We start from the raw sequence: 56,652 nt of genomic DNA, 5'->3' as shown, positions 1-56,652 counted from the left end.
CTCGTGTCGAGGACCAGCGGCGACCTGGGGTCGAGTGTCGAAGGCGTGTGTTTGGGCATAGTCAGACTCCGGCCGGTGAGAGGCCGACAAAAGAGGTTACCTGGGCGACCGCCGGACCGTCGAACCGGGGGCGACGCCCGCCCCGTCTGCCGGCTGGTGAGGTGCCGCTCAGAAGGGTAGCGGGCGTTCCGACTCCTCCCCACCGAAGGTGCCGATCTCGCGCAGCGCGTGCATCTTGTCCCGCCCGCGCTCGATCGAGGCCAGCGCCCGGGTGAGGAACTGCTCGAAGTTGGCCAGCGCGGTGTCGACGTAGTCGTCGACCTCCTCCCGCAGGCGCTGCGCCTCGGCGCGGGCCTCGGCGATGATCCGCGCACCCTCGTGCTCGGCGGAGACAGTGATCTCGTTCACCGAGACCAGCCGGGCGTGTTCCGCCTCACCCTCGCTGATGATCCGGTCGGCCTCGCGCTTGCCGGCCTCCATGATCTTGTCCCGCTCCTCCAGCAACGCGGCGGCCCGGCGCAGGTCGGCGGGGAGTTCGGCGCGCAGCTCGTCGAGGACCGCGATGAACTCGCCCCGGTCGACCATGCAGTTGTTGCGCGACATCGGGACGGAGCGGGCCTGCTCCACCATGGCGATCAGTTCGTCGATGCGATCGAGCGGGTCCACCGGTACCTCACTCCTGTCGTTCGTCGGGCCGATCTACATGATGCGGGCTACGGCCGGTTTCCCGCTCCACACATCATGTCGCGCCCCGACCACCCCACGGCGCTCACCCCGGCCCGGCGCGTCGCGGAGGGACGCGCCACCGCCCCGCCGGACGCGGTCCGACGGGGTGGCGGCACGGGTGTGCTCACGGGGGCGCAGCCGCGGGGCGGCTCAGCCGCGGGGGTGCGCGGGGCGGCTCAGCCGCGGGGCGGCGGGGTGAGGCGGGCCCGCAGCTCCTCGCGTACCCGGTCGGGCACGTGGGCCGAGATGTCCCCGCCCCACTTCGCCACGTCCTTCACCAGGCTGGAGGAGAGGAACGAGTAGAGCGGGTTGGTCGGCATGAACAGGGTCTCGACGCCGGCCAGGCCGATGTTCATCTGCGCCATCTGCAGCTCGTAGTCGAAGTCGCTGACCGCCCGCAGGCCCTTGATCAGCACGCTCGCCTGCTGCGCCCGGCAGAAGTCGACCAGCAGTCCCTGGAACGACTCGACCCGGACGTTGTCGTAGGAGGCGGTCACCTCGCGGAGCATGTCGATCCGCTCCTCGACGGTGAACAGGCCGCTCTTCGACTGGTTGACCAGCACGCCCACGATCACCTCGTCGAACAGCCGGCTCGCCCGGCCGACGATGTCGAGGTGCCCGTTGGTGACCGGATCGAACGAGCCGGGACACACCGCACGTCTCATGATCGGCGACCGTACCAAAGGGTCGTCTCGCCGTAGCGCCGGCTGCGCTCGCCGGTGATTCCCTGCACCCACCCGACCGGGCCCGTACGGCTCGACCGTTCCACCACCACCAGGGCGTCCGGGGCCAGCCAGCCGCCGTCGACCAGCGCGACGAGCATCGCCGTGATCTCCGCGTCCGGCACCGCGTAGGGCGGGTCGGCGAAGACCACGTCGTACGGGTCGCCGTCCGGGCCGGCCGCCAGCACCGTGGCGACCCTGCCGGTGACCAGTCGGGCGGCCGGGGCGGCGCGCAACGTCGCCACGTTCTCCCGGACCACCCGGGCCGCCCGGGGGTCGGACTCCACCAGCAGCACGTGCGCGGCGCCCCGGGACAGGGCCTCCAGGCCGACCGCGCCGGAGCCGGCGTACAGGTCGGCGAAGCGGGCGCCGGCCAGGTCGACCTCGGCCTGTACGGCGCTGAACAGCGCCTCGCGCACCCGGTCCGACGTGGGCCGGGTGCCCGCGCCGGGCGGCGCGGCGATCCGGCGCCCGCCGAGGGTTCCGGCCACGATCCGGGTCACCGTCGCTCCCTGCGCATGCCCCGACGCTACGCGACGGCCCGGCCGGTGGACGAAGCACCCGAGGCGCCGGGCGGACCCGCCACGACCTGCCGGCCCCGCCGGCCCGCACCGAGGGCGCGTCCGCCACCCGGTCGGCGTCCGCACACGATCAACGCACCTCGTCGGGACCGAGCACCGACGTGATCGTGACCGGGTCGACCTCGGCCTGGTTGGCCAGCAGCACGAGCCGCTGGTCCGAGTCGGGCAGCCAGGCCGCGAACGCCTTGTAGCCGCCGTTGTCCCCCGAGTGGTGCAGCGCCCGTCTACCGGCCAGCGGGCCGACGAAGAACCCGTAACTGTATGCCTCCCCGGGCCGGCTGGTGGGCGCGTGCGGGGCGGTCATCGCCGTCACCGAGGCCGGGGCGAGCAGCCGGCCCCGGCGCGGCACGTCGAGCCAGGTGAGCAGGTCCGTCCCGGTGCACCAGACGTCACCCGCGCCCATGCTCACGGTCGCCAGGTCCCAGGACGGCACCGGACGGCCGCCCTCGTGTCCGACCGCCACGTCCGGCCGTCCGTCACCCGCACCCGCGAAGCTGCCCGTCATGCCCAGCGGCGCGAAGACCTCCTCGGCGAGGAACTCGGCGTACGGCCGGTCGGCCACGCGCTCGACGGCCCGGGCCAACAGCACGTAGCCGGGGCTGCTGTAGTGCCACCCGGCTCCGGGCCGGAACAGCGGTGGCACCGCGGCGAACAAGCCGAGCAGGTCGTCCGGCTCGGCCGGGTCGACGAGATCGACCGCCGGGTACTGCTCCCAGTGGCCCAGACCCGAGGTGTGGGTGAGCAGGTGGTGCAGCGTGATGCCGGACCATTCCGGTGGCGGGCCGGGCAGCCAGCGCACCACCGGTTCGGACAGGCTCAGCGCACCCCGCTCGGCGAGCAGCAGCACCGCCGCGGCGGCCATCTGCTTGCTGATCGAGGCGATCTGGAACCGGGTCCCGGGAGCGCAGTGGACACCGGTGCTCCGATCAGCCACCCCGGCGACCTGTTCCGTCAGGATCTCGTCGCCCCGGGCCAGCAGGAGCACGCCACTGTCGAATGAGGATTCGGACATCCGTCGAAGCCTAGATCAGCCCTTCTCCAGGTATTCGGCGCGCTCCTCGTCGACCAGGGCGGCCACCGACGCGGCCAACGCCGGGTGCCGGGCCAGCTCCGGATCCTCCCCGACCAGGGCGATCGCCTCGGCTCGGGCGTCGCGGATCAGGTCGGCGTCGCGCAGCAGCGAGAGCAGCCGCAGGTGCGAGCGGCGCCCCGACTGGGTGGCGCCCAGGACGTCGCCCTCCCGGCGCTGCTCCAGATCCAGCTCGGCGAGCTTGAACCCGTCGGTCGTGGAGGCCACCGCGTCCAGCCGCTCCCGCGCGGGCGTGCCCTCCAGCGCCTCGCTGACCAGCAGGCAGAGCCCCGGGGCGGAGCCCCGGCCGACCCGGCCGCGCAGCTGGTGCAGCTGGGAGACGCCGAACCGGTCGGCGTCGAGCACGATCATCACGGTCGCGTTCGGCACGTTGACGCCGACCTCGACCACGGTCGTGGCGACCAGCACGTCGAGGTCGCCGTCGGCGAAGGAGCGCATCACCGCGTCCTTCTCGTCGGTCGGCAGCCGCCCGTGCAGCACGCCGATGCGCAGGCCGTGCAGCGGCCCCTCGGCGAGCAGCGGCGCCACCTCGGTGACCGCCATCGGCGGCCGACGCCCGTTGTCGTCCTCCGCCGGCGGCTCCTCCTCGCTCGCCGGCCCCTCGCCGATGCGGGGGCAGACGACGTACGCCTGGTGGCCGGCGGCCACCTCCTCGCGTACCCGGCGCCAGGCCCGGTCCAGGAAGGCCGGCTTCTCGGCGGCCGGGACCACGTGCGAGGCGATCGGCGAGCGGCCCTGCGGCAGCTGGGACAGCGTGGAGGTCTCCAGGTCGCCGTAGACGGTCATCGCGACCGTGCGCGGGATCGGGGTGGCCGTCATCACCAGCACGTGCGGCGGCTGCTCGGCCTTGGCGCGCAGCGCGTCGCGCTGCTCCACGCCGAAGCGGTGCTGCTCGTCGACCACCACCAGGCCGAGGTCGGCGAAGTCGACGCCCTCGTAGAGCAGGGCGTGGGTGCCGAGCACGATGCCGGCGGCGCCGCTGGCGACCTCGGCCAGCGCCCGCCGGCGGGCCACCGCGCCCAGCGAGCCGGTGACCAGCTCGACCCGGGTGGCGTCGTCGGCCGCGCCCAGCTCGCCGGCCCGCCCGAGCGGCCCGAGCAGGTCGAGGATGCCCCGGTGGTGCTGCGCGGCGAGCACCTCGGTCGGGGCCAGCAGCGCGGCCTGCCCGCCCGCGTCGACCACCTGGAGCATCGCGCGCAGCGCGACCACCGTCTTTCCGGAGCCGACCTCGCCCTGGAGCAGCCGGTGCATCGGGTGGGCCGTGGCCAGGTCCGCCGCGATCTCCACCCCCACGTCGCGCTGGCCGGGCGTCAGCTCGTAGGGCAGCCGGGCGTCGAAGGCGTCGAGCAGGCCGCCGGGCCGCGCCGGGCGGGGCCGGGCCGGCGAGGCGGCGGCGCGGTGCTTGCGCTGCACCAGGGTGAGCTGCACGGCGAACGCCTCGTCCCACTTGAGCCGGTGCCGGGCCCGGTAGAGCGCCTCCTTGCTGGTCGGCCGATGGATCTCGCGCAGCGCCGTGCCGATGCCGCCCAGGTTGCGGCTCGCCCGCAGGGTCGCGGGCAGCGGGTCGTCCGGCGCGGTGAACGTGTCCAGCACCACCCGCACGCAGCGGGCGACCACCCAGGTGGGCACGGCCGCGGCGGCCGGGTAGACCGGGATCAGCGCGCCCGCGAACTCCTCGATCTCCTCGTTGGCCGCCGCCTCACCGTCGCCGCCCTCGCCGAGCAGGACGTATTCCGGGCCGTTGAGCTGCCGCTTGCCCCGGAACTCGGTGACCTTGCCGGCGAAGAGCCCCCACCGGCCGGGGCGCAGCTCGCGCTCGCGCCAGGCCTGGTTGCCGAAGAAGGTCAGGGTGAGAGTGCCGCCGGCGCCGTCGCCGACCGTCACCTCCAGCAGGTTGCCCCGGCGCTGGCGCATCGGGCGTACGGCGGTGCGCTGCACCTGGGCCAGCACGGTGGCCTGCTCACCGACGTCGAGCGAGCGGATGTCGGTGTGCTCGCCGCGCTCGTCGTAGCGGCGCGGGAAGTGGTAGATCAGGTCGCCGGCGGTGTGCAGGTCGAGGTGCCCGGCGAGGGCCTTCGCGGTCTTCTCGCCGACCAGCTTCTTCAGCGGCGTGTCCATCGTGGACGGCTCGGACGTCATTCGACCCCCACCAGGAGCGGATAGTGCGGCTGCCCGCCCGGGTAGGCCTGCACCTCGACGAACGGCCAGCGCCGCTCGACGTGCTCGCGGACCGCTTCGGCGAGCCCGTCGGGGGCGTCCGCACCGGAGAGCAGCGTCACCAGCTCACCGCCGCCGCCGAGCATCCGGTCGACCACGGCCGCGCAGGTGTCGGCCAGGTCGGAGCCGATCAGGTGCACCTCCCCCTCGACCAGCGCCAGCACGTCGCCGGGGCGGCACGGGCCGGCGACGGTCAGCGCCTCGCGGCGGGCGTAGCAGACCTCCGCGTAGCGGCAGGCCCCGGCCGCCTCGGCCATCGCGATCACGTCGTCGGAGAAGCGTCGCCCCGGGTCGCGCACCGCGAGGGCGGCCAGCGCCTGCACGGGCGAGCGCGTCGGCACCACGCTGACCTTGATGCCGAGCGCGTGCGCCTCCCGGGCGGCGGCGCTCGCGACCGCCTGCGTGTCGGGGTCGTTGGGCAGCACCACCACGCGGGCCGCCCCGGTGACGCGGATCGCGTCCACCAGCTCGCCGATCGACGGGTTGCCGGGCACCACCGTCGCGCCCTCGCCGGCGAAGAGCCCGGCGATGCCCGCGCCGGTGGCCACCACCACGGCGGCCCGCCCGTCCGCGGCCACGGCAGGCGGCACCGGTGCGAGCTGGTCGGCGAACCGGGTCACCGAGATCCGGTGCGGCCGGCCGGCCACCACACCCGCCTCGATCGCCGCGCCCACGTCGTTGACGTGCACGTGCACGTTCCAGGTGCCCGTGCCGGCGCTGCCGTCGCCGACGACCACCAGCGAGTCGCCCAGCGCGGCCAGCTCGGCGCGCAGCCGGGCCACCTCCTGCGGCCCGGCGTCGAGCAGGTACTGCACCTCGTACGCGTACTCCTCGGAGCCGGTCTCGCGCACGGCGGTGGCCGGCGGACGGACCGGGCGCGGCGCGGGCGCGGGCCGCTCGGGGCTCTCGCCGGTCACGACCTCGACCAGGGCGTCGAGCAGCAGGCACAGGCCCCGGCCGCCGGCGTCCACCACGCCGGCCCGGGCCAGCGCCGGGAGCTGCTCGGGGGTGCGCGCCAGGGCGTGCGCCGCCCCGCCCGCCGCCGCCCGGGCCACCGCGCGCAGGTCGTCGCTGTCGGCGCGCTCGGCGGCGTGCGCCGCAGCGGCGACGACGCTGAGCAGCGTGCCCTCGACGGGGCGGGCGACCGCGGCGTAGGCGGCGGCCGTGCCGTCGCGCAGGGCGGCGGCCAGCTCGCGCCCCCGCACGACCGGCACGGCGGCCACGGCGTCGGCGAAGCCACGCAGGATCTGCGAGAGGATCACCCCCGAGTTGCCCCGCGCGCCCAGCAGCGCGCCCCGGGCCATCAGCCGCAGCGCGTGCCCGTGCGCGGTCGGCCCGTCCTCCGGGAGGGTGCCGAGGTCCATCGCGAGCGCCTGCTGGGCCGAGGTGAGGGTGAGCACCATGTTGGTGCCGGTGTCGCCGTCGGGCACCGGGTAGACGTTGAGGTCGTCGATCTCGCCCTGATGGCGTTTGAGCGCCACCAGCCCGCCCGCGCACCAACGGCGGACCGCGGCGGCGTCGAGGGTGTCCAGCACGGCGAGAAGCCTACTGGCGCGCACCGACACGCGCCGGTGTCGCCAGCACTCGCGCGGCGTGTCCGGTCGTCCGCGCGCACCCGTCGTCCGCGTGGCCCGTCCAGCGCGCGGCGACGGCGCAGGGGCCGGTACGGTCCGACCTGTGCCGCACCCCTGCCGGGGCGCGACGCGTCGGGCCCGTGGGCGCACGGGAGCGCGGCGAGGGCGCCGGCCCGGGCCGCCGTCCGGGGCCGGTTGGTCGGCACCCGGACCATCGGGTAACCTGGCCAGGTTGCCCGGGCTGCGCCTGGCGGCGACCTCATGAACGTTTCAATCCCAGGAGTATCCCGTGGCTAGCGTGTGCGACGTCTGTGGCAAGGGACCGGGCTTCGGCCACAACGTGTCCCACTCGCACCGGCGGACCAACCGCCGCTGGAACCCGAACATCCAGTCGGTGCGTACCCCGGCCGGTGGCGGCAACACCAAGAAGTTGAAGGTCTGCACCTCCTGCATCAAGGCGGGCAAGGTCACCCGCGCCTGACGCGGTAGGCCCCACCCCTCATCACTCGTCATTGCCGGCGGGCCGTCACGGCCCGCCGGCTCTGTCGCGTCCGCCGACCGACGCCTCCGCCGCGCACGGCGGGCGGCAGCGCGACGGGTCGCGGCGCCCGCGTCGCGGCGACGGGTCGGAGCGGCCCGCGACGGGGCCGGAGCGTCCGGGGGACGGGTCAGAGCGTCCGGGCGAAGGAGATGCAGCCCGGGGCGTCGCGGTAGAAGCCGAAGTTCGGGATCCGCTCGTAGCCGGCCGCCGCGTACATGGCGATGGCCTCCGGCTGCTTGTCGCCGCACTCCAGGACGATCCGCTTGCGCCCGTGCTCCCGCGCGGAGCGCTCCACCGCCGCCAGCACCGCCCGGGCCACGCCCCGGCCCCGGGCCGCCGGCGCGGTGTACATCCGCTTCAGCTCGGCGGTGTCGCCCTCGTCACCGTGGCTGCGCCAGCCGCCGCAGCCGACCGGCTCGCCGCCGAGGTGGGCGACGAGGAAGGCCCCGGCGGGCGGCACGAACTCGCCCGGGTCGACCGGGGTCTCGTCGCCGCTGCCGCCGTACCGGGCACCCAGGTCGGCCAGCGCGGCGCGGATCAGCCCCTGCGCCACGGGCGAGTCGAAGCGCTCGGCCCGAATCTCGATCTCACTCACGGAGTAAAGGGTACGACGACGATCGGCCCTTACCGGAAGTGGTCCCAGCCAGCGGGTCCGTCGTACGGGCGCCCGTCGACCGTCACGCCCGAGCCCTCCGCGACCCGCCCGATCGGCCGCCAGTCCGGCGGCAGCGCCACCGCCGACGGGAAGGTCGCGGCCAGCGCGTGGTCGTCGCCACCGGCGAGGAGCCAGGAGTACGGGTCGACGCCGAGCGCCTGGGCGGCGTCGCGCATCTGCCGGGGCACCTCGAAGGCGTCCCGGCGCACGTCCACCGCCACCCCGCTCGCCTTCGCCACGTGCCCGACGTCGGCAAGCAGCCCGTCCGACACGTCGATCATGGCGGTGGCGCCGAGCCGGGCGGCGTGCGGCCCCGCCGCGTACGGCACCTCGGGCCGCCGGCAGGCCTCCACCAGCAACCGGGGCGTACGGAAGCCCCGGGAGAGCACGGTCAGCCCGGCCGCCGCGTACCCGATGCGGCCGGCCAGGGCCAGCACGTCGCCGGGCCGCGCGCCGGAGCGCGTCACCGGCGGCCGGCCGCCCAGGTCGCCGAGGGCCGTGACCGCGATGGTCAGCGTGGGGCTGGCCGACATGTCCCCGCCCACCACGCTCGCGCCGACCTTCGCCGCCTCGGCGGCCAGCCCGTCGGCGAGCTCCTCGGCCCAGCCGGTCTCCAACTCCGGCGGCATGCAGAGCGCGACCAGCAGCGCGGTCGGCTGCGCCCCCATCGCGGCGATGTCCGCCAGGTTCGCCGCCGCCGCCCGGTGGCCGACGTCACGCGCGCCGGACCAGTCCCGCCGGAAGTGCCGGCCCTCCACCAGCACGTCGGTCGAGGCCACGACCCGGGCGTCCGGGGCGGCCACCACCGCCGCGTCGTCCCCGGGACCGAGCAGAACGGTCGATCCGTACGACAACCGGGCGGTCACCCGATCGATCAGGCCGAACTCGCCGACCCCCGCGACACTCATACCGGCCCTCCGCCGCGCTCGCTCACCGCTTCTCCTCGACCACCGATAGGGATCAGACCTGGTCCGTAAGGTACTTTCTCCCTTCGGGCCGCCCCGCAGGCGGCGACGGACGGAGGTCGAGTCGTGGTTCAGGCGTACATCCTCATCCAGACGGAGGTCGGCCGCGCGCGCGACGTGGCCGGTCTCATCTCTGAACTTGCCGGCGTGGTACGCGTCGACGCCGTCACCGGGCCGTACGACGTGGTCGTGCTCACCGAGGCGAACACCGTCGACGAACTCGGCAAACTCATCGTCAGCAAGGTGCAGATGGTGCCCGGCATCACCCGCACCCTCACGTGTTCGGTGGTGCGCCTGTAAGTGGACAAGATCACTGACTCCCCCGTGACCGATTCCGACCAGCCGGACGAGGTGGCCCCCGACCGGCCGGCCCCCGACCGGGCGACCCGGGGCGCCGCGCTGATCGCGACGCTGATCGCGCTGCCGGTCACCGTGCTGGTGGGCGCGCTCGCGTTCACCCAACTCTCCCCCGACGAGCGGGCCGAGCCGGCCGCCACGCCGAGCGCGACCGCCACGAGTGTCGGCCCGCGCTCCACCGCCCCGGTCGAGATGGCCGCGCCGGCGCTGGCCGAGCGCCCCGCCACGGTCTGCCGGGCCCTGCTCTCCCAACTGCCGGCCACGGTCAACGACCTCCCGCAGCGCCCCGTCACCGCCGGCCCGGAGCAGAACGCCGCGTACGGCGACCCGGCGGTCACCGTCGCCTGCGGCGGGGCCAAGCCGGCCGTCGACGACACCGACCACGTCTGGACGGTCAACCGGGTCTGCTGGTACGCCAGCGAGGAACGCGACGCCACCGTGCTCACCACGATGGACCGGGAGACCGCCGTCACCGTCCGCGTGCCGCACTTCTACGGGCAGGGGTTGCAGTGGGTGGCCCCCGTCTCGGACACGGTCGTGGCCTCGGTGCCCTCCGTCGCCGACACCCCGAGCGGCTGCCGGAACTGACCGACGCGCCCCCGGCCGGCCGCGCCCCGGGGACATCGCGGAAAAGGGCCCGTCCCCCGCGCCGTGCGGGAACGGGCCCGTTCCGCTGCCGCTGTCAGTGCAGGCCGACGCCGCGGTGCAGGGCGGTGCGGATGAGACGGTTGACCAGCTTCGGGTACTCCAGGCCGGAGGCCGCCCACATCCGGGGGAACATCGACGTCGGCGTGAAGCCCGGCATCGTGTTGATCTCGTTGAGGTAGACGTCCAGGTCGGGGGTGACGAAGAAGTCGACCCGGGCCAGCCCGGCGCAGTCGAGCGCGGTGAAGGCGCGCACGGCGTACTCGCGGACCTGGCGGGTCACCCGCTCCGGCAGGCCGGCGGGGATGTCGTACTCGCAGGCGGACTCGGAGTCGATGTACTTCGCCTCGAAGTCGTAGAAGTCGTAGTCCCCGACCACCCGGACCTCGGCGAGCACGGACGCCTCCGGCGCCCCGCCGGCCTCGCCCTCCAGCACGCCGCACTCGATCTCGCGGCCGACGATCGCCCCCTCGATGAGCACCTTCGGGTCGATCTGCCGGGCGGTGGCGACCGCCGCGTCGAGGTCGGCCCAGTCGTCGACCTTGCTGATGCCGAACGACGAACCGGCCCGCGACGGCTTCACGAAGACCGGCAGGCCGAGCCGCTCCTTGTCCGCCTCGCTCAGCGTCATCCCGTTGCGTAGCACGGCGTACGGGCCGACGGGGATGCCCTCGGCGGCGCAGAGCTTCTTGGTGAACTCCTTGTCCATGGCGGCGGCGGAGGCGAAGACGTTCGCCCCGACGTACGGGATGCCGGCCATCTCCAGCATGCCCTGGATGGTGCCGTCCTCGCCGTACGCGCCGTGCAGCACCGGGAAGACCACGTCGACGTCGGCGAGCGCCCGGGGCCCCTCGGTGGGGTCGAGCACCATGAGCCCGTTGCCGGTCGGGTCGGCGCGCAGCACGATGTCGGTGCCGGACTCGGCGGTGATCTCCGGCAGCCGGCGCGCGTTGATCGCCAACTGGCCGGGGTCGCCGCTGGTCAGCACCCACTGGCCGGCCCGGGTGATGCCCACCGGCACCACCTCGAACTCGTCCGGGTCGAGAGCGCCGAGGACGCTGCCGGCGCTGACGCAGGAGATGCCGTGCTCCGGGCTGCGGCCGCCGAACACGATCGCCACGCGGGTCCTGCCTGGGGTGGTCACTGCGTCACCTCTTCGTACGCGACTGCTCCGGTCGTGGCGCTCACCCGGTTGACCTTACTGTGCGTGGCGGGCGCCGGATGCCGATACCCGGGGAGAGCCGAGCCATGCCGCATTCGGTCAACAAGGGATACACGTAGCGTCACCACGCACCCGACGATGCGGGGCGGTGACGGCGCCGGACGCCCACTACGCTGCACGTCCTATGAGCGCTGATCCCCTCATCGAGTCCCTGTCGGCGGCCCTGGACGCCCGCCCCGACGACCTGCCGCTGCGGCTGCACCTCGCCGCGCTGCTGCTCGACGCCGGCCGGGCTGGGGAGGCGATCGCACAGGTCGGGCAGGCGCTCGCCCGGGATCCGGGCAGCGCCGAGGCGCAGGCGTTGATGCAGCGGGCGCTGGCGGGCCCCGTACCGCCGCCGCCCCCGGCGGATCCGCGACCGGCGGCGCGGCGCGCGGCGCCGGACGGGCCCGGCGGCGCCGGCGCGACCGCCGACCACGATCCGCTCGCGGCCTACGAGCAGGAGCTGGCCGACGTGGTGCCGCCGCGCTTCGCCCGCGCCGGCGACGAGCCGGAGCCGGTGGCCGGCGACGCCGACCGGGTGTACGACGTGGAGGCCTCCGGCGTCCGGCTGGCCGACGTGGGCGGCATGTCGGCGGTCAAGGAGCGCCTGGAGCTGGCCTTCCTCGGCCCGCTGCGCAACCCGGAGCTGCGCAGGATGTACGGCAAGAGCCTGCGTGGCGGCCTGATGCTCTACGGCCCGCCCGGCTGCGGCAAGACGTTCCTGGCCCGGGCGGTCGCCGGGGAGATGGGCGCGAAGTTCATCTCGCTGTCCATCGTGCACGTGCTGGACATGTGGATGGGCAACTCGGAGCGCAACCTGCACGAGCTGTTCCAGGCGGCCCGCCGCAACGCGCCGTGCGTGCTCTTCCTCGACGAGGTCGACGCGCTGGGGCACAAGCGTTCACAGGTCGGCTCCAGCTCGATGCGGACGCTGGGCAACCAGCTGCTGGCGGAGCTGGACGGGATGGAGGGCAGCAACGAGGGGGTCTTCGTGCTGGCCGCCACCAACACCCCGTGGGACGTCGATCCGGCGCTGCGCCGCCCCGGGCGGCTCGACCGGGTGGTGCTGGTGCTGCCGCCCGACGCCGAGGCGCGCCGGTCCATCCTGGAGTACCACCTGCGGGAACGGCCGATCGCGGGGATCGACCTGCGGAAGATCGTCGCGGCCACGGAGGACTACTCGGGCGCCGACCTGGCCCACCTCTGCGAGACGGCCGCCGAGTTCGCGATGGCCGACTCGGTACGCACCGGCGAGGTGCGGATGATCGAGCACCGGGACCTGGAGCGGGCGGTCAGGGAGGTCCGGCCGTCGACGAAGCCGTGGATGGCCACCGCCCGCAACGTGGCGATGTTCGCCAACGAGGGGGGCGTCTACGACGATCTGGTGGCCTACCTGAAGCGGCGCAGGATGCTGTGACGCTCCCTGCGACCCGGACGACGGGACGGCCGCCGGACGGGACCGCCGCCGGACGTCCGACAGGACCTTCGCCGGAGGGCTGACGCCGGACGGCCCGGCGGGGCGCCGGGCCGCGCCTCCCGCCGGGCCGGGCCGCCTGCCGGACACTCTCCCGCCCGGCGGGGCCGTCTCCGTCGACCGCACCGCGGACGGCGTCAGCCGCGCGCGTGCCGCCGGCCGATGGCGATCACCTTGACCCGCTGCCGGCCGGCCCGCACCATGCCCAGCGCCATGAACGCGCCCGCGATCCGGTCGGCCGCCTCCCGGCTGCTCGCCCCGACGACCTGACGGCGCCGCTCGGGGCAGTTGCGTTCGTCGCGGCCGGCGCTCTCGGTCGGCCGTACGTCGGTGAGCACCACCAGGAACCGCGTCATCGGAGCCCGCCGGCGCGGTCGGCGCGGGCCTGTCGAGCAGTACGCACGTCGAATCCCTTCCGGCGAGCGGGCCACGGGGCGTGGCACGCGGCGATCGGGTACGGGGGAGAAACCCGATCGCCGCGCGCCCCATCCCCTCCGGTCACTCACCACCACCGTCGCCACGACAACCGGCGGTGAGGACGCGATGACAGACTGACATGTATACAGCCATGAATGCAACTCTCATCGACGTTCTCTCATCTACACCTTCCCGGGAAGATGTGCGACGATCGATGCATGGCTCCCAAGACCGCCCGCGCCCGGCGCCTGGGCATCGCGCTACGTACCCACCGGGAAGCCGCCGGCCTCACGCTGGAGGCGGCGGCCGACGAGATCAGCAGCACCCGCAGCACCCTGTCCCGCTACGAGAACGCACAGACGCTGGTCAGCCCGGCCACCGTGCGCGCCCTACTCACCCTCTACGGCGTCGGCGCGGACGAGGTCGCCGCCGCCGTGCAGCTCGCCAAGGACGCGCGCAAGCCCGGCTGGTGGGTGTCGTACTCGTACCTGCTGGACCGGCGCACCATCGACTTCATCGCGCTCGAGGCCGAGGCGACCGGGATCGCCAACTTCGAGCCGTCGGTGGTGCCGGGGCTGTTGCAGACCGCCGACTACATCCGGGGCGTGATGCGGGGCGGCCCGCACACCCTCGGCGACGACGAGGTGGAGCAGCGGGTCCAGTTCCGGCTGGACCGACAGCAGCGGCTGACCAGCGACCAGCCGCCGATCCTGGACGCGATCATCGACGAGGGCGCGCTGCTGCGACCCGTCGGCGACCGGTCGGTGATGGAGGCGCAGCTGCACCACCTGGTCAAGATGGGCGAGCTGCCCAACATCACCGTCCAGGTGATCCCGCTCGCCGCCGGCTACCACCGGGGCACCCGGGGCTCGCTGCACATCCTGGAGTTCGCGGACCCGGAGGACCCGATCATCGCCTCGGTGGAGACGGTGGCCGGGCAGATGGTCCTCGACCGGCCGGGCGACCTGCGTACCTGCACCAAGATCATGGAGCACCTGCGGACCGTCGCGCTCAGCCCGGCGGCCAGCCGCGACCAGCTCCTCCAACTGTTGAAGGGACGGTAGGACCATGACACCGACGATGAGCGCGGCGCTGGCCGTGGCGCGGTGGCGCAAGAGCAGCCGCAGCGGCGACGAGGGGGCGTGCGTGGAGATGGCGGTGCTCCCGGCAACGGTCGCCGTCCGTGACTCCAAGGACCCCGACGGCCCCGCCCTGCTCTTCCCGCCGGCCGCGTGGGCCGCCTTCACCGGGGCGCCGCCCCGGCATTGACCCCCCCTCCGGAGGCGCCGGCGCGCCCGCTGACCACGTCGCGCCGGCGCTTCGCCGGCGACGGTCCCACCGATGGGAGCCGGTGGGGCCGTCGCCCGGCGGGTCTCGGCCCGACGCGACGACCGGCCCCGCCATCCCGCCACCGGGGGCGGCGGAGCGCCCTCGTCCGACCGGGAGGCGGGCGGGTCAGCCCGCGACGACCGGGCGGGGCGCGGGACCCGCCCGCAGCGCCTCCAGCGCCGCGATGGCCACACCCCGGGCGCCGGCCATGTCCCGCTCGGGCACCAGGGCGAAGGTCGCCGACGCGGCCTGCTCCTCCCGCAGCACCGTGTGCTCCCGCACCGTCGCGAGGAACCAGTCCCGGAAGTCGGGGGCGGCCTCCACCACCCCGCCACCGACGAAGTACGCGTGCGGATCGGTGAAGTTGGCCGCCACGGTGAAGAGCCGGCCCAGCGCCATCGCCTGCTGGGTGAACACCTCCCGGGCCAGCGCGTCGCCGCGCTCGGCGTAGCCACGGAGCAGCTTGGCCGCCCGCTCCGGCGCCTCGCCGGCCAGCGGGTGGTCGGGAAAGCGACCCAGCCAGTACGGCAGCAGGTTCCGCCCGATCGCGGTCAGCGACGCCACGCTCTCCGCGTCCCCCGCGAAGCCGCAGGCGCACGTGGGCACCGGCTGGTCCGGCGCGAGCAGCCCGGTCAGCGGGATGTGCACGTGCCCCAGCTCGCCGGCCATCCCCGCCGCGCCGGCGACCACCCGGCCCGCCTCGACGACGCCCCCGCCCAGCCCCGTGCCGACGATGGCCGACACCGACGAGCGGCGCATCGCCTCCGCGCCGAAGTGCGTGTGGTGGGCGTAGAGCGCGGCGGCGTTGCCGTCGTTGTGGTAGAGCACCGGCAGGCCGAGCCGCCGCTCCAACGCGGTCCGCACGTCGTAGCCGCGCCAGGCGGGCTGGGAGAAGTTGGTCGACCCCCGGGAGGAGATCACCCCGGTGGCGCTCGCCGGGCCGGGCGTGTCCAGCCCGACCGCGCGTACCGCCGCGCGGGGCACCCCGGTCAGCGCCAGCACCCCGTCGAACGCGCGGGCCAGCGCCTCGATCGCCGCAGCCGGACCGGCGCGTACCTCGCTCGGGTTCTCCACCAGGCCGTCCACCAGGAAGCGGCCGTCCAGGGTGAGCACGGTGGCGTTGTTGCTGGTGCCTCCGTTGTCCAGCCCGACGACCACCGGCACGTCCGTACCGCCCACGACAACCCGCCTCCCGCCGCCACGCCTGACGTGAGGCTAGTGCTCCGCCCCCGGCCCCGCCAGGCAGCGCCGGGCGGTCCCATCGACGGGGCAGCTCGACAGCGCCACGAGGCGGGCACGCCGGCCGGTCGGGCGTCCTCCCGCGACGGGTCGCGGGTCAGCCCGGGCGGCGGGCCGTGACGGCGATCGCGTCCCGCTCGTCGTCGCGGAGCACGGCGGGGCGCAGGCCCACGGCGGTCAGCGCCGCGCGCAGCGCGTCCACCTGGGTCTCCCCCGCCTCCACCACCAGGTACCCGCCCGGGGCCAGCCAGCGCGCCGCGCCCTCGGCCACGCGGCGCAGCACCGCCAGCCCGTCCGGCCCGCCGTCGAGGGCCACCGGTGCCTCGTGCAGCCGCGCCTCCGGCGGCATCAGCGCCACCGCCGTCGTCGGCACGTACGGGGCGTTGGCCAGCACCAGGTCCAGCCGGCCCCGCCAGCGCGCCGGCAGCGGGTCGTACAGGTCGCCCTCGAAGACCGGGACGGCCAGCGGGGCGAGGTTGCGCCGGGCGCACGCCACGGCGGTGGGGTCCACGTCGGCGGCGGCCAGCCAGCGCGGCGCGAGCCGGCGGGCCAGGGCCACGGTGGTGGCGCCGGAACCGCAGCACAGGTCCACCACGGCCGCCGCCGGCCCGGTCACCGCGACGGCGGCGTCGACCAGCAGGGCGGTACGCGCACGCGGCACGAACACGCCGGGGTCGACGGCGATCCGTTCGCCGCAGAACTCGGCCCAGCCGAGCACGTGCTCCAGCGGCAGCCCGGCGACCCGGCGCTCGACCAGGTCGGCCAGCGCCTCGGCCGAGTCGGCGGCGGCGATCAGCAGTTCCGCCTCGTCCTCGGCGTAGACGCAACCCGCGGCGCGCAGCCGGTGCACGAGGGCCGGCCGGTCGGGGCGGAAGGAGAAGACGGTCATGGAGGACCTCCGGGCCCGGCGCGGGGTGTCAGCGGCTGGCGTCCAGCGCGGCGGCCACGTCGGCGACCAGGTCGACGGGATCCTCGACCCCGCAGGAGAGCCGGACGAAGCCGGGCGCGGTGTCGTCGCCCCACTGGGCCCGCCGGTCCGCCGTGGTGTGCAGGCCGCCGAAGGAGGTGGCGGCGGCCACGAGCCGGGCCGCGTCGAGGAACCGCGCCACCCGCCCGGCGTCGCCGAGGTCGAAGCAGAGCACCCCGGGGATCCGTCGCATCTGGACCGACGCCACCGGGTGGGCCGGGTCGCCGGGCAGCCCCGGCCAGCGCACGCCGGTCACGTCGTCGCGCCCCGCGAGCAGCTCGGCGAGGGCCCGCGCGTTGGCGGTCTGCCGGGCCAGCCGCAGATCCAGGGTGGCCAGCGACCGGTGGGCGAGCCAGGCGTCGAACGCGCCGGGCACCGCCCCGGTGACGTTCCGCCAGGCGGTGACCGCGTCGCGCAGCTCGGCCGAGCGCGTCGCCACGTAGCCGATCAGCAGGTCGGAGTGCCCGGTCAGGGCCTTCGTCCCGGAGGCCACCACGACGTCGGCGCCCAGGTCGAGCGGGCGCTGCCCGAGCGGCGTCGCCGTGGTGTTGTCGACGGCCACCAGGGCACCGGCGGCGTGCGCCCGGGCGGCCAGCGCCGCCACGTCCGCGACGTCCAGGCCCGGGTTGGCCGGGGTCTCCAGCAACACCAGGCGTACGCCGTCGAAGGCCGGGTGCGGGCCGGCGGTCGGGGCGAGGAGCACCCGTACGCCGATGCCCTCCAGCGTGTCGGCGGCGAAGGCCCGGACGGCGAAGTACCCGTCCGACGGAAGCACCACGGTGTCGCCCGGCCGCAGCAGCGTCAACAGCAGCCCGGTGATCGCGGCCTGCCCGCTGGCGAAGACCCGGCAGTCGCCGCCCTCCAGCTCCCCGACCGCCGCCTCCAGCAGCCGCCGGGTGGGGTTGTCCGGCCGGCCGTAGCCGTCGGGCGCCGCCGCCGGCCCCGCCCACGGGTCCAGGTGGTACGGCGCGGCGAACACCGGCCCGGGCAGGAACGGCTGGCCGGGGGCCGGCTCGGGCAGGCCGGCGCGGACGCAGCGGGTGCCGTCCCGGTCTTCGGTCATGTCCCTCACTCCGGCTTGGTGGTGCGGCTCATCAGGGCCTCGACGGCGAGTCGCGGGTCCATGCCCTCGTGGCAGACCAGCTCGACCTGCTCGGTGATCGGCATCTCCACCGCGTGCGCGCGGGCCAGGTCACGCAGGGCCAGCGCGCTCTTGACGCCCTCGGCGGTCTGCCGGGTCGCGATGCGGGCCTCCTCCAGGGTCGCGCCCCGGCCGAGGTGCTCGCCGAAGGTGCGGTTGCGGGCCAGTGGCGACGAGCAGGAGGCGACGAGGTCACCCATCCCGGCCAGGCCGGCGAAGGTGAGCGGGTCGGCGCCCAGGGCGACGCCGAGCCGGGCCGTCTCGGCCAGTCCCCGGGTGACCAGCATGGCCCGGGTGTTGTCGCCGAAGCCCATCGCCACGGCGATGCCGTACGCCAGAGCGATCACGTTCTTCACCGCGCCGCCCAGCTCGCAGCCGATGACGTCGTCGTTGGTGTACGGGCGGAAGTAGGGCGTGGTGATCGAGCGCTGCACCAGCGTGGCCCGGTCGGCGTCGGTGCAGGCGACCACGGTGGCGGCGGGCTGCTCGGCGGCGATCTCCGGGGCCAGGTTGGGGCCGGAGACCACCACCACGCGGTCGGCGGCGACTCCGGCGGTCTCCACGATCACCTCGCTCATCCGCCTGGTGGTGCCCAGCTCGATGCCCTTCATCAGCGACACCAGGGTGGCGTCCGGATGCAGGTGCGCGGTCCACTCGGCCAGGTTGCCGCGCAGCGTCTGCGACGGCACCGCCAGCACCACCTGCTCGGCCCCGGTGATCGCCTCGGCGGCGTCGCCCGTCGCCGTGACCCGCGACGGCAGCAGCACGTCCGGCAGGTACTCCGGGTTGCGCCGCTCGGCCCGGATCGTGTCGGCGACCGCCTGGCGGCGGGCCCAGACGGTGACGTCCCGGCCGGCGTCGGCCAGGATCTTGGCGAACGCGGTGCCCCACGAGCCGGCCCCCAGGACCGCGACGTGCCCGCTCACGCCGCCGCCCCCGGCCGCCGCTCGCCGGCGGGACGGGCCGGGCGTTCCCACAGTGGGGGCGGGGTGCCACCCCGGATCTCGGTGAGCATGTCACGAAGGCGCAGCATGATGGTGTCGGTCATCTCCTCGAGGACGGCCTTCGTCGGAGTCGACCCGGCCCACCGGGCCAGGTCGACGGGGGGCCCGGCGACCACGGTCACCGGGATCCGGGGGCGCGGGTCCAGGCGGGACCGGCGCGGGTCGAACATCCGCTCCGGGCCCCACATGACGAGCGGGACCACCGGCGCCCCGGTGGCGAGCGCGAGCCGGGCGGCACCGGTCTTGCCCTTCATCGGCCACAGCTCCGGTTCACGGGTGATGGTGCCCTCCGGGTAGATCACGACGGCGCCGCCCTGGTCGAGCGCGGCGACGAGGTGGTCCAGCGACCGCACCGCCTCCACGGTGTTGCGCTCGACCGGGATCTGCCGGCACCGGTGCAGGATCCAGCCGATCACCGGGACCCGGAACACGCTGGCCTTGCCGAGGAACTGCGGCCAACGGCCGGAGTCGTAGACGAAGTGGGCCGCGACGAGCGGGTCGGCGTGCGAGATGTGGTTCGGCACGATGATCACGCCGCCGTCGCCGCGCAGATGCTCCATGCCACGCCAGGTGCGCCGGGTCCAGACGGTCATCACCGGTTTGACCAGCACCACGGCGAACCATTGCCAGAACCCCAGCCTCGGCCGTGTCACCCGCGCCTCCTCGTGCCGCCCCGCCCCGCACCGGATCCGGACCCGGTGACGCCCCGCAGCGGAAATCATGCCTGCTCGACCCGGGTCCGGCCAGAGAGGGTACCGCCGTGCGGCTGGCAGGATGGCGGTGTGAGTCAGCCGAGGTGGACCGTGGTGGTCCCGGTGAAGCGCCTCGCCGCCGCGAAGAGCCGGCTGCGGGGGGCGCTGCCGGCCGTACCGCACGAGGAGCTGGCGCTGGCCCTGGCCGCCGACACGGTCGCCGCGGTGCGGGCCTGTCCGGCGGTCGCCGGGGTCCTCGTCGTCACCGACGACGCCCGCGTGGCCGAGGCCGCCCGCAGGGAGGGCGCCCGGGCACTGCCCGACGCCCCCGGCGCCGGGCTGAACGCCGCCTTCCGGCACGGCGCGTCGGCTGCGGGCGGCGGCTGGGTGGCCGGGCTGACCGCCGACCTGCCCGCGCTGCGCCCGGCCGAGTTGGCGGCGGCGCTGCGGGCGGCGCAGGCGGCGCCGGGGGGCGTACGCCGGTTCGTGGCCGACGCCCCCGGCCGGGGCACCGTGCTGCTGGCCACGCCGCCGGGCGTGGGCCTGGATCCCCGCTTCGGGGTCGGTTCGGCCGCCGCGCACGCCGCGAGCGGGGCGCTCGCCCTCACCGGGGACTGGCCGAGCCTGCGCCGGGACGTGGACACCGCCGACGACCTGGCCGCAGCGGCCCGGCTCGGGCTGGGGCCCCGCACGGCCGCGCTGGCCGCCGCCGGCTGCGCGGCCTGAGGGGCGTGTAGCGTGCGGGGCATGCAGGGCACGGTGGCCACCTACGACGCGGCGACCCGCAGCGGGACGCTGCTCCTCGACGACGGCACCGAGCTGGCCTTCCCGGCCCGGGCGTTCGACGCCTCCGGGCTGCGGCTGCTCCGCCTCGGTCAGCGGTTGCGCGTCGAGACCGACGCCGCCGGCGAGGTGGTCCGGGTGACATTGCCGACGATGGCCTGAGCGGCTGGCCGAAGTTCATTTTGCGTTAACCGCATCCGGGTGATTATGGGCGGGTGAGCACCCCTCGCAAGCCCTCCGCCAACCGCCCGCACGCCGACTCCGCCGCACCCCGCAACGGCGCCCGGTCCCGCGGCGCCGACGGCCGGTTCCACGCCGACCCGGCCGCCGCCACCCCGGAGGAGGCGCCCACCGCGACCCCTGCGAAGGCACCCGCTGCGACCCCGGGCGACACGCCCGCCGGGGCAGCGCCCGCCGCGACCGGCACGGCCGACGCCGCCGGTACCGGCGGTGCGGCCGCCTCCGCCGGGCTGGAGGAGGTGCTGGACGCGGCGCCGCCCGCCGAGGCGCAGACGCCCGACCTCGTCGACGGGCCGCCCCCGCCGGAGCCGCTGCCGGAGGACCGCTTCCTCAACCGGGAGCTCTCCTGGCTCGACTTCAACGCCCGGGTGCTGGCGCTCGCCGAGGACCCGCGCACGCCGCTGCTGGAGCGGGCCAAGTTCCTGGCGATCTTCGCCAGCAACCTCGACGAGTTCTACATGGTGCGGGTCGCGGGGCTCAAGCGCCGGCTCCAGGCCGGCCTGCCGGTACGCGGCGGCGACCGGATGCCGCTGCGTACCCAGTTGGAGCTGGTCGCCGGCAAGGCCGCGACGCTGGTGGCCCGGCACTCGGCCTGCTTCACCGACGACGTGCTGCCGAAGCTGGCCGACGAGGACATCCGGATCCTGCGCTGGGCCGACCTGGACGACCCCGAGCGGGAGCGGCTGCGCGCGTACTTCCGGGAGCAGATCTTCCCGGTGCTGACCCCGCTGGCGGTGGATCCGGCGCACCCCTTCCCGTACATCTCGGGGCGGTCGCTCAACCTCGCGGTGGCGGTCCGCGACCCCGACGGCGGCTCGGAGTTCTTCGCCCGGGTGAAGGTGCCGAACAACGTGCCCCGCTTCGTCCGGGTGCACCGTGACCTGCCGGGCCTGCGGATGCTGCCGGTGGAGGACCTGATCTCGGTGCACCTGGGGCAGCTCTTCTCCGGCATGCAGGTGGTCGAGTGCCACCTGTTCCGGGTCACCCGCAACGCCGAGGTGGAGGTCGACGAGGACCGCGACGAGGACCTGCTCCAGGCCCTGGAGCGGGAGCTGGCCCGGCGCCGGTTCGGCCCGCCCGTACGGCTGGAGGTGGCCGCCTCGGTCTCCGAGCATGTGCTGGAGCTGCTCGTCCGCGAGCTGGACATGCACGACCAGGAGGTGCTGCGGGTGCCCGGCCTGCTCGACCTCTCCGCGCTCTGGCAGCTCTACAACGAGGCTGACCGGCCGGACCTGAAGGATCCGCCGTTCGTGCCGGCCACCCACCCCCGCCTCACCGAGGGCGAGGTGCCGCGCAGCGTCTTCGCGACCCTGCGCGACGGGGACATCCTGGTCCACCACCCGTACCACTCGTTCGCCACCAGCGTGCAGCGCTTCATCGAGCAGGCCGCCGCGGACCCGGACGTGCTGGCCATCAAGCAGACCCTCTACCGCACCAGCGGCGACTCCCCCATCGTGGACGCGCTCGTCGACGCGGCGGCCGCCGGCAAGCAGGTGGTGGTGCTCGTCGAGCTGAAGGCGCGCTTCGACGAGGTGGCCAACATCGGCTGGGCGCGCACGCTGGAACGCGCCGGCTGCCACGTCGTCTACGGCCTGGTCGGGCTCAAGACGCACTGCAAGACCGCCCTGGTCGTACGCCAGGAGGGCAACCAGATCCGCCGCTACTGCCACATCGGCACCGGCAACTACCACCCGAAGACCGCCCGGCTCTACGAGGACTTCGGCATGCTCACCGCCGACCCGGAGATCGGCGCCGACCTGACCGACCTGTTCAACGTGCTGACCGGCTACAGCCGGCAGACCGCGTACCGGCGGCTGCTGGTGGCGCCGCAGGGCATCCGCAGCGGGCTGATCGAGCGCATCGAGCGGGAGATCGCGCACGTCCGGCTGGGCATGCCCGGGCTCGTGCAGATCAAGGTGAACTCGCTGGTCGACGAGGAGATCACCGACGCGCTCTACCGGGCCTCCCGCGCCGGCGTCCACGTCGACCTGGTGATCCGGGGCATGTGCACGCTGCGCCCGGGGGTGCCCGGCCTGTCGGAGAACATCCGGGTCCGCTCGATCCTGGGCCGGTTCCTGGAGCACTCCCGGATCTTCCGGTTCGGCAACGACGGCGACGCCGAGTTCTGGATGGGCTCGGCCGACCTGATGCACCGCAACCTGGACCGCCGGGTCGAGGCGCTGGTGCGGGTGAGCGATCCCGTCGCCCGCGCCGAGCTGGACCACGTGCTGACCGCCGCGATGAGCCCGGACGTGGACGCCTTCGAGCTGACGCCGGACGGCACCTGGAGCCGACGTACCGGCACGGCCGACGAGCCGCGGGTCCACCTCCAGGAGTTGTTGCTGCGTCGCGTCGGTGGCACGGCGGGCTGACCCGTACGCGCATAGGCTGACCAGATGCTGGATGAGCGGAACGCGGCCGGCCCTGGTCGGAGCTGGCCGACCGCAGGCGGCGACGCGGGGCCGCCGATCCGGGCGGCGGGCGGTGTCGTGTGGCGTCCCGCCGACGCCCCCGGGCCGGCCGACGGGCGCGCGCGCGGCGGGGTGCTGGTCTGCCTGGTGCACCGGCCCCGCTACGGCGACTGGTCGCTGCCCAAGGGCAAGCTGGAACGCGGCGAGCATCCGCTGCTCGCCGCCGTCCGGGAGGTGGCCGAGGAGGCCGACGTCCGGGCGGTGCCGCAGGTACGCCTGCCGACCGTGCGCTACCGCAGCGAGGGCCGCCCGAAGGTGGTCGACTACTGGTCGATGCGGGCGGCGGCCACCGGCGGCTTCCAGCCGGCCACCGAGGTCGACGACGTGCGCTGGCTGGGCGTCGACGAGGCGGTCCGGCTGGTCAGCTACCCGCACGACGCCGAGGTGCTGGCCGCGTTCGCGGCCCTGCCGACGGTCACCGGGGCGGTGACGCTGGTCCGGCACGCCCACGCCGGCAAGCGGGCCACCTGGTCCGGCCCCGACACCGCCCGGCCGCTCGACGCGCAGGGCTGGGCGCAGGCCCACGCGCTCGCCCCGCTGGTGGCGCTGTCCCGCCCGGTACGCCTGCTGTCGGCGTCGGCCCGTCGCTGCGTACAGACCCTCGACCCGGCGGCGGCGCTGCTCGACCTGCCGATCGAGGTGGACGGCGACCTGGACGAGCCGCGCCCCGGCCAGCACCCCGACGAGTGCACGCTGGCCGCCGCCGCCCGCCTGGCCGCGCTGGCGGCCACCGGGGAGCCCGCCGCGGTGTGCAGCCAGGGCAAGGTGATCCCGGGCGCCCTGGCCAAGCTCAGCGGGCGGCCGGACGACCTCACCACGCCGAAGGGCGGTGGCTGGCTGCTCGCCTTCGCGGGCGACCGGCTGCTCGCCCTCGACCGCCTCTGACACGGATCAGGCGTCCCGACCGCCTCCGACGCGGATCAGGCCACCCTCGACCGCGTCCGACGGGGGCGGGGCGGAGGCGGGTCGCCGGCCGACCGCCCCGGGACGGCACGGACGCGGGCGCGTGCGGGCGGCTCAGCCCCGGGGCAGGGTCAGGGTCACCGCGACCGGCAGGTGGTCGCTGGCCGTCCCGGGCGGGGCCGCCGCCTCGCCCGCCGTCAGGTCGGGGGTGACGAAGACGTGGTCGATCTGCTGGCGCGGGGCGTCGGCCGGGCTGGTCGGCAGGGGACGGGCGGCGGCCAGCGCGTCGACCAGACCCGCCCGGGTGAACTCCGCGAACGCCGGGTCGCCCGGCTCGGTGTTCAGGTCGCCGGCGACCACCAGGGGCCGGCCGGCCGCGTACCGTACGGCGAAGTCGGCGACCGCGCGGGCCTGGACCACCGGATCCTCGCCGGGCGGCGGTTGCAGGTGGGTGGCGACCACCGCGAGGCGGACGTCCTCGCTGAAGTCGACCGTGATCCCGAGCGCCTGCGCCCCGGTGGGCGCGCCGACCGCCGGCAGCGGCCGGGTCCGCGCCGCGTCCAGGGGCCACCGGCTCAGCACGGCGTCGCCCCAGAGCGGATCGGCGGCCGGTGCGAAGACGTACGGCATGTCCAGCCGCTCGGCCAGCAGGTCGAGCGTGTCGTGCCCGCCGTTGAGCAGCCAGCCCCGGTCCACCTCGCTGAGTGCCACGACGTCGGCCCCCGCAGCGGCGCGCGCCAGCGCGTCCGGGTCGAAGCGGCCGTGCATCCCGAACCCCATCCGGACGTTGTACGCCACCACCCGCACCGTCTCCGGCGGTCCGTCCCGGTTGCTGGCGGACAGCAGCTCGTCGCTGGCCACCGCCGCCAGCAGCGTCAGTACGGCGGCCGAGGCGGCCGTCCACACCGGCGGCAGCGACGGGCGCAGCGGGCCCGGGGCCGCACGACCGGCTCCGCCACCCGCCCGGGCGGGGCCGCGCGCAGGGGCGGGCCGGGTCGCCAGCGCGACGGCGGCGACCAGCACCGCCACCGCCACCGGCACCCCCGCGTTGGGGTGGCCGAGGTCGTACGCGGCGTAGTAGGCCACCGCCGCGACGGCGAAGACGAGCATCCCGGCGACGGCGGCGTACCCGCGCCGCCCGGCCGCCCGTGCCGGGTCCTGCCCGCCGCCCTGGGCCAGGTCCTGCCCGCCGTCGTCGGGCCCCGGGGCGCCCGTGTCGTCGGTGCCGCCCCGGCTCCCGCCGTCGGTCGCGCCGGCCGACGCCAGGCACGCGCCGAGGCCGACGGCGCTGAGCAGGACGGCCGGCAGCAGCAGCTCCCCGCGTTCGAGGGCGACGAGGACGGCCCCGGCGACCAGCGCCACCGGCCCGAGCCACCGCCAGGCCCCCCGGCGGGGCGACGCCAGCGCGGCGAGCAGGAACCCGCCGACGGCCACGGCGAGCGGGGCCGCGCCGAACAGCGGCACCGTGGCCACCCCCACCGCGTCGGCGGGGTCCGAGCGCAGCAGCCCGAACTGGTACGACGTCGCCGTCCGGGCGACCGCCGGGGAGAGCGCCACCATGCCGGCCAGCAGCAGCGCCGGCCCGGCCAGCAGCCAGCTCCGTACGCCGCCCGGGCCGGCCGCCGACGCGGGCCGCGCCTGCCCGGCCAGGAAGAGGCTGGCGACCGCGACGGCGGCGAGCCACGCCGGCCAGTCCCCGAAGAACGCCGAGCGGTACGTGTCCAGCGCCGTGTGCAGCAGGGCGCCGAACGCCAGCCCGAGGGCCAGCCCGGGTACGGGGCGGTCGGTGGTGGCGGCGGCGCCGGCGAGCCAGACCAGCCCGGCGAGCAGCCCGGCCGTGGCGAGCCAGAGCTGGAGTGGCCCGCCCGGCTGGCCGTTGACGGCGAGGCGGGCCACCACCAGCAGCACCGCGGCGGCGAGCGTGACGGGGCGGGCGCCGACCCGGCGGATCAGCGCGGGCGCGGCCAGTGCGAGCAGGAACCAGCCGAACGCGAAGGCCCCCAGCAGTTCGGCGGGGGTCGAGGCGGCCTGCCCGAAGATGGTGATGACCGCCGGCAGGAAGACGCGCAGGACGTCGACCAGGAGCACGACGCCGAGGGCGAGGGTGACGGTGGGGAAATGGCGGTAGCGCACCGAGGGCTGCCTTTCGCCGACCGGAAGGGGTGCGGCGATTCTGCGGGCGGGGCACCGTCGGGGTCAACGGTCGGGGGCGGACACGACGAAGGGCGTCCACCGGCCGGTGGACGCCCTTGCCGTACCGCTGGGCTCAGCGCTTGGCCGCGGCCTTCTTGGCCGGGGCCTTCTTCGCGGTGGTCTTCTTGGCCGCCGCGCTCTTGCTCGCCGTCGTGGCGGTCTTCTTCGCCGCCGTGGCCTTCGTCGCCGCGGTGGTCTTCTTCGCCGGGGCGGCCTTGGTGGTCGCGGTCTTCTTCGCCGCGGTGGTCTTGGTCGCCTTCGCCGCGGGGGCCTTCTTGGCCGCCGTGGTCGCCTTGGCCCCGGTCGCCTTCGCGCCCGCCGCCTTGGTCCCGGTGGCCTTCGCCCCGGCCGCCTTGGCCCCCGTCGCCTTGGCCCCGGTCGCCTTCGCCCCGGTGGCCTTGGCCCCCGTCGTCTTGGCCGCCGTCGCCTTGGCCGCCGTCGTGCTCTTGGCGGCGGACGTGGTCTTGGCGGCGGACGTGGTCTTCTTCGCCGCCGCCGTGGCCTTCGGCACCTTGCCGCTGGCCACCATCTCCTTGAACCCGGCGCCGGGACGGAAGGTCGGGACGGATGTCTTCTTGACCTTCACCGCCTCGCCGGTCCGCGGGTTGCGCGCTGTTCGGGCGCCCCGGACACGCTTTTCGAACGCTCCGAATCCGGTGATCGCCACCTTCTCGCCCTTGGTGACCGCCGCCTGGACCTCAGCGAGGACCGCGTCGAGCGCGGCCGTCGCCGTCTTCCGGTCCCCCAGGCGAACGGCGAGCGCCTCGATGAGCTCGGCCTTGTTCACGACTTCCTCCCGATTGTGCAACTGACTCGACGCGAGCCATTCTGCGCGCACCGTATGCCCTGTGCTGCCGGGACACAAACATTCGGTCGAAAAAAGCCCTTGTGTCGTAACGGATTCGCCCCCACCGGTGAGACCGGTGGGGGCGGAAACCGCTGTGCGATCGGGCGTACGGCTATGCGACCGAGGGCAGGAACGACGGCCGGCCGGCCTCGAAGGCGCTGATCTGCGCCTCGTGGCGGAGGGTGAGTCCAATGTCGTCCAAGCCTTCCAGCAACCGCCAACGGCTGAAGTCGTCCAACGGGAACGACCAGGTGGCATCCCCGAGACGCACCTCGCGGGCGGTCAGGTCGACCGTGACCGGAGTGCTCGGGTCGGCCTCCACCCGGTCCCAGATCTCCTCGACCGCCTTCAATTCCAGCTCGACCGGGAGCAGACCCTCCTTGAGGGCGTTGCCGCGGAAGATGTCGCCGAAGCGGGGCGAGATCACGGCGCGGAAGCCCCAGTCGCGCAGCGCCCAGACGGCGTGCTCCCGGGAGGAGCCCGTGCCGAACTCCGGACCGGCCACAAGGATCGACGCCCCCGAATGGACGTGATCGTTGAGGACGAATTCCGGGTCCTCGCGCCAGGCGCTGAACAAGCCGTCCGCGAAACCGGTCCGGGTCACCCGCTTGAGGTACACGGCGGGGATGATCTGATCGGTGTCCACGTTGGACCGCCGCAGCGGCACGGCGGTGCCCGTGTGGGTGGTGAACCTCTCCATCTGGGTGCCCTTCTACAGGTCGGCGGGAGCGGCCAGCCGGCCCGCCACGGCGGTGGCGGCGGCGACCGGCGGGGAGACCAGGTGGGTGCGTCCGCCCCGGCCCTGGCGGCCCTCGAAGTTGCGGTTGGAGGTGGAGGCGGAGCGCTGCCCCGGCGAGAGCGTGTCGGGGTTCATCCCCAGGCACATGGAGCAGCCGGCGAAGCGCCACTCGGCGCCGGCGTCGGTGAAGACCTTGTCCAGCCCTTCCGCCTCCGCTGCCTCGCGCACGGCGGCGGAACCGGGCACGACCAGCATGCGTACCCCGTCGGCGACCCGGTTGCCGCGCAGCACGTCGGCGGCGGCCCGCAGGTCCTCCAGCCGGCCGTTGGTGCAGGAGCCGACGAAGACCACGTCGACCGCGAGGTCCCGCAGCGGGGTGCCGGGGCGCAGGTCCATGTACTCCAGCGCCCGCCGGGCGGCCGTCCGCTCGGCCTCGGTGCCGAACTCCTCCGGCGTGGGCACCACCGCGCCCAGCGGCGCGCCCTGGCCGGGGTTGGTGCCCCAGGTCACGAACGGGGTGACGGCACCGGCGTCCAGGGTCACCTCCGCGTCGAAGGTCGCGCCCTCGTCCGTGGGCAGGGTCCGCCACCACTCGAGGGCCGCGTCCCAGTCGGCGCCCTTCGGCGCGTTGGGCCGCCCCTTCAGGTACGCGAAGGTGGTCTCGTCCGGCGCGATCATGCCGGCCTTGGCGCCCCACTCGATGGACATGTTGGCGATCGTCATCCGCCCCTCCATGGACAGCGACCGGATCGCCTCGCCGCGGTACTCGACGATGTGCCCGCGCCCGCCGCCCGTGCCGACCTGGGCGATCAGCGCGAGGATCAGGTCCTTGGCGGTGACCCCCGGGGCGAGCCGCCCCGTCACGTTCACCGCCATCGTCTTCGGCCGGGCCTGCGGCAGCGTCTGGGTGGCCAGCACGTGCTCGACCTCACTCGTGCCGATGCCGAACGCGAGCGCGCCGAACGCGCCGTGGGTGGCCGTGTGCGAGTCGCCACAGACGATGGTCATGCCGGGCTGGGTGACGCCGAGCTGCGGGCCGATGACGTGCACGATGCCCTGGTTCTCGTCGCCCAGCGGGTGCAGCCGCACGCCGAACTCGGCGCAGTTGCGCCGCAGCGTCTCGATCTGCGTACGCGAGGTGGGGTCGGCGATGGTGAGCAGGTCGCCGCGCCGCTGCCGGAACGACGGGTCGGCGTACCCCGTCGGGGTGTTGTGGTCCTCCGTCGCGAGCGTGAGGTCGGTGCGGCGCACGCGGCGCCCGGCGAGGCGCAGCCCGTCGAAGGCCTGCGGGCTCGTCACCTCGTGCAGCAGGTGCAGGTCGATGAAGAGCAGATCGGGCTCGCCATCGGCGGACCGCACGACGTGCGCGTCCCAGACCTTCTCGGCCAGGGTCCTCGGCTCGGTAGTAGTGACTCCCACCATCTGGACATCCTAAATTCTGGGAGGTAAGTTTCGGCTTGTGGGACACAGTATGAGCGGTGTCGGCGTTCTCGACAAGGCGGTGGTCATCCTGGCCGCCTGCGTCGACGGCGCCAGCCTGGCCGAACTCGTTGAACGCACCAAGCTGCCCCGGGCCACCGCGCACCGGCTGGCGCAGGCGCTGGAGATCCACCGGATGCTGGTCCGGGACACCCAGGGGCGCTGGCGTCCCGGCCCGCGCCTGGGCGAACTCGCCAACGCGGCGCCCGACGTGCTCCTGACGGCGGCGGAGCCGCTGCTCGCGGCGCTGCGGGACGCGACGGGCGAAAGCGCCCAGCTCTACCTGCGCCGCGCCGACGAGCGCATCTGCGTGGCCGCCGCCGAGCGGGCCAGCGGCCTGCGCGACACCGTGCCGGTCGGCTCGGTGCTGCCGATGACGGCCGGCTCGGCGGCGCAGATCCTGCTCGCCTGGGAGCCGCCCGAGGCGGTGATGCCGCTGCTGCCCCGGTCGAAGTTCACCGGCCGCACCCTCGCCGAGGTACGCCGCCGGGGCTGGGCGCAGAGCGTCGCCGAACGCGAGGCCGGTGTGGCGAGCGTCTCGGCGCCGATCCGCGACCGCACCGGTCGGGTCATCGCCGCGATCAGCATCTCCGGCCCCATCGAGCGCCTCGGACGCCGCCCCGGCGAACGCCACGCGATGGCCGTGGTCCGGGCCGGCCAACGCCTCTCCGGCCTCTGACCCACCACCCGCCCACCCGACGCGCAACTGTCGGGTGATCAAGAAGTTTGCGTCTGGTCCGGCGCCGAATCTGGACGCAAACTTCTTGATCACCGCACGAAGGTGGGGTGGGTGGTATGGCGGGATGCGAAACGGCCCGCCCCACCGGAGTGGGACGGGCCGTTCGAGATGTAGCCCCGACCGGATTCGAACCGGCGCTACCGCCTTGAGAGGGCGGCGTCCTGGGCCGCTAGACGACGGGGCCAAGACTTCACTGCTTCCACCGCCCTTGCGAGCGGTGCCGCTGTAGTCTAGCGGCGTCCCCTCCGGAGACGGAAATCGGGGCGACCGGTGCCGGCAGTCGGGGTCGAGGCAGCCAAGGGCAACCAGGTCTCGCCCGCCCGGCGGCCGGCGGTGCGGGGCGCCCGCGTGCCAGTCGGGTGCCCGCTGAGCCGGCGGCGCCACGCGGGACATGCGAAACGGCCCGCCCCACCGGAGTGGAACGGGCCGTTCGAGATGTAGCCCCGACCGGATTCGAACCGGCGCTACCGCCTTGAGAGGGCGGCGTCCTGGGCCGCTAGACGACGGGGCCAGAACTTGCTCGCGGCACCACTCTGTCGAGCGGTGCCGCTGGACTCTATCAGAGAGAACCCCGATCCCCTGACGGGAACCGGAGTCGTCTCCTACGAGATCCAGCGCCCGAGACTCTTGCGAACCTCGGCTGCGCTGGGGTACCAGGACTCGAACCTAGACTAACTGAACCAGAATCAGTCGGGCTGCCAATTACCCCATACCCCATTGGCCCCTTGCGGTGCCGGGATCAAACTTTACCCTCCCGGCGCCAGCGGGCCAAATCGAGCCCCCCCAAACCGCCCCTGAACTGCGGAAACAGGGCCTCGACGCGGATCAGGCGACGGGCACCACCGGGTTGGTCAGGTCCCCGATCCCCTCGATCCGCACGGTGACCGTATCCCCGTCCAGGAGCGGGCTAACCCCCGCGGGCGTGCCGGTGAGCACCACGTCGCCGGGGAGCAGCGTCATCACGTGCGAGACGTACGACACGAGTGCCGGCACGTCGAAGACCATGTCGCGGGTCCGGCCGAGCTGGCGGACCTCCATCTCCTCCGGGTTGCGACCCACCTCACAGCGGATCTCCAGGTCGCGGACGTCGAGCCCGGTGGTGATCCACGGCCCGATCGGGCAGAACGAGTCGAAGCCCTTGGCGCGGGTCCACTGGCCGTCGGAGCGCTGGAGGTCCCGGGCGGTGACGTCGTTGGCGCAGGTGTAGCCGAAGATCGCCCGCGCGGCGGCGGCCCGGTCGGCCCGGCGGGCGCCCGGCGCGCCGATGACCACGGCCAGCTCGGCCTCGTGCTCGACCTGCTTGGAGAAGATCGGCAGCCGGATGGCGTCCCGGGGGCCGATCACGGAGGTGGACGGCTTGAGGAAGAGCAGCGGCTCCTTGGGCACCTCGCTGCCGTGCTCGGCGGCGTGCTCGGCGTAGTTGCGGCCGACGCAGACGACCTTGCTGGGCAGGATCGGCGAGAGCAGGCGGACGTCCGACAGCGCCCAACGGGCACCGCTGAAGGTGATCTGGCCGAACGGGTGGCCCTCGATCTCGGCGACGGTCAGGCCCTGCGGGCCCGCCTCCGGCTCGCCCTCGACGACCCCGAACGACATTCCCTTGGCATGAGCAAAACGAGCGATACGCACCAGGCCAATCTAGCCCCGGCGAACCGCGCCCCGACCAAGGCCGCGACGAGGCGCGCGGACCGACCACCGGCGCACCCTGGAGGTCCGGGCCACCGGCGCGTCCGGAGGCCGGGCCGTGCACCATACGCCTCCGCCCGCCCGGCCGGGCCGAGTTCGCGACTTCGTACCCGCCCGGCGTCGCCGCGCCCCTAGCGTCGGCTCCGGAGGTTCGTTCGTATGCCTGCATCGACACGACACCACAGGGCCCTCGCAGTGTTCGTACACTGCCTCGGCATTCTCGCCGCCGTGCCGGCACTGCCCGCGGCGGCCCCACCAGCGGCGGCCGCGCCACCACCGGTGGTCGCACCGACGCCGGAGCCGGCGATGCCGTCGGCGCCGCCGGCGGTGCCCAGCCCGACCCGGGCCGCCCCGCCGGTGGCGAAACCGCCGGTCACGGTCGCGGTGGTGCCGGAGAGCACGCCGGCGCCGCGCTACCGCATCCAGGTCCGCAACAGCGGCGGTACGCCGGTGGACACCACCGTCCGGCAGGAGCTGCCGCCCGGCGCCTCGGCGACCGCCATCACCGACGGGGGCCGGGCCACCCGGGGCACCGGGCAGTCGGCCACCGAGGTGACCTGGCAGCTGAAGCTGCCCGCCCGCAGCACCACCACCCTGGGCACGGCGCTCACCACCACCGCCCCGGCCCGGCCGCTGACCGCGCCGGCCTGCGCGTTCGCCCGCGACGGCAGCCGGCCGTACGACTGCGCGACCGCGACCTGGAGTGCGGCCGCGCCGGCCGCGGCGCCCGAGCGGACCGAGGCGCCGCCGTGGCGCCGGCCGCCGGTGCTGCTGGCGGGGCTCGCCACGGTGGCGGTGCTCGCGGTGGGCGGGGCCTGGACGTGGCGCCGACGCCGCCGACCGGTCGCCGCGGCCCTGACCGGCGAGGGGCCGGGGACGGTCTACCCGCGCCCGGCCGCACCGCGCCCGGAGCAGCTGCGCCGCAAGCCGTCCGTCTGGTTGATCGTCCCGGTGGCCGCCGTGGTGCTCGCCGGCACGCTGGGCACCGCCGCCTGGACGGCCACCCGCAAGGTCGCCTCCGTCGACCCCGACAGCCAGCCGACCAGCGGCGCGTGGGTCGGCCGTGGGGTCAACGGCACGGTGGGCGAGCCGCTGCGCGAGTCGGCGTTCGAGTTCACCGTGTACCGGGTGTCGTGCGAGCCCGGCACGGCGGCCCGGCAGTGCCAGGCCACGGTCGGGGTGCGCAACCTCACCCCCGAGCAGCAGAGCTGGCACGGCCGGCTGCAACGGGCGTACCTGCCGGACGGCAACTTCGTCAGCACCGACGAGCAGGCGACCAGGGCGGCCAACCAGGGCCGGGACGTCTTCGCCCAGCCGATGGCCGCCGGCAGCCGGACGGTGCTGCCGCTGGTCTTCACCGTCGACGGGAAGGCGCCACCGCAGCAGTTGGAGCTGCGCAGCGGGGTGTTCTCCGCCGGGGTCCGGGTGGACGTGCCCTGACCGGGCGCGGGGCGGCGGTCGTATCCTGGGGTCCGTGACCGCCGCCGGGGTCAGAGGCCCGAACCGTTGACCAGCATCCCCGCCGCAAGCTGGCTTCCCCTCCTGGAAGCTCACGAGAAGCGCGCCGACTCCCTCACCGCCGGCCACCGCGCCCGCAAGGCCACGAGGGAACGCCACGCGATCGATGACTTCTTGTACGACTACTACGGCACCCGCCCCTCCGTGCTCCGGCGCTGGCACCCCGGCGTGGGCATCTCCTTGGAACCGGGACCGCACGGTTCTGCCCCACACCGGCAGTGGCGTTGGTATGCCACGGACGCGGACGGGATCGTGAGCTTCGACGTCGCAGCGTTCCTCGCCGACCGGGCCGAGTCGGTGCGCTTCATCCATCGGCTGTTGTCCGCCATCTCGTCACGACCAGCCTTCACCGGCTGCTTCGGCCTGCATGAGTGGGCGATGGTGTACCGCCAACGTGAGCATCGGCATCCACTCCCCCTGCGACTTGGGCAGGAGGGAACTGACGCGGTGGTCGAGTCTCACCAGATCCGCTGCACGCACTTCGACGCGTTCCGGTTCTTCACCCCTGACGCGGTTGGCCTCAACCGGCTCCAACCAACGAGGGAGAGCCAGGCAGAGCTCGACCAGCCGGGTTGCCTGCATGCCTCGATGGACTGCCACAAGTGGGCAACCAAGCTGGGCCCTGCGGTTCCGGGGGACCTGGCGCTCGACTGCTTCGAGTTGGCGAGGGACATCCGGCTGCTCGACATGCAGGCGTCCCCGTACGACTTCTCCTCCTACGGGGAACCGGCGGTAGCCATCGAGACTCCTGAGGGCAAGGCCGAGTACGTCGCGCGGCAGCGCGAGTTCGCGCAGCGTGCCGCGCCGCTGCGGGCGCGACTGATCGCGCAGTGCGACCGGCTGCTGTCGACGACCGACGGGGTGAGCGGGCCCGCCCGGCTACTGCCTGCCTCGTGAGCCGTGACTGGCTGTGCCGACTCTCGACGGCGGCGGCGCAGTCCGCTCGCCTGATACCACACAGGTATTTTTATGCCCCACAGGTATCAGCGTTTCCGGCGGCAGTGGTCCATCGGCTTGCGCGCCTTCCAGGTCTGCCGCCTCCCAGAACGCCGCCGGGAGTGCGACCAGCCCCAACACTTCTGAAACACGCCTAGTCGCCGTCGACGCGGCGGTCGCGCTTGCGCTGTGACCGGCGCTTCTTCTCGGCCAGGCGGCGCTCCTTCGCGCCGCGCGAGGGGCGGGTGGGCCGGCGGGGCGGGGGCGGCGGGGCGGCGGCCTCGCGCAGCAGCGCGGCGAGTCGTTCCCGGGCGGCCTCCCGGTTGGCCAACTGCGCCCGGTGCTCGCTGGCGGTGACGGTCAGCACGCCGTCGACCAACCGGCCGGCGAGGCGTTGCAGGGCGCGCGCCCGCAGCGGCTCGGGCACGCCGGGCGAGGCGGCCAGGTCGTAGCTCAGCTCCACCCGCGAGTCGGTGGTGTTGACGCCCTGCCCGCCGGGCCCGGACGACCGGGAGAAGCGTTCCCGCAGCTCGGCGGCGGGCACGGTCCATCGGTCGGTCACCCGCAGTCCGTCGTCCACTCCCCGAGGCTAACGCCCCTGTCGCTCGCTCGGGGTGGCGGACGGGCCGGGGGTCCGCCCCGGTGCGGCGGGGTCGTCGTCGGGGCCGGCGGCGGCGTACGCGACCGCGCCCACCAGCAGCAGTGCGATGATCCCGATCTTCGTGGTGGCCACCTTGATCAGCAGCCACGCGGCGCGCCGGGCGCCGGGCACGGTCTTCCTCACTGTCTGGTAGTCGGCCCACCCGCGTCGTGCCCGGGCGTACGCCGACCCCACACCGGTTCCGATCAGCAGGCCCACCAGCAGGAGGGCCACGATTTCAGGACGCTCCACCCACGCCAGTATCCATACTCAGCGTAATATTTCCATTGGCCGATCATTCCGGGCCGGGTATCCGACAGTTTTCACATTCCCGGGCCGCCCCAGACGGCTCGTACGCAGCTCAGCCGCCCTTGCCGATGATCGTGTCGGCGGTCTGCTGCACCTGCTCGATGGGAATGGCGAAGCCGATGCCGATCGAGCCGTTGCCGTCGATCGTGGCGATGGCCGTGTTCACCCCGACCACCTCGCCGCGCGCGTTGACCAGCGGGCCGCCCGAGTTGCCCGGATTGATCGAGGCGTCGGTCTGCACGGCGGTGTGCCGGTTGTCGCCGAGGCGCACCTGCCGGTCCAGGGCGCTGACGATGCCGGCGGTGACGGTGCCGGGCAGCCCCAGCGGCGAGCCCACCGCCAGCACCGGCTCCCCCACCCGCGTGGCGCCCGGCTTGGCCAGCGGCAGCGCCGCCAGGCCGGCCGACGGCGGCACCCGGAGCACGGCGAGGTCGCTGCGCGGCTCCCGCCCGACCACCTCGGCGGCGTACCGCCGCCCGTCGGGCAGCTCCACGGTCACCGAGCCGCCGCGTCCCTTGGCCAGGATGTGGTCGTTGGTGATGATGTGCTGCTGGTCGTCGACGGCGAAGCCGGAGCCGGTGGCCGAGGCGCCACCCGCCCCGCCCACGAGCACCGACACCACGCCCGGCACGGTCTTGCCGGCCGCGGTCACCAGCTCCGCCGGGACGGGGGCCGCCGAGGCCGCCGCCGGGCCGGGTGTGGCGTCGCGTCCGGCCACGACGCCGCCGGCCACCGCCCCGGAGACGGTCGAGAGGGCCACCACCGCCAGCGCCGCCAGCACCAGCCCGCCCGGGCGCCGTCGGGCCGGACCACCGTCCGGTCCGGCCCCGTCCCACCGGGGCCGCCCGTCGAGATCCAGCTCCGGCGAGATGAACCAGGGGCCGCGCGGTTCGCCCAGCCCGGTCTGCACTGCCATGCGTACGCTCCTCACGTGTCCTTCTCGACGGTGGTCGTACGGGATCAGGGCAGCCGGGCGAACCAGCGCATCGAGCCGGCCGCGGCGCCCATGGCGAACACCAGCCCGAGGCCGATGAACCGGGCCGAGACGTCCTGCCGTTCGGTGCGGTAGCCGACCGACGTGCCGATGTCGTCGTAGACGGCGCGCAGCTCGTCGCTGGTGCTGGCCTCGTGGAACCCGCCCCCGGTCTCCTCGGCGACCGCGCGCAGGGTCTGCCCGTCGACGGGCACCTGGATCGGCCGGCCACCCCGGTCCACGGTGCCGCTCGGGGTGCCGAACGAGATGGTGTGCACCGGCACCTTCATGTCGATCGCCTCGGACGCCGCCTCCATCGGGTCCATGCCGGAGGTGTTCGCCCCGTCGGAGAGCAGGATGATCCGGGCCGGCGGCGGGTCCTGCGCGGCCTGGCTGTCGAAGCCCTTCACCGCGCCGAGTGAGGTGCTGATGGCCTCCCCGATGGCGGTGCCCTGCACCCCGGTGGCCCCCTCGACCAACCGCTCGATGCCCTCGTGCAGCGCCTCCCGGTCGGTGCCCGGCGGCACCAGCACCGCCGCGCTGCCGGCGAACGCGACCAGCCCGACGTTGAACTCGTCCGGCAGGCCGTCGATGAAGCGCCGGGCGGACTCCTTGGCGGCGCTGAGCCGGTCCGGTTCCACGTCGCCGGCGAGCATCGAGGTGGAGACGTCCACGGCGACCATCACGGTGGCCCGTTCGCGGGGCACCCGCACCTCCGCCGTGGGCCGGGCGAAGCCCACCACCAGCAGCGCCAGCATGGCCAGGAAGAGCCCGGCCGGCACGTGCCGCCGCCAGGCGGGTCGGTGCGGCGCGACCCGGTCGAGCAGCCGCAGGTTGGTGAAGCGGACGGCGTACCGGCTGCGTCGGCGCTGCATCAGCAGGTAGCCCACGGCCAGGGCGAGCACCCCGAGCAGCAGCCAGAGCCGGACGGGCGACTGCCAGATCACGCCGCACCTCCCCGGGCCGTCCGGGCCGGGGCCGCCACGAGCCGCCGCTGGGCGTGCACGTGCCGCACGATGTCGGCGCCCCAGTCCCGGTCGGTGCGCAGCGGCAGGTGCGTGGCCCCGCTGCGGCGCAGCGCCTGGCGTACCTGCTCGCGCTGGGCGCTCGCCGCGGCGGCGTAGCGCTCGCGCAGCGCGCGGTCGCCGGTCCAGACCTCGCGCCGCCGCCCGGTCTCCGGGTCGACCAGGGTGACCAGGCCGACGTCGGGCAGCTCCAGCTCCCGGGGATCGGTCACCTCGACGGCGAGCACCTGGTGTCGCACGGCGAGGCGGCGCAGGGGCGCCTCCCAGGACGGTGCCCGCCCGGGATCGTCGGGCAGTGCGTCGAGGAAGTCCGAGACCACCACGACGAGGCCACGGCGCAGCGCCACCCGGTGCACGGCGGCCAGCCCGTCGGCCAGGTCGTCGCCCGCCGGCGGCGGGTCGTCGCCGTCGTGCCCGCCGACGCGCGGGGCGGTCAGCAGGGCCCGGAGCAGCCCGAGCAGGTGGGTACGCCCGCTGCGGGGCGGGAACCGGCGCAGCCCGTCCGGGCCGAGCACCTGCGCGCCGAGGCGGTTGCCCACGCCGGCGGTCAGGAAGCCGATCGCCGCCACGGCCGCCACGGCCAGCTCGCGCTTGTCCAGCTCGGCGGTGCCGTACTCCATGCTGGGGCTCGCGTCGACCAGCAGCCAGGTGGTCAGCTCCCGGTCGGCGTCGACCTCGCGTACGTGCGGGACCGTGGTGCGGGCGGTCACCGCCCAGTCCATCCGGCGCACCTCGTCCTCACCGGGCCGGTACTCCCGGCTGCCGGCGGTCTCGCTGCCCGGCCCGGGCAGCAGGCCACGGTAGCGGCCGTGCAGCAGCCCGTCGAGCCGGCGGGTGACGGCCAGCTCCAGCCGGCGCAGGCGCCGGTCGGAGGTGAGGTCGGCCAGTCCCGGTGCGGTCGGCGCGCCGGCCGGCGCGCTCCCGCGCCACCTCATGCCGCCGCCAGGTCTGCCGCGTGTTCCGGGTGGCCGGCCGCGACGCGGGGCGGCGGTACGGCCTCCACGAGCCGCCGGACCACCGCCTCGGCGGCCACCCCGTCGGCGACCGCGTCGAAGGAGAGCACCAGCCGGTGGGCGAGCACGTCCACGGCCAGTTCCCGCACGTCCTCGGGGAGCACGTACTCGCGGCCGCGCAGCAGCGCCTGGGCCCGCGCGGCGCGGACCAGGCCGAGCGTGGCCCGGGGGCTGGCCCCGTACGCGAGCAGCGGGGCGAGTTCGGGCAGGCCGAACCGGCCGGGGTCACGGGTGGCGAAGATCAGCCGGACGACGTACTCGGCGATCGCGTGGTGCACGAAGACGTGGGCGGCGCGGGCCTGGAGTTCGCGCAGCCGCTGTGGGTCGAGCACCCGCCGGGCGACGGGCCGGTCGGCGCTCATCCGGTAGAGGATGGCTAGTTCGTCGGCGTCGCTCGGGTAGTCGACGACGATCTTCATCAGGAAGCGGTCGCGCTGCGCCTCCGGCAGCTGGTAGACCCCCTCCGACTCGATCGGGTTCTGGGTGGCCAGCACCAGGAACGGGTCCGGTACGGCGTAGCTGTGCCCACCGATCGAGACCTGGCGCTCGGCCATCGCCTCCAGCAGGGCGGACTGCACCTTTGCCGGGGCCCGGTTGATCTCGTCGGCGAGCACCAGGTTCGCCATGACCGGGCCCAGTTCGATGTCGAAGTCCTCGCGCGACGCCCGGTAGATCCTGGTGCCGACGATGTCGGAGGGGACCAGGTCCGGGGTGAACTGGATCCGGGAGAAGGTGCCACCCACCACGGTGGCCAGGGTCTGCGCGGCCAGCGTCTTGGCCACCCCCGGCACGCCCTCCAGCAGGCAGTGCCCGTTCGCGACGAGGGCGGTGAGCAGGCGCTCGACGAGCCGATCCTGCCCGACGATCACGCGTTTGACCTCGAAGAGCGTCTGTTCCAGGTCGGCCGGGGTCGCATCGGGATCGGCCGGGCTGGGCACGCTGGCCAAGGTGTCCGAGATGTCCGTCACGGTGCTTGCTTCCCGTGCCGACGGCCGGACAAACGTCGGATTATCACCGCCGGGCCGACCCTTACCGGCCCGAACCAGGACAACCCTCCGACCCAGCCCCGACGGACACGACCGCACCCCAGCCAGCGTCGCCTAGGCAGTTGTCGCGCCCCACCTGAATCCAGGGCTCAAGTCCCACCACCGGCTGCGTGATCGACCTGCGATGGGGCGGGACCACGCGGCGGCGCCGGCCCTCGCGCGTGGCGGGGGCCGGCGCCGTCAGCGGGTGCTCAGTTGGCGATGACCAGGTGGAACGGCCGGTCGGCGTAGCTTCCCGACGAGTTGCGGGTCTGGACGAAGACCGCGTTCGGCGTCTGGAGCCGAGGCGCGACGGAGATCTCGCCGCCCGGGGGCACGTTGTACGGGTCGGTGGTGCCGATGGTCGCCACGAACGTCTCCAGCGAGACGTTGTAGTTGAACAGCACCTGGTACTGGCCGGGGCCGTACCGGGTGGCGGAGACCGCCTCGGGCGAGCCTCGGAGCAGGGCGCCGCCGCTGGATACGACGGCGGAGGCGACGGTGCCCGGCGCGGTCGCCTGGGCGGACGGGCCCTGCGCCAGGGCGGCCTTGGCCTTGCGGGCCTCGGCGGGGGTCACGGCGGGCTGGCCGCCGGAGCCGGGCTGCCGGACTGCCGGCTGGGCGACCTCGGCGGGCGCCTTGGCCGCCGGCTGGGCGACGGCGATCCCGCCCCCGGCCAGGGTGAGCGCCAGCGCGGCGAACGCCACCGCCACCGCCTTGGGTCGGAAGAGTGTGGTCATGACAGGTCTCCCTTTTGTTGACCGTGCGGATTCGGCCTGTCCCACCGATCGAGGGACGGCTGATTTCCATTTCTTGGGCCCGGGGAAAATGAGCGACAACCGCCTGGAGCCCGCACCTCAGGCCGCACCCTAGATGTTGTCGTCTCAACAATTTTCACCGGCTCTGAGCTGGCATTACTACTCAGAGTTTCGACGTCTCAACCCACTGGAAGGTAGCACCACAAAAAGCGGGACGTCAATAGTTGATCACGTTCTGCTAATGGCTTCACTCCGCCCCGGAAAATTGTGAGAAGCGAGCGCTCAGCCATTCACGAATGCGTCGGGGCGGCGCGCCCGGCGCGCCCGGTGCCGCCCCGTCCGGGCCACCACGGGGGTGCGCGGGCGCTACCCTCCAGCGGTGATCATCGAGGCTCCACGGCGGGCGCCGGGCGGCCGGGCGGCACGGTTGCGCACCGCGCTCTGCTGGGCCGCCGTCGCGCCCGGGGCCGCCTGGGCGGCCGTACGACTCGGCGGGCTCGACCGGGGACCGCTGGTGCAGCTGCTCGCCTTCACCCCGTACGCCGCCGCCGGGAGCGTGCTGCCGTTGCTGCTCGCGCTCGCCCTGCGGCGCCGCTGGCCGGCGGTGGTCGCGGCGCTGGTCACGGCGACCCTGGTGGCGGTGGTGGCGCCCCGGGCCCTGCCGTCCGGCCAGCCCCCGGCCGACGGGCCAACGGTACGGCTGCTGACCGCCAACCTGCTGGCCGGGGCCGGCGACGCGCGGGCGCTGGTCGACCTGGTCCGGCGGCACCGCGTCGACGTGCTCGCCGTGCAGGAGTTCACCCCGCGGGCCGGGGCGGAGCTGGACCGGCTCGGCCTGGACCGGCTGCTCCCCCACCGGCAGCTCGACCCGCGGGTCGGCACCGTCGGCTCCGGGCTCTACGCGCGGTTCCCCATCGGCGAGGGCGGCGTCCGGCACAACCGGGGCGGCTGGGGCTTCGACCAGTCACACGGCACGGTGGCGGTCCCCGGGGCGCCGGCGGTGCGGGTCGAGTCGGCGCACCCGTCGGCCCCGTACGCGCTGGACCAGGTCGGCCACTGGCGCGCCGACCTGGCGGCGCAGCCGCCCGCCACCCCGGACGGGCCGCTGCGGATCCTCGCCGGCGACTTCAACGCCACCCTCGATCACGCGCCGCTGCGCGCCCTGCTGGACACCGGCTACGTCGACGCCGCCGACCAGGCCGGCGCGGGCCTGGTCGGCACGTGGGGCCCGTACGACGGGGACCCGATCCCGTCGGTGGTGATCGACCACGTGCTGGTCGACCGGCGCATCGCCGTGCGGGCCGTCACGGTGCACCGGGTCCCGGGCAGCGACCACCGCGCCGTCCTGGCCGAGCTGCGCCTCCCGGCCGGCTGAGGGCTCAGACCCGGGCCCGGTCGAGGCCGTAGGTGAGCGCGTCGACGAGGGCGTGCCAGGACGCCTCGACCACGTTGGGGTGCACGCCGACGGTGGTCCAGTCGCGGCCGGCGCCGTCGACCGTCTCCAGCAGCACCCGGGTCACGGCGCCGGTGCCGTGGGTGCCCTCCAGGATCCGCACCTTGTAGTCGGCCAGCACGAAGTCGCGCAGCTCCGGGTAGTGCCGGGCCAGCCCCACCCGCAGCGCCTCGTCCAGGGCGTTGACCGGACCGTTGCCCTCGGCGGTGGCGATGACCCGCTCCCCGCGTACGCGGATCTTGACGGTCGCCTCGGAGACCACCGACCCGTCCTCCCGGTGCTCGACCAGCACCCGGTACGACTCCAGCGCGAACGGCCTGGCGGGCGCGGTGTCCAGCTCCGAGCGGACCAGCAGCTCGAACGACGCGTCGGCGGCCTCGAACGACCAGCCGCCGGCCTCCAGCTCCTTGACCCGCCGGGTGACCCGCGACAGCGCCTCCGGATGGCCGGCCAGGTCCAGGCCGAGCTCGCGGCTCTTGAGCTCGACGCTGGCCCGGCCGGCCATCTCGGTGACGAGGATCCGCATGTCGTTGCCCACCACCTGTGGGTCCACGTGGTTGTAGAGCAGCGGATCCACCTTGATCGCGCTCGCGTGCAGCCCCGCCTTGTGGGCGAAGGCCGCGGCCCCGACGTACGCCTGGTGGGTGTCGGGGGCGATGTTGGCGATCTCGGCGATGGCGTGGGAGACCCGCACCATCTGCCCCAGGCAGCCGTCCGGTAGGACGGGCAGCCCGAGCTTGAGCTGGAGATTGGCGACCACGGCGAAGATGTCCGCGTTGCCGGGGCGCTCGCCGTAGCCGTTGGCGGTGCCCTGGAAGTGGCGTACGCCCGCCTCGACGGCGGCGACGGTGTTGGCGACCGCGCAGGACGTGTCGTTCTGGCAGTGGATGCCGAGCAGCTCCGGGTCGACGCCGAGCCGCGCGGTCACCTCGGCGATGGCGGCGGTCACCTGGGACGGGAGCATTCCGCCGTTGGTGTCGCAGAGCACCACCCGTTCGGCACCGGCGGCGAGCGCCGTCTCCACCACGGCGGCGGTGTAGGCGGGGTCGGACCGGTAGCCGTCGAAGAAGTGCTCCCCGTCGACGAAGACGCGCCGCCCCTCGGCGACCAGGTGCGCGACCGTGTCGCGGATCATCGCCAGGTTCTCCCCCGCAGTGGTGCGCAGCGCCCGCTCGACGTGCCGCAGGTCCGCCTTGGCGACCAGGGCGACCGCCGGCGTCTGCGCGTCGAGCAGCCCGCGCACCTGCGGGTCGTCGGCGACCGGCACCCCGGCCCGCCGGGTGGCCCCGAACGCGACCAGCAGCGCGTGCTTCAGGTCGAGCTCGGTGCGCGCCCGCCGGAAGAACTCGGTGTCCTTCGGCACGGCGCCGGGCCAGCCTCCCTCGATGAAGCCGACCCCGAACTCGTCGAGCAGCCGGGCCACCGCGAGCTTGTCGACCACCGAGTAGCTCAACCCCTCGCGCTGGGCGCCGTCGCGCAGCGTCGTGTCGTAGACCTGGAACGTCATCAGGGAGTCCTTTCTCAGAGCAACAAAAAGACCCCCCGCGGATGCGGGAGGTCTGCGCGCTCGGCGGAGGGGAGGCCGGCGCGCTAGGTGCGAATAATCAGGTGGGTGCTGGTCACGGTCGCCACTCTGCCACCCGCCCCCTGGTTTTGGGAGGCACAATCCACATGGCGGGACGGTGACGGAGGGTCGCGATACCGCATCGGCGGGCGGTGCGCCGGCACAACCCGCCGCCGGTGATCGACTTCACAAGTCACCTGGCCGCCATCCGGCGGAAACGGGGCTACGGCAGAATCTGGAATTGATCCAGTTACCGGCCTTCGTGCCGCTGTCAAGGAGGACCTGTGCTCACTGTCGGTGACCGCTTCCCCGAGTACGAACTCACCGCTTGCGTGTCGCTGGACGCCGACAAGGCGTTCGAGTCGATCGACCACAAGTCCCACCAGGGGAAGTGGCGCGTCGTCTTCTTCTGGCCGAAGGACTTCACCTTCGTCTGCCCGACCGAGATTGCGGAGTTCGGCCGGCTGAACGAGGAGTTCGCCGACCGCGACGCCCAGGTCCTCGGCGTGTCGGTGGACAACGAGTTCGTCCACTACGCGTGGCGCAAGGACCACCCGGACCTGCGCGAGCTGCCGTTCCCGATGCTCGCCGACGTCAAGCGCGAGCTGACCGCCGCCTGCGGCGTGCTCGGTCAGGACGGCGTGGCCCAGCGGGCCACCTTCATCGTCGACCCGGACAACGAGATCCAGTTCGTCATGGTGACCGCCGGCTCCGTCGGCCGCAACGTCTCCGAGGTGCTGCGGGTGCTCGACGCCCTCCAGACCGACGAGCTGTGCCCGTGCAACTGGAACAAGGGCGGCGAGACCCTGGACGCCACCAAGCTCCTCGCCGGCGCCGGGGCCTGACCATGGGTCTGGACGCGATCAAGGCGGCTCTGCCGGAGTACGCCAAGGACATCAAGCTCAACCTCGGCTCCACCATCGCCACCAGCACGCTGACCCCGACCCAGGCCTGGGGCACCGCGCTGGCCTGCGCGGTGGCCGGGCGCAACCCGGAGGTGCTGCGGGAGATCGCCGCCGAGGCGGCCGACCACCTGAAGCCGGAGGCCGTCGAGGCGGCCAAGGGCGCCGCCACGATCATGGCGATGAACAACGTCTACTACCGGGCCAAGCACCTGATCGGCGACGAGCAGTACCAGTCGATCCCCGCCCGGCTGCGGATGCAGATCATCGCCAAGCCGGGCGTGGACAAGGCCGACTTCGAGCTGTGGTGCCTGGCGGTCTCGGCGATCACCGGCTGCGGGGTGTGCCTGGAGTCGCACGAGAAGACCCTGCGGGGCGCGGGCTTCAGCCGCGAGCAGGTGCACGAGGGGCTGCGCATCGCCGCCGTCGTGCACGCCGCCGCGGTCACCCTGGACGCCCAGGCCGCGCTCGCCTGACGCGTACGCCCGGTGGGCCGGTGCCGCGGTTGCGGCGCCGGCCCACCGTCGTCTCCGGCCCCGGCGAGCGCCGTTTCCGGTGCCGACCGCCCGGGTAGCTCTTGCGGAGGAGGCAGAGGACACCGGACCGGCGAGACGACTGGCGACAGTCGGGGCAGGAGTTGTCAGATGGACAGGCTCGACCCGCACAGCACCCACGGCAGCCCGGACCCGCTGCGCGGCGGCGGCCAGGGCGAGTTCGCCGGTGGCGCCCCCGCCGGCACCTTCGACCCGTGGCGGTACCGGGACACCGCGAGCGTGGCCGACGCCGACCTGGTCGGCTACAAGGTCGAGGCCACCGACGGCGGCATCGGCAAGATCGACAGTGCCAGCCACGAGGTCAACGGCAGCTACCTGGTGGTGGACACCGGCCCGTGGATCTTCGGCCGGAAGGTCATGATCCCGGCCGGCACCGTCAACCACGTCGACCACGACGAGCGCGAGGTGCACGTCGACCGGAGCAAGGACCAGATCAAGGCCGCCCCGGAGTACGACGAGACCGCCGACACCGACCCGACCTACCGGGACCGGCTCGGCGGCTACTACGGCGAGACGTACTCGGCCATCCCGCCCGGCACCGCCCGCTAGCCCGGCAGCACCGGCGCGCCACGGCCCCCCGCGGATCGCGGGGGGCCGTTACCGTGTCGGGGTGGACGCTGTCGAGGTCGGTCGCCGGATTCCCTTCACGACGATGTTCAACTTCCGTGACGTGGGCGGCCATGCCGGCCACGACGGCCGCCGGGTGCGCACCGGGCGGCTCTACCGCTCCGACTCGCTGCACCGCATCGACGACACCGACCGGGAGGCGTTCGCCGCCCTCGGCGTCCGCACGGTCATCGACCTGCGCCGCCCGTACGAGGTGGAGCGCGACGGCCGCGTCCCCCACTTCGACGGCCTGACCTGGCACAACATCCACCCCGAGCACGCCGAGTGGGGCGAGCGGCCCTACCGCCCCGGCACCGACCTGGCCCGCTACCTGGCCGACCGGTACGCCGACCTGGCCGGCACCGGCACCGCCGGGCTCGCCGAGGCGATCGGGCTGATCGCCGAGGACGCCAGCGCCCCGGTGGTGGTGCACTGCGTCGCCGGCAAGGACCGCACGGGCATCGTCTGCGGCCTCACCCTCGCCGTGCTCGGCGTGGCCGACGACCAGATCGCCGCCGACTACGCGCTGAGCACCGAGGCCGGCGAGCGCTACCGCGCCTGGTTCGAGGCCACCGGGCGGCAGGGCGGGCACACCCTGCCGGTGCTGACCTGCCCCGCCGAGGCCATGACGCTGTTCCTCGCCGAGCTGCGCGAGGCCCACGGCTCGATCGAGGGCTACCTGCGCCACGCCGGCGTCACCGACGCCCAGCTCGCCGCCCTCCGCGAGCACCTGCTCGACTGAGCCCGTCCCGGCGGCGTGCCGTCCCCGCGCCCGACGAGAGGGGGCGGGGACGGTGCCGCCAGGGCCGTCAGAGGATGCGGCGCACCCAGCCGTTCGGGTCGTCGCCCTTGCCGCGCTGGAGGTCGACGAGCTGCTGGCGCAGGGCCATCGTGACCCGGCCGGGCTCGCCGCCGCCGATGAGGAACTCGCCGTCGGGGAAGCGCACCTCGCCGATCGGGGTGACGACCGCGGCGGTGCCGCAGGCGAACACCTCGCGCAGCCGGCCGCTCGCGGCGTCGGCCTGCCAGTCGGCGAAGCTCACCGGCCGCTCCTCGATGCGGTGCCCGGCGTTGGCCGCCAGGGCGAGCACCGACTCCCGGGTGATGCCGGGCAGGATCGTGCCCGTCAGCGGCGGGGTGACCACCGTGCCGTCGTCGTAGACGAAGAACACGTTCATGCCGCCCAGCTCGTCGACGAAGCGGCGTTCCACCGCGTCCAGGAAGACCACCTGGTCGCAGCCGTGCTCGATCGCCTCGGCCTGCGCCACCAGCGAGGCGGCGTAGTTGCCGCCGCACTTCGCCGCGCCGGTGCCGCCCGGTGCCGCCCGGGTGTAGTCCGGGGAGACCCAGACCGTCACCGGCTTCACGCCGCCCGAGAAGTACGCGCCGACCGGCGAGGCGATCACCACGTAGAGGTATTCGTTGGCCGGCCGGACGCCGAGGAACACCTCGCTGGCGAACATGAACGGTCGCAGGTAGAGGCTGCCGTCCTCGCCCTCGGGGATCCAGTCCCGGTCGATCTCGACGAGCTGGCGCAGCGAGTCGACGAACGTCTCCTCGGGCAGCGGCGGCATCGCCATGCGTCGGGCGGACGCGGCGAAGCGGGCGGCGTTGGCCTCCGGGCGGAACATGGTGACCCCGCCGTCGGCCGTCCGGTAGGCCTTCAGCCCTTCGAAGATCTCCTGCGCGTAGTGCAGCACCGCGGCGGCCGGGTCCATCGGGATCGGCGCCCGCGCCTCGACCCGGGCGTCGTACCAGCCCTTGCCGTCGGCGTAGCGGATGGTGACCATGTGGTCGGTGAAGACCCGGCCGAAGCCCGGGTTGGCCAGCAGGGCGGCCCGGTCGGCGACGGATACCGGCGCGGGATTCGGACGGATCTCGAAGTCGAGCTTGTCACCACCGCTCATCGCGCTGACCTCCCTGCGGGACAACGGCACGCGGGTCCGCATGCCGAGAAACCTGGTGCGAGAAACTTACCCCGAACGGTCGTTCAGCCGGTAGCGCCGCCCGGGCGTACCGGCAGCGCCGGACGGGTGGACGCCGCCGGGCCACGGTGTGGCCGGGCGGCGCCGCGGGAACTGCGGGTGGGTGGCCGGCGGCCTCAGGCGGTGGCGTACCCGGCCAGCCGGTCGCCGACCTCCTCGGTGCGCAGTGCCGCACCCGGGGTCCGGCCGGCCAGCTCCACGCCTACGGCGGCGGTGACCCGGGCGGCGGCGTCGGCGTGCCCGAGCTGGTCGAGCAGCAGCGCCGCCGAGAGTACGGCCGCCACCGGGTCGGCCACGCCGCGCCCGGCGATGTCCGGCGCCGAGCCGTGTACCGGCTCGAACATCGACGGGTACGCCCCCTCGGGATTGATGCTGCCGCTGGCGGCGAGCCCGATCCCACCGGTGACGGCGGCGGCGATGTCGGTGAGGATGTCGCCGAACAGGTTGTCGGTGACCACCACGTCGTAGCGCTGCGGCTGGGTGACCAGGAACATCGCGGCGGCGTCGACGTGCTGGTACTCCGTGGCCACGTCGGGGTGCTCGGCGGCCACGGCCTCGAACGCCCGCGCCCACAGCGAACCGGCGTGGGTCAGCACGTTGGTCTTGTGCACGAGGGTGACCTTGCGCCGCTCCCGGCGCGTGGCACGGGCGAAGGCGTCGCGGATCACCCGCTCCACGCCGTGGCGCGTGTTCAGGCTCTCCTCGGTGGCGACCTCCGCCGGGGTGCCCCGGTGCAGCGCGCCGCCGGCGCCCGCGTACAGGCCCTCGGTGCCCTCGCGGACCACCACCAGGTCGACCTCGCCGGGCTTGACGCTCGCCAGCGGCCCGGGCACGCCGGGCCAGAGCCGCGACGGGCGCAGGTTGACGTACTGGTCGAAGGCGAAGCGCAGCTTGAGCAGCAGCCCCCGCTCCAGCACGCCCGGCGGGACGGTCGGGTCGCCGACGGCGCCGAGCAGGATCGCGTCGTGCCCGGCCAGCTCGGTCAGCACCGAGTCGGGCAGCACCTCGCCGGTGCGGTGCCAGCGGGCGGCGCCCAGGTCGTACTCGGTGGCGTCCACCCCCGGGAGCACGGCGTCGATGACCTTGCGGGCCTGCGCGACCACCTCGGGTCCGATCCCGTCCCCGGCCACCACCGCGATCCGTGCCACGTCCCTGTGCTCCCTCGCCTCGCTGTTTCGTCGACCGTACGCCGCCGTCCCGCCCCCCGGTACGAACCTTCCAGAATGCGGGAAAGTCTGATGCACAGGATCCTCCCAGGTGGCATTCATGGGGAGGTCATCTCCGCTGCCTAGCGTGATGGCGTACGGGTCGACGGGGGCCCGTGACGGAGGCCACGACGACGCGGCCGGCGTCAGCGAGGGAGCAGCGCCATGCGGATCGACCAGCAGCCACGGACCCGCTGGGTGGACCAGTCCGCCTTCCAGCCGCGCCGGCCCGACCTGCGGCTGGGCGCCCGCAGCCACCGCGTCGACCGGCCCGGCACCGTCGGCGGGGACCGGATCGCCGTCCGGCACACCGTGCGCACCTCGACGGCCGAATACACGCTGCTGCTCAACGCCCCCGAGTGGCTGGGCCGGCGCGGCATCGGGGAGGCGCTGCGCGACGCGGTCGCGGAGCTGCGCGCCATCGACCTCACCTACGGCCCGACCCGGCCGGAGAGCCTGGTCTCCCGGCTGCGCCGGGGCGAGATCAGCCCCGACTCGTACCCGCCGCTGGCCGACCTGGTGGACCGCTGCGCGGCGATGCGGGCCGCCACCGACGGCTGGTTCGACGCCTGGGCGGTGCCCGGCGGCTTCGACCCCGGAGGGCTGCTCGGCGGGTGGGCGGTGGAGCGGGCCGCCGCCCGGCTGCGCGCCGCCGGGGTGCACGACTACGCCGTGCTCACGGGCGCCGACCTGGTCGTACGCGGGCACGCGGCGCACGGCGGCCCGTGGCGGGTGGCGGTGCACCATCCGACGGACCGGCAACGGGCGCCGCTCGTGCTGGAGATGACGGCGGGCGCGGTCGGCACCTCGGGGGTGAGCGGCCGGCAGGGGCACGTGGTCGACTCGCACACCGGGGAGCCCGCCGACCAGCTCGTCGCCGCGACGGTCGTCGGGCCGGACCTCGCCGTCGCCGACGCCTACGCCACCGCGCTCTACGCCGCCGGGCCGGCCGGGCTGGCCTGGTTCCGCAACGGGTCGGACTACCGCGCGCTCTTCGCCCACCGCCGCTGAGCCCTCCGCCCGCCGCTGCCGCGCCACCAGCGAGGTGTTTGCGCGGGGGTGGGTGCGGCGTTTGACGGGTGCACTCCCGGCGGGCCGCCGGGAGGATTGCGCGATCGGCCCCCACGGTCTCGGCAACGACCGTGAGGGCCGGTCAGCGACGAGTGCGCGTGGCTCGCGCAATCGAGGGGTGCGGGCCGGTCGGCCGGACGTCGACCTCGCCACCCGAAGACGGGCCCACGTCGCGAGCTCGGCCAGTGACCGCACCGGTACGCTAGCGAATCGACGCAACTCAACGCAAGGGCCTCCACTGCGGACCGTCGCGACAGGAGCGTGCCGAACCGGCGGCGGGGCGATTTCGACGCGGTGAACGGGGAATGGCACGCTGTCCGCCGTGAGTTTCGATCTGAGCGTGTGGGCCCTGGCGGACGGGGCGACACCCGAGGACGTGCGGGCGGCGGTGCTGCGGTGCCGGCAGGGGCAGCACGTCGACCGGCACCCGGACCCGCGGGTGGTGGCCTTCTACCGGGCCATCACCGGCAGCTACCCCGACCGCCCGGCCGGCCCCGGCAGCCCGTGGGCCGTGACGCCGCTGCACGCGGCCGCCGACCACGTCGAGCTGAACCTGCACCCGACCTGCGAGGACCAGGTGCTGCTCGACATCGAGCGGCTGGCCGGCGCGTACGACCTGATGCTCTTCGACGCCCAGGACGGCTCGGTCTACCCGCCGCCGGCCCGGCTGCCCGGCTGACCACTGCCCGGGTACGACGAAGGGCCCGGCGACATCCGCCGGGCCCCCGCTGTCGCGCGCTCAGGTCACTCGTCGCGCAGATCCGCCGCGCTGGCCGCGACCGCGCCGATCGAGTCCGCCGCCGAGGTGAGCAGGTCCGCGCCGAGCGCCTGGTCGACGGTGAGGGTCATCAGGGTCTCGCCGCCGGCCTCGCGGCGGGCCACCTGCATCGCCGCGATGTTGACGCCGGCCTCGCCGAGCAGCGTGCCGACCGTGCCGACCACGCCGGGGCGGTCGGCGTAGCGCAGGAAGACCAGGATCCCCTCCGCGCCGATCTCCACGTCGAAGCCGTCGACCTCGGTGAGCTTGAGCACGTCACGGGCGCCGGCGGTGGCCACCGTGCCGGAGACGCTGACCGTACGGCCGTCGGGCAGCGCGCCGCGGACGGTGACCAGGTTGGGGTGCTCGACGGTGTCGGTCTGGGCGACCAGGGTGACCTCGACGCCGCGCTCGGCGGCCAGGTGCGGAGCGTTGACGTAGGTGACCTGCTCCTCGACCACCGAGCTGAACAGCCCCTTGGTGGCGGCGAGCTTCAGCACCGACACGTCGTGGTTGGCGATCTCGCCGCGCACCTCGACGGTGACGCTGGCGGCGACCCCGCCCGCGACGGCGGTGAAGGCGCGGCCGAGCTTCTCGGCCAGCGGCAGCAGCGGGCGCACGTCCTCGGCGACGACGCCGCCGGCCTGCACGTTCACGGCGTCCGGCACGAACTCGCCCTGCAACGCCAGCTTCACGCTCTTGGCCACGGCCAGGCCGGCCTTGTCCTGCGCCTCGCCGGTGGAGGCGCCCAGGTGCGGGGTGGCGACCACGTTGTCGAAGGCGAACAGCGGCGAGGAGGTGCAGGGCTCCTTGGCGTAGACGTCCACGCCCGCGCCGGCGACCCGGCCCTCGGCGATCGCGTCGGCCAGGGCCTGCTCGTCGACCAGCCCGCCCCGCGCGGCGTTGACGATCCGGACGCCCGGCTTGACGACGGCCAGCTCCTTCTCACCGATCAGGCCGACGGTCTCCGGGGTCTTCGGCAGGTGGATCGAGATGAAGTCGCTCTCGCGCAGCAGCTCCTCCAGGCCCACCAGGCGGACGCCGAGCTGGGCCGCGCGGGCCGGCTGGATGTAGGGGTCGTACGCGATCAGCCGGGTGCCGAAGGCGGCGATGCGCTGGGCGAAGAGCACGCCGATGCGGCCGAGGCCGACCACGCCGACGGTCTTGCCCTGGATCTCGACGCCGGTGTACTTCGACCGCTTCCACTCCCCCGCCTTCAGCGCGGCGCTGGCGCTGGCGGTGTTGCGGGCCACGGCGAGCAGCAGCGCGAGGGCCTGCTCGGCGGCGGAGACGATGTTCGAGGTGGGGGCGTTGACGACCATGACGCCCCGCGCGGTGGCGGCCGGCACCTCGACGTTGTCCAGACCCACGCCCGCCCGGGCGACGACCTTCAGCCGGGGCGCGGCGGCGATCGCCTCGGCGTCGATCTGGGTGGCACTGCGCACGATGACGGCGTCGGCCTCGGAGAGCGCCGAGAGCAGGGCCGGACGGTCGGTGCCGTCGACGTGGCGGACGTCGAAGTCGTGGGCGAGCACCTCGATGGCGGCGGGGGCGAGTTCTTCGGCGATCAGTACGACAGGAGTCATTGGTCCTCGTAGTTGTCGTCAGAGCGGTGGGCCGGGCTGCGGGACGCCGCGCTGCGCCCTGCGCTGATCCGGGCCATGGCCGTCAGGTGCCGGCTACGCACCTACCCGCGATCGTAGGTGGCCGGCCGGCCGGCAGGTCCCGGACCGTGGGGTGAGTGCCCTCACAACGGGTGACGACGCGCCGGTGAACGGCGCGCGACGGGGCGCCCGGATCACCTCGGGCGGCGAGCCGGCGCGGCGGGCGGTGGTGGGCGGACAGGGGCGGCCCGGTCCGGGCGCCGGGGAGAGCGCCCGGGCCGGGCCGCGGGGGTGACGCGTCAGGCGGTCTCGGTGATCGGGCGGTCGACCCAGCTCATCATGCCGCGCAGCTTGCGGCCGGTCTCCTCGATCGGGTGCGCCGCGCCCTCGGCCTGCCACTTGCTGAAGTTGGGCCGGCCGGCCTCGTCCTCGGCCACCCACTCCCGGGCGAACTCGCCGGACTGGACCTCGCTGAGGATCTTGCGCATCTCCTCCTTGACCCGGGCGTCGATGACGCGCGGCCCACGGGAGAGGTCGCCGTACTCGGCCGTGTCGGAGATGCTGTAGCGCATCTTGGCGATGCCGCCCTCGTACATGAGGTCGACGATCAGCTTCAGCTCGTGCAGGCACTCGAAGTAGGCCACCTCGGGGGCGTAGCCCGCCTCGGTGAGCACCTCGAAGCCGGTCTGCACGAGCGCCGCCGCGCCGCCGCAGAGCACCGCCTGCTCGCCGAAGAGGTCGGTCTCGGTCTCCTCGGTGAAGGTGGTCCGGATGACGCCGGCCCGGGTGCCGCCGATGCCCTTGGCGTACGACAGGGCCAGCGCGAGGGCGCTGCCGCTGGCGTCCTGCTCGACGGCGACCAGGCAGGGCACGCCCTTGCCGTCGGCGTACTGGCGGCGGACCAGGTGACCCGGGCCCTTCGGCGCGACCATCGCCACGTCGACGTCCGCCGGCGGCTTGATCAGGCCGTAGCGGATGTTGAAGCCGTGGCCGAAGAAGAGCGCCTTGCCCGCTGCCAGGTTCGGCGCGATCGACTCGGCGTAGATGCGGCGCTGGGCGGTGTCCGGGGCGAGGATCATGATGACGTCGGCCTCGGCCGACGCCTCGGCCGGCGTGAGCACCCGCAGGCCCTGCTCCTCGGCCTTGGCCCGGCTCTTGGAGCCCTCGGGCAGGCCGACCACCACGTCGACTCCGGAGTCGCGCAGCGACAGCGCGTGGGCGTGGCCCTGGCTGCCGTACCCGATCACCGCGACCTTGCGACCCTGGATGAGGCCCAGGTCGGCATCGTCGTCGTAGTACACCTCAACGCTCATGGTTTCCCTTTCGTACGGCGGCCCGGGCGGCCCGTCGTGGATCTGTGCGGTGTCGGTCCCGGGCGGCGCGCGCCGGCCGGGTCGGGCGGTCCCGGCCGGCGCGCGGGGCGCCGGCCGGGTCGGGGTCAGGCGGCCCGGAGCGAGGGCCCGGCGGTGATGGAACGCGAGCCGCGCCCGATCGCCACCAGCCCGGACTGGACCATCTCCTTGATCCCGAAGGGTTCGAGGTCGCGCAGGAGCGCGTCGAGCTTGTCCGGCGTGCCGGTCGCCTCGATGGTCAGCGTGTCCGGGGCCACGTCGACCACCCGGGCCCGGAACAGGCCGACGGTCTCCAGCACCTGGGCGCGGGCCGCGCGGTCGGCGCGCACCTTGACCAGGAGCAGTTCGCGGGCGACCGAGACCTGCGGGTCCAGTTCGACGATCTTGAGCACGTTGACCAGCTTGTTGAGCTGCTTGGTGACCTGCTCCAGCGGGGACGACTCGGCGTTGACCACGATGGTGATCCGCGAGACGTCCGGGTTCTCGGTCTCGCCGACGGCGAGGCTGTCGATGTTGAAGCCCCGCCGGGAGAACAGCCCGGAGACCCGGGCCAGGACGCCCGGCTTGTTCTCCACCAGGACGCTCAGGGTGTGCATGGTCATCAGATGTCATCCTCGTCGAAGGCCGGGCGGACGCCCCGGGCGAACATGATCTCGTCGTTGCTGGTGCCGGCGGCGACCATCGGCCACACCATGGCGTCCTTGCCGACGACGAAGTCGATGACCACCGGGGCGTCGTCGATGGCCATCGCGGCGGCGATGGTCGCGTCGACGTCCTCGGCGTTCTCGCAGCGCAGGCCCACGCAGCCGAGCGCCTCCGCGAGCTTCAGGAAGTCGGGAATGCGGTGCTTGTGGGTGCCGAGGTCGGTGTTGGAGTAGCGCTCCCCGTAGAACAGGGTCTGCCACTGCCGCACCATGCCGAGGTTGCCGTTGTTGATCACGGCGATCTTGACCGGGATGCCCTCCAGCGCGCAGGTGGCCAGCTCCTGGTTCGTCATCTGGAAGCAGCCGTCGCCGTCGATCGCCCACACCACCGTGTCGGGCTTGCCGACCTTGGCGCCCATCGCCGCCGGCACCGCGTAGCCCATCGTGCCGAGGCCGCCGGAGTTCAGCCAGGTGTACGGCTTCTCGTAGGAGATGAACTGCGAGGCCCACATCTGGTGCTGGCCGACCCCCGCCACGTAGATCGCGTCCGGGCCGACCAGCTCGCCGAGCCGCTTGATGACGTGCTGCGGGGAGAGGGTGCCGTCGGCCGGCTCCTCGTAGCCCAGCGGGTACCGGTTGCGCAGGTCGTCGAGCTGGGTCCACCAGTCGGCGAGGTCGGCCCGCCGGCCGGCCGCCTGCTCGGTGCCCACCGCCGCGATCAGCTCGTCGATGACGTGCCGGGCGTCGCCGACGATCGGCACGTCGGCGTGCCGGTTCTTGCCGATCTCGGCCGGGTCGATGTCGGCGTGCACCACCGCCGCGTCCGGGGCGAACGAGTCCAGCTTGCCGGTGACCCGGTCGTCGAAGCGGGCGCCCAGGGCCACGATCAGGTCGGCCTTCTGCAGGCCGTAGACCGCGGCGACCGTGCCGTGCATGCCGGGCATGCCCAGGTGCTGCGAATGCGAGTCCGGGAACGCGCCGAGCGCCATCAGCGTGGTGACGACCGGGATGCCGGTCTGCTCGGCCAGTCGCCGCAGCCCCTCCGTGGCGCCGGCCTTCAGCACGCCGCCGCCGACGTAGAGCACCGGGCGGCGGGCACTGGACATCAGCCGGGCCGCCTCGCGGATCTGCTTGCCGTGCGGGTGCAGGGTGGGCCGGTAGCCGGGCAGGTCCAGCGTCGGCGGCCAGGTGAAGGTGGTGGGCGCCTGGAGGACGTCCTTGGGGATGTCGACCAGGACCGGCCCGGGACGGCCGGTGGCCGCCAGGTGGAACGCCTCGGCCAGCACCCGGGGGATCTCCTCGGCCTCCTGCACCAGGAAGTTGTGCTTGGTGATCGGCAGGGTGATGCCCTGGATGTCGGCCTCCTGGAAGGCGTCCGTGCCGATCGAGGGCCGCGCGACCTGGCCGGTGATCGCCACGATCGGCACCGAGTCCATGTACGCGTCGGCGATCGGGGTGACCAGGTTCGTCGCCCCGGGGCCGGAGGTGGCCATGCAGACCCCCACCCGGCCGGTCGCCTGGGCGTAGCCCGTCGCCGCGTGCCCGGCGCCCTGCTCGTGGCGGACCAGGATGTGCCGCACGGTGGAGTCGTAGAGCGGGTCGTACGCCGGCAGGATGGCGCCGCCCGGGATGCCGAAGACGATGTCGACGCCGAGCGCCTCAAGCGACCGCACGAGGGAGCCGGCGCCGCTGACCTGGGCCGGGGCGGGTGTGCGTACCCCCGGGACGGCCGGGGTGGCCGCAGCGCGGACGGCGCCGGCGTGCTCGGCGTCGCTCGCGGGCTCGGTGGCCGTGCGGGCCCGCCGGGCGGAGTGGGCGAGTGTCTCTGGCGTGGGTCTCGTCATGGCGGTTCAGGCCTTCGGCTGGAGTGGGTGCGGCTGTTCGAGCGGGTGACGCGGGCGACGCCCGGCGTCGATGGGTCCGACGGCAACAAAAAAGCCCTCGTGCAGGATGCACGGGGCCAGCGCACTCTCGACGGGGAGAGTGCGCTCAGGTAAGTACTCGCAGCGACCGGTACGACGACATGCGGTCAAGCCTGACGCATCTCACGCGATGAGTCAACTGATCCCACATGTTGGTTCACGGGTCGCCGACTTTCACCCGTCCGGGGCGCCTAGGGACCCCACTCCACCTGCGCGGACCCCTGCTCGGAGGGGCGCTGGGCGGGCAGCCTCGGCAGCCGCCGGGGCGGCGCCGCGGGCGGGCCGGCCGGGGCGGACGCGGCGGGGGCCGGGGCGGGGCGGGCGCCCGGGGACGTGGCCGCCTCCAGCATCGCCTCCAGGTGCTCGGCCGGTACGCCCCAGCCGAAGAGCGCTCCCTGACCGAACCGGCAGCCGGCGGCGACCACGGCGGCCAGCTCCGTCGGCGTGGTCACCCCCTCGGCGATGACCTCGAGACCGAGCTGGTGGCCGAGGCGCATGACGATGTCGACCATCGGCGCGAACGCCGGGCCGTCCCTGCCCACCGGCCGTACCGGCTCGTGCTCCGCGACCAGCCCGTGGTCGATCTTGAGGATGTCGATCGGCAGCCGGCGCAACTGCCCGAGCGAGGAATAGCCGGCGCCGAAGTCGTCCAGCGCGATCCGGACACCGGTGGCCCGCAGCGCCGTCAGCCGCCGGATCAGCTCGTCCAGGTCCGTCGCGACGGCGTGCTCGGTGACCTCCAGCACCAGCCGCTGCGGCGGCACCCGGTGGGCGCGCAGCGCCTCGGCGACCTGGACCACGTACTCCGGGGCGTGCAGCTCCCGGGGTGAGACGTTGACCGAGACCCACACGTCGTGGCCGTCGGCCAGCCAGCGGGAGAGCTGGTGGCACGCCTGGTGCAGCACCCACGCGCCCAGCTTGGCGATCATCCCGCACTCCTCCGCCAGCGGGATGAACTCGTCCGGGCCGACGTTGCCGAGCACGGGGTGGCGCCAGCGCAGCAGCGCCTCCGCGCCGACCGGGCGTACCGAGGGCAGCGAGGCCACCGGCTGGAACACCAGGCGCAGCTCGTCGCGCTCGATGGCGCCGCGCAGCTCGTGCTCCACCGTGGTGCGCCGGCGCAGCAACTGGTCGTACGCGGCGTCGTAGCGCTCGATCCGGTTCTTGCCGCGCTGCTTGGCGTAGCGCAGCGCCAGGTCGGCGTGGCGCAGCAGCA

At 74.3% G+C, this 56,652-nt stretch carries 56 protein-coding genes and 3 tRNA genes (2 of these 59 cut by a window edge); 20 read left to right on the top strand and 39 right to left on the bottom strand.

The features are described 5' to 3' along the window. From CLT72_RS29655 to CLT72_RS29625, 7 genes are all read right to left on the bottom strand, one after another. A protein-coding gene (locus tag CLT72_RS29655; protein WP_089001570.1) for a YceD family protein crosses the window boundary here: on the bottom strand, positions 1–59 show its start. Its footprint begins 505 nt before the window's first position; only the first 59 of its 564 coding nucleotides appear in the window; the start codon lies at positions 57–59; its stop codon lies off the left edge, out of view. 109 nt (positions 60–168) lie between these two features. Further along, complete coding sequence (locus CLT72_RS29650; protein ID WP_089001571.1) at positions 169–666, bottom strand: SPFH domain-containing protein; 498 nt, start codon at positions 664–666, stop codon at positions 169–171. 236 nt (positions 667–902) lie between these two features. Continuing rightward, positions 903–1,391 carry a pantetheine-phosphate adenylyltransferase gene (gene coaD / locus CLT72_RS29645; protein ID WP_101414561.1) on the bottom strand — a complete coding sequence of 163 codons (489 nt, stop codon included), beginning with the start codon at positions 1,389–1,391 and terminating at the stop codon, positions 903–905. After that, positions 1,388–1,951: a 16S rRNA (guanine(966)-N(2))-methyltransferase RsmD gene (gene rsmD / locus CLT72_RS29640; protein ID WP_101414560.1), complete on the bottom strand. Its 564-nt coding sequence runs from the start codon at positions 1,949–1,951 to the stop codon at positions 1,388–1,390. Before rsmD ends, coaD begins: the two co-directional genes overlap by 4 nt. Before the next feature lie 148 nt (positions 1,952–2,099). Further along, the gene (locus tag CLT72_RS29635; protein ID WP_101414559.1) at positions 2,100–3,041 is read right to left on the bottom strand and encodes a serine hydrolase domain-containing protein; all 942 of its coding nucleotides are present in this window, start codon (positions 3,039–3,041) and stop codon (positions 2,100–2,102) included. Between the two features lie 15 nt (positions 3,042–3,056). Beyond that, positions 3,057–5,258 (bottom strand): ATP-dependent DNA helicase RecG, encoded by a 2,202-nt coding sequence (gene recG, locus CLT72_RS29630; protein WP_101414558.1) that lies wholly within the window; start codon positions 5,256–5,258, stop codon positions 3,057–3,059. After that, a complete protein-coding gene (locus tag CLT72_RS29625) occupies positions 5,255–6,871 on the bottom strand; it encodes a DAK2 domain-containing protein (protein ID WP_101414557.1) in 1,617 nt (538 codons plus the stop codon). Before CLT72_RS29625 ends, recG begins: the two co-directional genes overlap by 4 nt. Positions 6,872–7,199: 328 nt before the next feature. Here CLT72_RS29625 and rpmB point away from each other — a divergent pair, with 328 nt between their 5' ends. Next, the gene (gene rpmB, locus CLT72_RS29620; RefSeq protein ID WP_011905179.1) at positions 7,200–7,391 is read left to right on the top strand and encodes a 50S ribosomal protein L28; all 192 of its coding nucleotides are present in this window, start codon (positions 7,200–7,202) and stop codon (positions 7,389–7,391) included. A 187-nt stretch (positions 7,392–7,578) separates the two neighbouring features. On the opposite strand, the gene CLT72_RS29615 is transcribed toward rpmB, so the two are convergent. Both CLT72_RS29615 and CLT72_RS29610 read right to left on the bottom strand, forming a co-directional pair. Next, entirely contained in the window at positions 7,579–8,046 is a 468-nt protein-coding gene (locus tag CLT72_RS29615) for a GNAT family N-acetyltransferase (RefSeq protein ID WP_101414556.1), read from the bottom strand. Between the two features lie 29 nt (positions 8,047–8,075). Beyond that, positions 8,076–9,014, bottom strand: a complete 939-nt coding sequence (locus tag CLT72_RS29610) for a thiamine-phosphate kinase (RefSeq protein WP_101414555.1) — start codon at positions 9,012–9,014, stop codon at positions 8,076–8,078. A 123-nt stretch (positions 9,015–9,137) separates the two neighbouring features. Here CLT72_RS29610 and CLT72_RS29605 point away from each other — a divergent pair, with 123 nt between their 5' ends. Further along, positions 9,138–9,371: an Lrp/AsnC ligand binding domain-containing protein gene (locus tag CLT72_RS29605; protein ID WP_101414554.1), complete on the top strand. Its 234-nt coding sequence runs from the start codon at positions 9,138–9,140 to the stop codon at positions 9,369–9,371. Next, entirely contained in the window at positions 9,372–10,016 is a 645-nt protein-coding gene (locus CLT72_RS29600) for a DUF3515 family protein (protein WP_101414553.1), read from the top strand. Between the two features lie 94 nt (positions 10,017–10,110). Here the strand turns inward: CLT72_RS29600 and CLT72_RS29595 are convergent, their stop codons facing one another. Beyond that, the gene (locus CLT72_RS29595; protein WP_101414552.1) at positions 10,111–11,217 is read right to left on the bottom strand and encodes a D-alanine--D-alanine ligase family protein; all 1,107 of its coding nucleotides are present in this window, start codon (positions 11,215–11,217) and stop codon (positions 10,111–10,113) included. Between the two features lie 202 nt (positions 11,218–11,419). Here CLT72_RS29595 and CLT72_RS29590 point away from each other — a divergent pair, with 202 nt between their 5' ends. Then, positions 11,420–12,694, top strand: coding sequence for an ATP-binding protein (locus CLT72_RS29590; protein WP_101414551.1), 1,275 nt, complete (start codon positions 11,420–11,422; stop codon positions 12,692–12,694). 194 nt (positions 12,695–12,888) lie between these two features. Here CLT72_RS29590 and CLT72_RS29585 read toward each other — a convergent pair whose 3' ends face one another. Next, on the bottom strand, positions 12,889–13,107 hold the full coding sequence (locus tag CLT72_RS29585; RefSeq protein WP_101414550.1) for a hypothetical protein: 219 nt from the start codon (positions 13,105–13,107) through the stop codon (positions 12,889–12,891). 279 nt (positions 13,108–13,386) lie between these two features. Between CLT72_RS29585 and CLT72_RS29580 the strand changes: the two genes are divergently transcribed. After that, entirely contained in the window at positions 13,387–14,232 is an 846-nt protein-coding gene (locus CLT72_RS29580; protein WP_089001584.1) for a helix-turn-helix domain-containing protein, read from the top strand. A gap of 4 nt (positions 14,233–14,236) precedes the next feature. Further along, complete coding sequence (locus CLT72_RS29575; RefSeq protein ID WP_101414549.1) at positions 14,237–14,437, top strand: DUF397 domain-containing protein; 201 nt, start codon at positions 14,237–14,239, stop codon at positions 14,435–14,437. A 186-nt stretch (positions 14,438–14,623) separates the two neighbouring features. On the opposite strand, the gene CLT72_RS29570 is transcribed toward CLT72_RS29575, so the two are convergent. From CLT72_RS29570 to CLT72_RS29550, 5 genes are all read right to left on the bottom strand, one after another. Next, entirely contained in the window at positions 14,624–15,676 is a 1,053-nt protein-coding gene (locus CLT72_RS29570) for an ROK family protein (protein WP_101414548.1), read from the bottom strand. 157 nt (positions 15,677–15,833) lie between these two features. Beyond that, complete coding sequence (locus tag CLT72_RS29565; protein WP_101414547.1) at positions 15,834–16,625, bottom strand: putative protein N(5)-glutamine methyltransferase; 792 nt, start codon at positions 16,623–16,625, stop codon at positions 15,834–15,836. A gap of 28 nt (positions 16,626–16,653) precedes the next feature. Continuing rightward, entirely contained in the window at positions 16,654–17,766 is a 1,113-nt protein-coding gene (locus tag CLT72_RS29560) for a cystathionine gamma-lyase (protein ID WP_101414546.1), read from the bottom strand. 5 nt (positions 17,767–17,771) lie between these two features. Then, entirely contained in the window at positions 17,772–18,770 is a 999-nt protein-coding gene (locus CLT72_RS29555; RefSeq protein ID WP_101415461.1) for an NAD(P)H-dependent glycerol-3-phosphate dehydrogenase, read from the bottom strand. Further along, positions 18,767–19,501 carry a lysophospholipid acyltransferase family protein gene (locus tag CLT72_RS29550; RefSeq protein ID WP_101414545.1) on the bottom strand — a complete coding sequence of 245 codons (735 nt, stop codon included), beginning with the start codon at positions 19,499–19,501 and terminating at the stop codon, positions 18,767–18,769. The genes CLT72_RS29555 and CLT72_RS29550 overlap by 4 nt, the downstream gene beginning before the upstream one ends. A 129-nt stretch (positions 19,502–19,630) precedes the next feature. Here CLT72_RS29550 and cofC point away from each other — a divergent pair, with 129 nt between their 5' ends. The 4 genes from cofC to CLT72_RS29530 are packed head-to-tail and all read left to right on the top strand — an operon-like array spanning position 19,631 to position 23,919. Next, positions 19,631–20,266, top strand: a complete 636-nt coding sequence (gene cofC, locus CLT72_RS29545) for a 2-phospho-L-lactate guanylyltransferase (RefSeq protein ID WP_101414544.1) — start codon at positions 19,631–19,633, stop codon at positions 20,264–20,266. 21 nt (positions 20,267–20,287) lie between these two features. Further along, a complete protein-coding gene (locus tag CLT72_RS29540; protein ID WP_199184673.1) occupies positions 20,288–20,485 on the top strand; it encodes a cold-shock protein in 198 nt (65 codons plus the stop codon). Positions 20,486–20,538: 53 nt separating this feature from the next. Then, the gene (locus CLT72_RS29535) at positions 20,539–22,935 is read left to right on the top strand and encodes an RNA degradosome polyphosphate kinase (RefSeq protein ID WP_101414542.1); all 2,397 of its coding nucleotides are present in this window, start codon (positions 20,539–20,541) and stop codon (positions 22,933–22,935) included. A 24-nt stretch (positions 22,936–22,959) separates the two neighbouring features. Beyond that, positions 22,960–23,919, top strand: coding sequence for an NUDIX hydrolase (locus CLT72_RS29530; protein WP_101414541.1), 960 nt, complete (start codon positions 22,960–22,962; stop codon positions 23,917–23,919). A gap of 132 nt (positions 23,920–24,051) precedes the next feature. On the opposite strand, the gene CLT72_RS29525 is transcribed toward CLT72_RS29530, so the two are convergent. The 4 genes from CLT72_RS29525 to leuC form a co-directional block, all read right to left on the bottom strand. Then, the gene (locus tag CLT72_RS29525; protein WP_101414540.1) at positions 24,052–26,070 is read right to left on the bottom strand and encodes an endonuclease/exonuclease/phosphatase family protein; all 2,019 of its coding nucleotides are present in this window, start codon (positions 26,068–26,070) and stop codon (positions 24,052–24,054) included. 133 nt (positions 26,071–26,203) lie between these two features. Further along, positions 26,204–26,917, bottom strand: a complete 714-nt coding sequence (locus CLT72_RS29520; RefSeq protein ID WP_199184672.1) for an HU family DNA-binding protein — start codon at positions 26,915–26,917, stop codon at positions 26,204–26,206. A 172-nt stretch (positions 26,918–27,089) separates the two neighbouring features. Next, the gene (gene leuD / locus CLT72_RS29515; protein ID WP_101414538.1) at positions 27,090–27,677 is read right to left on the bottom strand and encodes a 3-isopropylmalate dehydratase small subunit; all 588 of its coding nucleotides are present in this window, start codon (positions 27,675–27,677) and stop codon (positions 27,090–27,092) included. Positions 27,678–27,689: 12 nt separating this feature from the next. Beyond that, complete coding sequence (gene leuC / locus CLT72_RS29510) at positions 27,690–29,138, bottom strand: 3-isopropylmalate dehydratase large subunit (protein ID WP_101414537.1); 1,449 nt, start codon at positions 29,136–29,138, stop codon at positions 27,690–27,692. 49 nt (positions 29,139–29,187) lie between these two features. Here leuC and CLT72_RS29505 point away from each other — a divergent pair, with 49 nt between their 5' ends. After that, positions 29,188–29,874 (top strand): IclR family transcriptional regulator, encoded by a 687-nt coding sequence (locus CLT72_RS29505; RefSeq protein WP_013284529.1) that lies wholly within the window; start codon positions 29,188–29,190, stop codon positions 29,872–29,874. A gap of 171 nt (positions 29,875–30,045) precedes the next feature. Here CLT72_RS29505 and CLT72_RS29500 read toward each other — a convergent pair. The 4 genes from CLT72_RS29500 to CLT72_RS29485 form a co-directional block, all read right to left on the bottom strand. After that, positions 30,046–30,118: transfer RNA gene (locus tag CLT72_RS29500), tRNA-Glu, on the bottom strand. 254 nt (positions 30,119–30,372) lie between these two features. After that, positions 30,373–30,445, bottom strand: a tRNA-Glu gene (locus tag CLT72_RS29495). A gap of 134 nt (positions 30,446–30,579) precedes the next feature. Further along, positions 30,580–30,651 (bottom strand) — tRNA-Gln (locus CLT72_RS29490). Between the two features lie 108 nt (positions 30,652–30,759). Next, the gene (locus tag CLT72_RS29485) at positions 30,760–31,563 is read right to left on the bottom strand and encodes a fumarylacetoacetate hydrolase family protein (protein WP_101414536.1); all 804 of its coding nucleotides are present in this window, start codon (positions 31,561–31,563) and stop codon (positions 30,760–30,762) included. 216 nt (positions 31,564–31,779) lie between these two features. Between CLT72_RS29485 and CLT72_RS29480 the strand changes: the two genes are divergently transcribed. After that, on the top strand, positions 31,780–33,060 hold the full coding sequence (locus CLT72_RS29480) for a hypothetical protein (RefSeq protein WP_101414535.1): 1,281 nt from the start codon (positions 31,780–31,782) through the stop codon (positions 33,058–33,060). A gap of 66 nt (positions 33,061–33,126) precedes the next feature. After that, positions 33,127–34,035 (top strand): 3-methyladenine DNA glycosylase, encoded by a 909-nt coding sequence (locus CLT72_RS29475; RefSeq protein WP_101414534.1) that lies wholly within the window; start codon positions 33,127–33,129, stop codon positions 34,033–34,035. Positions 34,036–34,228: 193 nt separating this feature from the next. Here CLT72_RS29475 and arfB read toward each other — a convergent pair whose 3' ends face one another. The 7 genes from arfB to CLT72_RS29440 form a co-directional block, all read right to left on the bottom strand. Beyond that, entirely contained in the window at positions 34,229–34,654 is a 426-nt protein-coding gene (gene arfB, locus CLT72_RS29470; protein WP_089001601.1) for an alternative ribosome rescue aminoacyl-tRNA hydrolase ArfB, read from the bottom strand. A gap of 9 nt (positions 34,655–34,663) precedes the next feature. Beyond that, positions 34,664–34,966, bottom strand: a complete 303-nt coding sequence (locus CLT72_RS29465) for a hypothetical protein (protein WP_144082355.1) — start codon at positions 34,964–34,966, stop codon at positions 34,664–34,666. Between the two features lie 109 nt (positions 34,967–35,075). After that, positions 35,076–35,939 carry a S1C family serine protease gene (locus tag CLT72_RS29460; RefSeq protein WP_101414532.1) on the bottom strand — a complete coding sequence of 288 codons (864 nt, stop codon included), beginning with the start codon at positions 35,937–35,939 and terminating at the stop codon, positions 35,076–35,078. A 44-nt stretch (positions 35,940–35,983) separates the two neighbouring features. After that, on the bottom strand, positions 35,984–36,943 hold the full coding sequence (locus CLT72_RS29455; RefSeq protein ID WP_101414531.1) for a VWA domain-containing protein: 960 nt from the start codon (positions 36,941–36,943) through the stop codon (positions 35,984–35,986). Continuing rightward, positions 36,940–37,956, bottom strand: coding sequence for a DUF58 domain-containing protein (locus CLT72_RS29450; RefSeq protein ID WP_101414530.1), 1,017 nt, complete (start codon positions 37,954–37,956; stop codon positions 36,940–36,942). Before CLT72_RS29450 ends, CLT72_RS29455 begins: the two co-directional genes overlap by 4 nt. Next, entirely contained in the window at positions 37,953–39,002 is a 1,050-nt protein-coding gene (locus CLT72_RS29445; protein WP_089001606.1) for an AAA family ATPase, read from the bottom strand. Before CLT72_RS29445 ends, CLT72_RS29450 begins: the two co-directional genes overlap by 4 nt. Before the next feature lie 269 nt (positions 39,003–39,271). After that, complete coding sequence (locus CLT72_RS29440; protein ID WP_101414529.1) at positions 39,272–39,799, bottom strand: hypothetical protein; 528 nt, start codon at positions 39,797–39,799, stop codon at positions 39,272–39,274. Between the two features lie 403 nt (positions 39,800–40,202). Between CLT72_RS29440 and CLT72_RS29435 the strand changes: the two genes are divergently transcribed. Continuing rightward, positions 40,203–41,192, top strand: coding sequence for an endonuclease/exonuclease/phosphatase family protein (locus tag CLT72_RS29435; protein ID WP_486484391.1), 990 nt, complete (start codon positions 40,203–40,205; stop codon positions 41,190–41,192). A gap of 4 nt (positions 41,193–41,196) precedes the next feature. Here the strand turns inward: CLT72_RS29435 and cimA are convergent, their stop codons facing one another. Beyond that, the gene (cimA, locus tag CLT72_RS29430; protein WP_101414527.1) at positions 41,197–42,777 is read right to left on the bottom strand and encodes a citramalate synthase; all 1,581 of its coding nucleotides are present in this window, start codon (positions 42,775–42,777) and stop codon (positions 41,197–41,199) included. Between the two features lie 341 nt (positions 42,778–43,118). Here cimA and CLT72_RS29425 point away from each other — a divergent pair, with 341 nt between their 5' ends. From CLT72_RS29425 to CLT72_RS29410, 4 genes are all read left to right on the top strand, one after another. Then, complete coding sequence (locus tag CLT72_RS29425; RefSeq protein ID WP_101414526.1) at positions 43,119–43,679, top strand: peroxiredoxin; 561 nt, start codon at positions 43,119–43,121, stop codon at positions 43,677–43,679. 2 nt (positions 43,680–43,681) lie between these two features. After that, positions 43,682–44,212: an alkylhydroperoxidase, AhpD family gene (ahpD, locus tag CLT72_RS29420; RefSeq protein WP_101414525.1), complete on the top strand. Its 531-nt coding sequence runs from the start codon at positions 43,682–43,684 to the stop codon at positions 44,210–44,212. Between the two features lie 168 nt (positions 44,213–44,380). After that, positions 44,381–44,839: a PRC-barrel domain-containing protein gene (locus CLT72_RS29415; protein ID WP_101414524.1), complete on the top strand. Its 459-nt coding sequence runs from the start codon at positions 44,381–44,383 to the stop codon at positions 44,837–44,839. A gap of 34 nt (positions 44,840–44,873) precedes the next feature. Continuing rightward, positions 44,874–45,638 carry a tyrosine-protein phosphatase gene (locus CLT72_RS29410; protein WP_374208827.1) on the top strand — a complete coding sequence of 255 codons (765 nt, stop codon included), beginning with the start codon at positions 44,874–44,876 and terminating at the stop codon, positions 45,636–45,638. A gap of 67 nt (positions 45,639–45,705) precedes the next feature. Here the strand turns inward: CLT72_RS29410 and CLT72_RS29405 are convergent, their stop codons facing one another. Together CLT72_RS29405 and CLT72_RS29400 are read right to left on the bottom strand one after the other, a co-directional pair. After that, a complete protein-coding gene (locus CLT72_RS29405) occupies positions 45,706–46,803 on the bottom strand; it encodes a branched-chain amino acid aminotransferase (protein ID WP_101414522.1) in 1,098 nt (365 codons plus the stop codon). A gap of 194 nt (positions 46,804–46,997) precedes the next feature. Beyond that, positions 46,998–48,029 (bottom strand): 3-isopropylmalate dehydrogenase, encoded by a 1,032-nt coding sequence (locus CLT72_RS29400; RefSeq protein WP_089001618.1) that lies wholly within the window; start codon positions 48,027–48,029, stop codon positions 46,998–47,000. A gap of 222 nt (positions 48,030–48,251) precedes the next feature. Between CLT72_RS29400 and CLT72_RS29395 the strand changes: the two genes are divergently transcribed. Together CLT72_RS29395 and CLT72_RS29390 are read left to right on the top strand one after the other, a co-directional pair. Beyond that, entirely contained in the window at positions 48,252–49,097 is an 846-nt protein-coding gene (locus CLT72_RS29395; protein WP_101414521.1) for an FAD:protein FMN transferase, read from the top strand. A gap of 382 nt (positions 49,098–49,479) precedes the next feature. Further along, positions 49,480–49,836 (top strand): hypothetical protein, encoded by a 357-nt coding sequence (locus CLT72_RS29390; protein ID WP_089001620.1) that lies wholly within the window; start codon positions 49,480–49,482, stop codon positions 49,834–49,836. Between the two features lie 65 nt (positions 49,837–49,901). Here the strand turns inward: CLT72_RS29390 and serA are convergent, their stop codons facing one another. The 5 genes from serA to CLT72_RS29365 form a co-directional block, all read right to left on the bottom strand. Then, on the bottom strand, positions 49,902–51,500 hold the full coding sequence (gene serA / locus CLT72_RS29385; RefSeq protein WP_101414520.1) for a phosphoglycerate dehydrogenase: 1,599 nt from the start codon (positions 51,498–51,500) through the stop codon (positions 49,902–49,904). Positions 51,501–51,817: 317 nt separating this feature from the next. After that, the gene (ilvC, locus tag CLT72_RS29380; RefSeq protein ID WP_101414519.1) at positions 51,818–52,831 is read right to left on the bottom strand and encodes a ketol-acid reductoisomerase; all 1,014 of its coding nucleotides are present in this window, start codon (positions 52,829–52,831) and stop codon (positions 51,818–51,820) included. A gap of 125 nt (positions 52,832–52,956) precedes the next feature. Beyond that, positions 52,957–53,472 carry an acetolactate synthase small subunit gene (ilvN, locus tag CLT72_RS29375; RefSeq protein ID WP_089001623.1) on the bottom strand — a complete coding sequence of 172 codons (516 nt, stop codon included), beginning with the start codon at positions 53,470–53,472 and terminating at the stop codon, positions 52,957–52,959. Then, positions 53,472–55,358 carry an acetolactate synthase large subunit gene (locus CLT72_RS29370; protein WP_101414518.1) on the bottom strand — a complete coding sequence of 629 codons (1,887 nt, stop codon included), beginning with the start codon at positions 55,356–55,358 and terminating at the stop codon, positions 53,472–53,474. The genes ilvN and CLT72_RS29370 overlap by 1 nt, the downstream gene beginning before the upstream one ends. Positions 55,359–55,627: 269 nt before the next feature. Beyond that, positions 55,628–56,652, bottom strand: partial view of a putative bifunctional diguanylate cyclase/phosphodiesterase gene (locus CLT72_RS29365; RefSeq protein WP_101414517.1) — the 3' portion only. 1,324 nt of this gene lie beyond the right edge of the window; only the last 1,025 of its 2,349 coding nucleotides appear in the window; its start codon lies beyond the right edge, outside the window; the stop codon is at positions 55,628–55,630.

The sequence above is a fragment of the Micromonospora sp. CNZ309 genome (genome assembly GCF_002846525.1).
This window is presented reverse-complemented; position numbering and strand designations above follow the sequence as displayed.

Coding starts and splice junctions, on each gene's coding strand:
- coaD (WP_101414561.1), bottom strand. CDS start 1,391: ATGAGACGTGCGGTGTGTCCCGGCTCGTTCGATCCGGTCACCAACGGG.
- CLT72_RS29635 (WP_101414559.1), bottom strand. CDS start 3,041: ATGTCCGAATCCTCATTCGACAGTGGCGTGCTCCTGCTGGCCCGGGGC.
- recG (WP_101414558.1), bottom strand. CDS start 5,258: ATGACGTCCGAGCCGTCCACGATGGACACGCCGCTGAAGAAGCTGGTC.
- CLT72_RS29610 (WP_101414555.1), bottom strand. CDS start 9,014: ATGAGTGTCGCGGGGGTCGGCGAGTTCGGCCTGATCGATCGGGTGACC.
- CLT72_RS29590 (WP_101414551.1), top strand. CDS start 11,420: ATGAGCGCTGATCCCCTCATCGAGTCCCTGTCGGCGGCCCTGGACGCC.
- CLT72_RS29585 (WP_101414550.1), bottom strand. CDS start 13,107: ATGACGCGGTTCCTGGTGGTGCTCACCGACGTACGGCCGACCGAGAGC.
- CLT72_RS29580 (WP_089001584.1), top strand. CDS start 13,387: ATGGCTCCCAAGACCGCCCGCGCCCGGCGCCTGGGCATCGCGCTACGT.
- CLT72_RS29575 (WP_101414549.1), top strand. CDS start 14,237: ATGACACCGACGATGAGCGCGGCGCTGGCCGTGGCGCGGTGGCGCAAG.
- CLT72_RS29565 (WP_101414547.1), bottom strand. CDS start 16,625: ATGACCGTCTTCTCCTTCCGCCCCGACCGGCCGGCCCTCGTGCACCGG.
- CLT72_RS29560 (WP_101414546.1), bottom strand. CDS start 17,766: ATGACCGAAGACCGGGACGGCACCCGCTGCGTCCGCGCCGGCCTGCCC.
- CLT72_RS29540 (WP_199184673.1), top strand. CDS start 20,288: ATGCAGGGCACGGTGGCCACCTACGACGCGGCGACCCGCAGCGGGACG.
- CLT72_RS29530 (WP_101414541.1), top strand. CDS start 22,960: ATGCTGGATGAGCGGAACGCGGCCGGCCCTGGTCGGAGCTGGCCGACC.
- leuD (WP_101414538.1), bottom strand. CDS start 27,677: ATGGAGAGGTTCACCACCCACACGGGCACCGCCGTGCCGCTGCGGCGG.
- leuC (WP_101414537.1), bottom strand. CDS start 29,138: ATGGTGGGAGTCACTACTACCGAGCCGAGGACCCTGGCCGAGAAGGTC.
- CLT72_RS29505 (WP_013284529.1), top strand. CDS start 29,188: ATGAGCGGTGTCGGCGTTCTCGACAAGGCGGTGGTCATCCTGGCCGCC.
- CLT72_RS29480 (WP_101414535.1), top strand. CDS start 31,780: ATGCCTGCATCGACACGACACCACAGGGCCCTCGCAGTGTTCGTACAC.
- CLT72_RS29460 (WP_101414532.1), bottom strand. CDS start 35,939: ATGGCAGTGCAGACCGGGCTGGGCGAACCGCGCGGCCCCTGGTTCATC.
- CLT72_RS29450 (WP_101414530.1), bottom strand. CDS start 37,956: ATGAGGTGGCGCGGGAGCGCGCCGGCCGGCGCGCCGACCGCACCGGGA.
- CLT72_RS29440 (WP_101414529.1), bottom strand. CDS start 39,799: ATGACCACACTCTTCCGACCCAAGGCGGTGGCGGTGGCGTTCGCCGCG.
- cimA (WP_101414527.1), bottom strand. CDS start 42,777: ATGACGTTCCAGGTCTACGACACGACGCTGCGCGACGGCGCCCAGCGC.
- ahpD (WP_101414525.1), top strand. CDS start 43,682: ATGGGTCTGGACGCGATCAAGGCGGCTCTGCCGGAGTACGCCAAGGAC.
- CLT72_RS29415 (WP_101414524.1), top strand. CDS start 44,381: ATGGACAGGCTCGACCCGCACAGCACCCACGGCAGCCCGGACCCGCTG.
- CLT72_RS29405 (WP_101414522.1), bottom strand. CDS start 46,803: ATGAGCGGTGGTGACAAGCTCGACTTCGAGATCCGTCCGAATCCCGCG.
- CLT72_RS29395 (WP_101414521.1), top strand. CDS start 48,252: ATGCGGATCGACCAGCAGCCACGGACCCGCTGGGTGGACCAGTCCGCC.
- serA (WP_101414520.1), bottom strand. CDS start 51,500: ATGACTCCTGTCGTACTGATCGCCGAAGAACTCGCCCCCGCCGCCATC.
- ilvC (WP_101414519.1), bottom strand. CDS start 52,831: ATGAGCGTTGAGGTGTACTACGACGACGATGCCGACCTGGGCCTCATC.
- ilvN (WP_089001623.1), bottom strand. CDS start 53,472: ATGACCATGCACACCCTGAGCGTCCTGGTGGAGAACAAGCCGGGCGTC.
- CLT72_RS29370 (WP_101414518.1), bottom strand. CDS start 55,358: ATGACGAGACCCACGCCAGAGACACTCGCCCACTCCGCCCGGCGGGCC.